The sequence below is a fragment of the Afifella sp. IM 167 genome (assembly GCF_020144925.1).
Taxonomy (GTDB): domain Bacteria; phylum Pseudomonadota; class Alphaproteobacteria; order Rhizobiales; family Afifellaceae; genus Afifella.
This window is the reverse complement of the sequence record NZ_NSLC01000005.1, coordinates 279233-334810: the sequence shown is the minus strand read 5'-3', so window position 1 is coordinate 334810 and position 55578 is coordinate 279233. Positions and strand designations below refer to the sequence as shown.

55 protein-coding genes, 1 tRNA gene and 1 other RNA gene (2 of these 57 only partly in view) are annotated in these 55578 nt (G+C 67.3%); 37 read left to right on the top strand and 20 right to left on the bottom strand.

The window, feature by feature from the left end:
* From CLD20_RS11310 to CLD20_RS11295, 4 genes are all read left to right on the top strand, one after another.
* Window positions 1-426, top strand: the 3' portion of a protein-coding gene (locus CLD20_RS11310; RefSeq protein ID WP_224406722.1) for a GntR family transcriptional regulator. 348 nt of this gene lie to the left of the window's left edge; only the last 426 of its 774 coding nucleotides appear in the window; the start codon falls outside the window, past its left edge; it ends in the stop codon at window positions 424-426.
* A gap of 31 nt (window positions 427-457) precedes the next feature.
* Complete coding sequence (locus tag CLD20_RS11305) at window positions 458-607, top strand: hypothetical protein (protein ID WP_224406721.1); 150 nt, start codon at window positions 458-460, stop codon at window positions 605-607.
* Window positions 608-714: 107 nt separating this feature from the next.
* Window positions 715-2100: a diacylglycerol kinase family protein gene (locus CLD20_RS11300; RefSeq protein WP_224406720.1), complete on the top strand. Its 1386-nt coding sequence runs from the start codon at window positions 715-717 to the stop codon at window positions 2098-2100.
* The gene (locus CLD20_RS11295) at window positions 2100-2930 is read left to right on the top strand and encodes a metallophosphoesterase (protein WP_224406719.1); all 831 of its coding nucleotides are present in this window, start codon (window positions 2100-2102) and stop codon (window positions 2928-2930) included. Before CLD20_RS11300 ends, CLD20_RS11295 begins: the two co-directional genes overlap by 1 nt.
* A gap of 24 nt (window positions 2931-2954) precedes the next feature.
* Here the strand turns inward: CLD20_RS11295 and CLD20_RS11290 are convergent, their stop codons facing one another.
* From CLD20_RS11290 to CLD20_RS11275, 4 genes are all read right to left on the bottom strand, one after another.
* Window positions 2955-3374, bottom strand: coding sequence for a hypothetical protein (locus tag CLD20_RS11290; RefSeq protein ID WP_224406718.1), 420 nt, complete (start codon window positions 3372-3374; stop codon window positions 2955-2957).
* Window positions 3375-3489: 115 nt separating this feature from the next.
* Complete coding sequence (locus CLD20_RS11285; protein ID WP_224406717.1) at window positions 3490-3702, bottom strand: hypothetical protein; 213 nt, start codon at window positions 3700-3702, stop codon at window positions 3490-3492.
* Between the two features lie 63 nt (window positions 3703-3765).
* Entirely contained in the window at window positions 3766-3975 is a 210-nt protein-coding gene (locus CLD20_RS11280; protein ID WP_224406716.1) for a cold-shock protein, read from the bottom strand.
* 221 nt (window positions 3976-4196) lie between these two features.
* Window positions 4197-5549 (bottom strand): DEAD/DEAH box helicase, encoded by a 1353-nt coding sequence (locus CLD20_RS11275; RefSeq protein ID WP_224406715.1) that lies wholly within the window; start codon window positions 5547-5549, stop codon window positions 4197-4199.
* 677 nt (window positions 5550-6226) lie between these two features.
* Between CLD20_RS11275 and CLD20_RS11270 the strand changes: the two genes are divergently transcribed.
* From CLD20_RS11270 to CLD20_RS11245, 6 genes are all read left to right on the top strand, one after another.
* A complete protein-coding gene (locus CLD20_RS11270; RefSeq protein WP_224406714.1) occupies window positions 6227-9097 on the top strand; it encodes an autotransporter outer membrane beta-barrel domain-containing protein in 2871 nt (956 codons plus the stop codon).
* A 231-nt stretch (window positions 9098-9328) separates the two neighbouring features.
* Window positions 9329-10291 carry a LuxR C-terminal-related transcriptional regulator gene (locus CLD20_RS11265; RefSeq protein ID WP_224406713.1) on the top strand — a complete coding sequence of 321 codons (963 nt, stop codon included), beginning with the start codon at window positions 9329-9331 and terminating at the stop codon, window positions 10289-10291.
* 127 nt (window positions 10292-10418) lie between these two features.
* Window positions 10419-11396 carry an MBL fold metallo-hydrolase gene (locus CLD20_RS11260; RefSeq protein WP_224406712.1) on the top strand — a complete coding sequence of 326 codons (978 nt, stop codon included), beginning with the start codon at window positions 10419-10421 and terminating at the stop codon, window positions 11394-11396.
* 192 nt (window positions 11397-11588) lie between these two features.
* Entirely contained in the window at window positions 11589-13121 is a 1533-nt protein-coding gene (locus CLD20_RS11255) for a lyase family protein (protein WP_224406711.1), read from the top strand.
* Window positions 13118-14371 carry an NADH:flavin oxidoreductase/NADH oxidase gene (locus CLD20_RS11250; protein ID WP_370636865.1) on the top strand — a complete coding sequence of 418 codons (1254 nt, stop codon included), beginning with the start codon at window positions 13118-13120 and terminating at the stop codon, window positions 14369-14371. Before CLD20_RS11255 ends, CLD20_RS11250 begins: the two co-directional genes overlap by 4 nt.
* A gap of 51 nt (window positions 14372-14422) precedes the next feature.
* The gene (locus CLD20_RS11245) at window positions 14423-14698 is read left to right on the top strand and encodes a hypothetical protein (RefSeq protein WP_224406710.1); all 276 of its coding nucleotides are present in this window, start codon (window positions 14423-14425) and stop codon (window positions 14696-14698) included.
* 125 nt (window positions 14699-14823) lie between these two features.
* Here CLD20_RS11245 and CLD20_RS11240 read toward each other — a convergent pair whose 3' ends face one another.
* The 6 genes from CLD20_RS11240 to CLD20_RS11215 all read right to left on the bottom strand — a co-directional run bounded on the left by CLD20_RS11240 (window position 14824) and on the right by CLD20_RS11215 (window position 21110).
* Window positions 14824-15357, bottom strand: coding sequence for a hypothetical protein (locus CLD20_RS11240; RefSeq protein ID WP_224406709.1), 534 nt, complete (start codon window positions 15355-15357; stop codon window positions 14824-14826).
* Window positions 15358-15359: 2 nt separating this feature from the next.
* Complete coding sequence (locus CLD20_RS11235; RefSeq protein ID WP_224406708.1) at window positions 15360-16757, bottom strand: HD domain-containing protein; 1398 nt, start codon at window positions 16755-16757, stop codon at window positions 15360-15362.
* A gap of 304 nt (window positions 16758-17061) precedes the next feature.
* Window positions 17062-17138, bottom strand: a tRNA-Arg gene (locus tag CLD20_RS11230).
* A 190-nt stretch (window positions 17139-17328) separates the two neighbouring features.
* Window positions 17329-18804, bottom strand: coding sequence for a HAMP domain-containing sensor histidine kinase (locus CLD20_RS20390; protein ID WP_224406707.1), 1476 nt, complete (start codon window positions 18802-18804; stop codon window positions 17329-17331).
* A gap of 112 nt (window positions 18805-18916) precedes the next feature.
* Window positions 18917-20341, bottom strand: a complete 1425-nt coding sequence (locus CLD20_RS11220; RefSeq protein WP_224406706.1) for an NAD(P)/FAD-dependent oxidoreductase — start codon at window positions 20339-20341, stop codon at window positions 18917-18919.
* A 28-nt stretch (window positions 20342-20369) separates the two neighbouring features.
* Window positions 20370-21110 (bottom strand): TVP38/TMEM64 family protein, encoded by a 741-nt coding sequence (locus tag CLD20_RS11215; RefSeq protein WP_224406705.1) that lies wholly within the window; start codon window positions 21108-21110, stop codon window positions 20370-20372.
* A gap of 426 nt (window positions 21111-21536) precedes the next feature.
* Between CLD20_RS11215 and rpmH the strand changes: the two genes are divergently transcribed.
* The 7 genes from rpmH (at window position 21537) to argB (ending at window position 29017) form a co-directional block, all read left to right on the top strand.
* Complete coding sequence (gene rpmH, locus CLD20_RS11210) at window positions 21537-21671, top strand: 50S ribosomal protein L34 (protein ID WP_224406704.1); 135 nt, start codon at window positions 21537-21539, stop codon at window positions 21669-21671.
* A 29-nt stretch (window positions 21672-21700) separates the two neighbouring features.
* Window positions 21701-22111 carry a ribonuclease P protein component gene (gene rnpA, locus CLD20_RS11205; RefSeq protein ID WP_224406703.1) on the top strand — a complete coding sequence of 137 codons (411 nt, stop codon included), beginning with the start codon at window positions 21701-21703 and terminating at the stop codon, window positions 22109-22111.
* Window positions 22111-23943, top strand: a complete 1833-nt coding sequence (gene yidC, locus CLD20_RS11200; protein ID WP_224406702.1) for a membrane protein insertase YidC — start codon at window positions 22111-22113, stop codon at window positions 23941-23943. The genes rnpA and yidC overlap by 1 nt, the downstream gene beginning before the upstream one ends.
* Before the next feature lie 133 nt (window positions 23944-24076).
* Window positions 24077-25546, top strand: coding sequence for a di-heme oxidoredictase family protein (locus CLD20_RS11195; protein ID WP_224406701.1), 1470 nt, complete (start codon window positions 24077-24079; stop codon window positions 25544-25546).
* A 149-nt stretch (window positions 25547-25695) separates the two neighbouring features.
* Window positions 25696-27354, top strand: coding sequence for a CRTAC1 family protein (locus tag CLD20_RS11190; RefSeq protein ID WP_224406700.1), 1659 nt, complete (start codon window positions 25696-25698; stop codon window positions 27352-27354).
* A gap of 17 nt (window positions 27355-27371) precedes the next feature.
* A complete protein-coding gene (gene yihA / locus CLD20_RS11185; RefSeq protein WP_224406699.1) occupies window positions 27372-28040 on the top strand; it encodes a ribosome biogenesis GTP-binding protein YihA/YsxC in 669 nt (222 codons plus the stop codon).
* 80 nt (window positions 28041-28120) lie between these two features.
* Entirely contained in the window at window positions 28121-29017 is an 897-nt protein-coding gene (argB, locus tag CLD20_RS11180; RefSeq protein WP_224406698.1) for an acetylglutamate kinase, read from the top strand.
* Here the strand turns inward: argB and CLD20_RS11175 are convergent.
* Window positions 28980-29720, bottom strand: coding sequence for a GNAT family N-acetyltransferase (locus CLD20_RS11175; RefSeq protein ID WP_224406697.1), 741 nt, complete (start codon window positions 29718-29720; stop codon window positions 28980-28982). The two genes, argB and CLD20_RS11175, sit on opposite strands and share 38 nt — an antisense overlap.
* Complete coding sequence (locus CLD20_RS11170; protein ID WP_224406696.1) at window positions 29717-30217, bottom strand: MarR family winged helix-turn-helix transcriptional regulator; 501 nt, start codon at window positions 30215-30217, stop codon at window positions 29717-29719. Before CLD20_RS11170 ends, CLD20_RS11175 begins: the two co-directional genes overlap by 4 nt.
* Before the next feature lie 161 nt (window positions 30218-30378).
* Here CLD20_RS11170 and CLD20_RS11165 point away from each other — a divergent pair, with 161 nt between their 5' ends.
* From CLD20_RS11165 to CLD20_RS11130, 8 genes are all read left to right on the top strand, one after another.
* Window positions 30379-30762 carry a hypothetical protein gene (locus CLD20_RS11165; protein ID WP_224406695.1) on the top strand — a complete coding sequence of 128 codons (384 nt, stop codon included), beginning with the start codon at window positions 30379-30381 and terminating at the stop codon, window positions 30760-30762.
* Between the two features lie 82 nt (window positions 30763-30844).
* Window positions 30845-31588, top strand: a complete 744-nt coding sequence (locus tag CLD20_RS11160; protein ID WP_224406818.1) for a pyrimidine 5'-nucleotidase — start codon at window positions 30845-30847, stop codon at window positions 31586-31588.
* 94 nt (window positions 31589-31682) lie between these two features.
* Window positions 31683-31774: signal recognition particle sRNA small type (gene ffs, locus CLD20_RS11155), an RNA gene on the top strand.
* Between the two features lie 120 nt (window positions 31775-31894).
* On the top strand, window positions 31895-33658 hold the full coding sequence (locus tag CLD20_RS11150; RefSeq protein ID WP_224406694.1) for a DNA polymerase III subunit gamma/tau: 1764 nt from the start codon (window positions 31895-31897) through the stop codon (window positions 33656-33658).
* Complete coding sequence (locus CLD20_RS11145; protein WP_224406817.1) at window positions 33658-33981, top strand: YbaB/EbfC family nucleoid-associated protein; 324 nt, start codon at window positions 33658-33660, stop codon at window positions 33979-33981. The genes CLD20_RS11150 and CLD20_RS11145 overlap by 1 nt, the downstream gene beginning before the upstream one ends.
* A gap of 16 nt (window positions 33982-33997) precedes the next feature.
* Complete coding sequence (recR, locus tag CLD20_RS11140; RefSeq protein ID WP_224406693.1) at window positions 33998-34603, top strand: recombination mediator RecR; 606 nt, start codon at window positions 33998-34000, stop codon at window positions 34601-34603.
* 31 nt (window positions 34604-34634) lie between these two features.
* Window positions 34635-34895, top strand: coding sequence for a type II toxin-antitoxin system HicA family toxin (locus tag CLD20_RS11135; protein WP_224406692.1), 261 nt, complete (start codon window positions 34635-34637; stop codon window positions 34893-34895).
* Window positions 34896-34898: 3 nt separating this feature from the next.
* Window positions 34899-35264 carry a type II toxin-antitoxin system HicB family antitoxin gene (locus CLD20_RS11130; protein ID WP_224406691.1) on the top strand — a complete coding sequence of 122 codons (366 nt, stop codon included), beginning with the start codon at window positions 34899-34901 and terminating at the stop codon, window positions 35262-35264.
* A gap of 21 nt (window positions 35265-35285) precedes the next feature.
* Here CLD20_RS11130 and CLD20_RS11125 read toward each other — a convergent pair whose 3' ends face one another.
* Window positions 35286-36467 carry a DNA recombination protein RmuC gene (locus CLD20_RS11125; RefSeq protein ID WP_224406690.1) on the bottom strand — a complete coding sequence of 394 codons (1182 nt, stop codon included), beginning with the start codon at window positions 36465-36467 and terminating at the stop codon, window positions 35286-35288.
* A gap of 87 nt (window positions 36468-36554) precedes the next feature.
* Between CLD20_RS11125 and def the strand changes: the two genes are divergently transcribed.
* The 3 genes from def to truA are packed head-to-tail and all read left to right on the top strand — an operon-like array spanning window position 36555 to window position 38803.
* Window positions 36555-37088 carry a peptide deformylase gene (gene def, locus CLD20_RS11120; RefSeq protein ID WP_224406689.1) on the top strand — a complete coding sequence of 178 codons (534 nt, stop codon included), beginning with the start codon at window positions 36555-36557 and terminating at the stop codon, window positions 37086-37088.
* A gap of 21 nt (window positions 37089-37109) precedes the next feature.
* On the top strand, window positions 37110-38033 hold the full coding sequence (gene fmt / locus CLD20_RS11115; protein ID WP_224406816.1) for a methionyl-tRNA formyltransferase: 924 nt from the start codon (window positions 37110-37112) through the stop codon (window positions 38031-38033).
* Between the two features lie 23 nt (window positions 38034-38056).
* On the top strand, window positions 38057-38803 hold the full coding sequence (gene truA, locus CLD20_RS11110) for a tRNA pseudouridine(38-40) synthase TruA (RefSeq protein ID WP_224406688.1): 747 nt from the start codon (window positions 38057-38059) through the stop codon (window positions 38801-38803).
* A gap of 9 nt (window positions 38804-38812) precedes the next feature.
* Here the strand turns inward: truA and CLD20_RS11105 are convergent, their stop codons facing one another.
* The 5 genes from CLD20_RS11105 to dapD all read right to left on the bottom strand — a co-directional run bounded on the left by CLD20_RS11105 (window position 38813) and on the right by dapD (window position 42283).
* Window positions 38813-39406: a hypothetical protein gene (locus CLD20_RS11105; RefSeq protein WP_224406687.1), complete on the bottom strand. Its 594-nt coding sequence runs from the start codon at window positions 39404-39406 to the stop codon at window positions 38813-38815.
* Window positions 39403-40569: a succinyl-diaminopimelate desuccinylase gene (gene dapE, locus CLD20_RS11100; protein WP_224406686.1), complete on the bottom strand. Its 1167-nt coding sequence runs from the start codon at window positions 40567-40569 to the stop codon at window positions 39403-39405. The genes CLD20_RS11105 and dapE overlap by 4 nt, the downstream gene beginning before the upstream one ends.
* 2 nt (window positions 40570-40571) lie before the next feature.
* The gene (locus CLD20_RS11095) at window positions 40572-40910 is read right to left on the bottom strand and encodes a DUF805 domain-containing protein (protein WP_224406685.1); all 339 of its coding nucleotides are present in this window, start codon (window positions 40908-40910) and stop codon (window positions 40572-40574) included.
* Between the two features lie 25 nt (window positions 40911-40935).
* Window positions 40936-41301 carry a DUF805 domain-containing protein gene (locus tag CLD20_RS11090; protein ID WP_224406684.1) on the bottom strand — a complete coding sequence of 122 codons (366 nt, stop codon included), beginning with the start codon at window positions 41299-41301 and terminating at the stop codon, window positions 40936-40938.
* Window positions 41302-41434: 133 nt separating this feature from the next.
* Window positions 41435-42283: a 2,3,4,5-tetrahydropyridine-2,6-dicarboxylate N-succinyltransferase gene (gene dapD / locus CLD20_RS11085; protein WP_224406683.1), complete on the bottom strand. Its 849-nt coding sequence runs from the start codon at window positions 42281-42283 to the stop codon at window positions 41435-41437.
* Between the two features lie 123 nt (window positions 42284-42406).
* On the opposite strand from dapD, the gene CLD20_RS11080 reads away from it, so the two are divergent.
* Entirely contained in the window at window positions 42407-42829 is a 423-nt protein-coding gene (locus tag CLD20_RS11080; RefSeq protein ID WP_224406682.1) for an HIT family protein, read from the top strand.
* On the top strand, window positions 42826-43764 hold the full coding sequence (gene nudC, locus CLD20_RS11075) for an NAD(+) diphosphatase (RefSeq protein WP_224406681.1): 939 nt from the start codon (window positions 42826-42828) through the stop codon (window positions 43762-43764). Before CLD20_RS11080 ends, nudC begins: the two co-directional genes overlap by 4 nt.
* A 145-nt stretch (window positions 43765-43909) precedes the next feature.
* On the opposite strand, the gene CLD20_RS11070 is transcribed toward nudC, so the two are convergent.
* Together CLD20_RS11070 and CLD20_RS11065 are read right to left on the bottom strand one after the other, a co-directional pair.
* Entirely contained in the window at window positions 43910-44803 is an 894-nt protein-coding gene (locus CLD20_RS11070) for a prephenate dehydratase (RefSeq protein ID WP_224406680.1), read from the bottom strand.
* The gene (locus CLD20_RS11065; RefSeq protein ID WP_224406679.1) at window positions 44800-45537 is read right to left on the bottom strand and encodes a 3-deoxy-manno-octulosonate cytidylyltransferase; all 738 of its coding nucleotides are present in this window, start codon (window positions 45535-45537) and stop codon (window positions 44800-44802) included. Before CLD20_RS11065 ends, CLD20_RS11070 begins: the two co-directional genes overlap by 4 nt.
* 161 nt (window positions 45538-45698) lie before the next feature.
* On the opposite strand from CLD20_RS11065, the gene CLD20_RS11060 reads away from it, so the two are divergent.
* The 7 genes from CLD20_RS11060 to CLD20_RS11030 form a co-directional block, all read left to right on the top strand.
* Window positions 45699-46892: a cytochrome c family protein gene (locus CLD20_RS11060; protein ID WP_224406678.1), complete on the top strand. Its 1194-nt coding sequence runs from the start codon at window positions 45699-45701 to the stop codon at window positions 46890-46892.
* A 179-nt stretch (window positions 46893-47071) separates the two neighbouring features.
* Complete coding sequence (locus tag CLD20_RS11055) at window positions 47072-48982, top strand: extracellular solute-binding protein (RefSeq protein WP_224406815.1); 1911 nt, start codon at window positions 47072-47074, stop codon at window positions 48980-48982.
* Entirely contained in the window at window positions 48979-50874 is a 1896-nt protein-coding gene (locus tag CLD20_RS11050) for an extracellular solute-binding protein (RefSeq protein WP_224406677.1), read from the top strand. Before CLD20_RS11055 ends, CLD20_RS11050 begins: the two co-directional genes overlap by 4 nt.
* Before the next feature lie 28 nt (window positions 50875-50902).
* Window positions 50903-52039: a microcin C ABC transporter permease YejB gene (locus CLD20_RS11045; RefSeq protein ID WP_224406676.1), complete on the top strand. Its 1137-nt coding sequence runs from the start codon at window positions 50903-50905 to the stop codon at window positions 52037-52039.
* Window positions 52040-52136: 97 nt separating this feature from the next.
* The gene (locus CLD20_RS11040; protein WP_224406814.1) at window positions 52137-53312 is read left to right on the top strand and encodes an ABC transporter permease; all 1176 of its coding nucleotides are present in this window, start codon (window positions 52137-52139) and stop codon (window positions 53310-53312) included.
* The gene (locus CLD20_RS11035) at window positions 53309-54937 is read left to right on the top strand and encodes an ABC transporter ATP-binding protein (RefSeq protein ID WP_224406675.1); all 1629 of its coding nucleotides are present in this window, start codon (window positions 53309-53311) and stop codon (window positions 54935-54937) included. The genes CLD20_RS11040 and CLD20_RS11035 overlap by 4 nt, the downstream gene beginning before the upstream one ends.
* Window positions 54934-55578, top strand: the 5' portion of a protein-coding gene (locus CLD20_RS11030) for a glyoxylate/hydroxypyruvate reductase A (protein WP_224406674.1). The gene runs 321 nt beyond the window's last position; the window shows 645 of its 966 coding nt (coding positions 1-645); its start codon is at window positions 54934-54936; its stop codon lies off the right edge, out of view. Before CLD20_RS11035 ends, CLD20_RS11030 begins: the two co-directional genes overlap by 4 nt.

The following is a 55578-nucleotide window of genomic DNA, read 5'->3' as shown; positions in this document are numbered from 1 at the left end:
GAAAGCACGCCGATCTCGCTGCGGCCGGACCGCGCCGGGGAAGAGGAAGCTGAGCTTCTGCGCCTGGCGCCGCGCGCGCGCGTCTGGCGGCTGCAGCGCCTGCGCGCGCTCGACGGCGTGCCGCTGATCACCGAAGAGATCGTCCTTCCCTTCGAGCGTTTCCGGCGCCTTGAGAAGATGGCGCCGCTGCCGAACAACCTCTACGCCTTCTATGCGGGCGTCTTCGGCATCACCATCGCGCGGGCGGAAGAGCGGCTGAAGGCCGTCGCCGCCGGGCCGGAGGACGCCGCCGCGCTCGGCTGTCTCAAGGGAACGCCGCTGCTTGAGGTCGACCGCATCGCCTTCGGCCTCGACGAGAAGCCGGTGGAGCGGCGCATCTCGCGCTGCCTCACCGACGCGCACCATTATTCGAGCACGCCGCGCTAGCCCCGCCCGGCCGGCGCGCCACCTTGCGCCGATGCAGCACTTTTCCGGCCCGACCTCGCCCCTCGACTTCCGCTGGCCGGACCGGGACTGGCGCGACGGCCGCTACCGGCCTGCCGAATGGTTCTCGTCCGTCGACAGGCGACCGTCGATCAAGGAGAACCCGCACCGCCTGCCCTCGTAGCTCCCGGCGCGCCATCGGGCCGGCTTGCCGCCGGCGAGAGGCTGTGGCGATATCGGCGGGCGGCGCCGAAAGGCAGGCGCAGACCCTTCAGCCCGACGAGGCCATCCATGAACGCGGCGCGCCCGCTGGAAGTCGTCGTTCCCGACTGGGCCGCCCTCGCCGCGGTCGTCCTCGGGGTGACGGCGTTCGCCGTGTCGCAGGGCCTCACCTACCCGCTCATCTCGCTCGCCATGGAAAGCCGCGAACGCTATACGGGCGGGCTGCTCGTCGCCGGCGCGGCCGTGTTCGGCCTTGCCTATGCCGTGGGCTCGGCCGGCGGCTCGACCCTGACCGGCATCGCCATGGAAGCGATATCGCCCGCCGCGGTCCCGATCGGAGCGGGCCTCGTGCTCGCCGCGCTTGTGGCCTTCATCCGCGCCGGCTGCGCCGTCGCAGCGAAAGCCGCTCTTGCGGAAATTGAACGCTTCGCCTTCCCGCGCATTCTCCGGGAAGCACCCTCTATTCGAGCACCCATGCCCGACAATCGTATCTTCGTCGTCCTCAACGACCGCTCCGGCGCCGCCGCCGAGGCAAAACTCGACGCGGCCGCCCTTTCTGCCCGGCTTTCGCGGGCCGGCTACGACGTCGAGATCGACGCCGACACGCATCTCTCTCTCGCCGAGCGGGTGAAGGGAGCGGCAGCGAGCAATGCCGGCATCGTGCTTGCCGCAGGCGGCGACGGCACGGTGACGGCCGTCGCATCGGCGCTCGCGGGCACGGACAAGGCGCTCGCCATCCTGCCGCTCGGCACCGCGAACCTTCTCGCCAGGGATCTCAAGATTCCCCTCGATATGGCCGAAGCGATCGACGCACTCGCCACGATGGCGCCAAGACGCATCGACGCCGGCGAGGTGAACGGGCGCCTCTTTCTGCACAAGGCGGTGATAGGCCTCGCTCCGGCGCTCGCCGAGGAGCGGGAGAGAATGCGCACGAACGAGAACTTCTCGGCCCGGCTGCGTTTCTTCGTCTCGTTCCTTCGCCGCCTCAGGCAACCGCACGCCCTCGACTTGTCGCTCGACCTCGACGGGCAGGACGAGCCGCGGCGCCTTCGCGTGCGCTCCATCGCGGTCGCCAACAACGCCTATGACGAGGGGCTCGGCCGATTCTTCGCGCGCTCGCGCCTCGATCGGGGGCTCTTGACCGTCTACACGCTCCGCCGTCTTTCGATCGGCGATTTCCTGCGCCTCGTCTTCGGCATGGCGATCGGCCGATGGCGCCGGGACGAGGCGCTCGACATCCACGAGGCGCACCGCGTCACGCTGCGTACACGGGCAAAGCGGCTGAAGACGATGATCGACGGCGAGGTGGCGCTCATGGCTCCACCGCTCGAATTTCGGACCCTACCTGGCGCGATCCGCGTCATGGCGCCGGCGGCGGAGGCGGCCCGGGGGCCCGAGGCGGGCGAAACGCTTGTCGCGTCTCCCCTCGCCGAGCCTCTCGCGGGAGCAGCCTGATGCGCATCGCCCATCTTTCCGACCTGCATTTCGGCCGCCACGACCCACGGCTCGCTGCGGCACTGACGGCCGATCTCGTGGAGAGCGCGCCCGATCTCGTCGTGGTCAGCGGGGATTTCGCGCAGAAGGGGCGCAGGCACGAGTTTCGCGAGGCCTGCAAGTTCCTCGCCGGCCTGCCGATGCCTGTCTTCTCCGTGCCCGGCAACCACGACATGCCGGCGATCAACCTTCTGGAACGCTTCCTAGACCCCTACCGGCGCTATCGCCGCTACATCGACGACGAGCTGGAGCCGTTCCTGGAGATGGACGGGGTGGCGATCGCCGGCCTGAAGACCTCGCGGCGGGCGAGACGCGGCCTCAACTGGGCGCATGGCACGATCAGCCGCCGCCAGCTCGACGCGCTGAAGAACCGCTTTGCCGCCGCCGACCCGAAGGCGGTACGCGTCGTCGTCGCGCATCATCCTCTCCTCCTGCCGGAGGAAGGCATCGAAATGCGCCGGGTGAAGCGCGCCGACCTTGCCCTTCAGACCTTCGCCGAGCTCGACGTGCGCCTGGTGCTGTCGGGGCATTTCCACCTCTCCTACGTGCGCGAGCACGCGGCGAACGGTGAGGCGCGGGAGGGCGAGACGCGGGAGGGCGTTCCCTCGCGCACGGGTGCGCGCAAAGCGGCGCATGCGCCGATCCTGGTCGCACAGGCGGCGACCACGATCTCGACGCGGCTTCGCGGAGAGCCGAACGCCTATAACCAGATCACCATCGAGAATGGGAAAATCGAAATCGCCGTCAGGGCCTGGAGCGGCGCGGCGTGGGAATTTTCAGAAGCGGCGTGAAGGACTGCGCACGGCGAACGGGCCCTAGGCGGCGGTCGCCTTCCTGGCCGGCTTCTTAGCGGGCTTCTTTGCTTCGCCCGTCGCTTCGTCCGTCTCGGCGGCGGTCTCGGGCGCGGCGGCCTCGGCCGGCGCCTTCTTCGCAGTCTTGGCTGGGGCCTTAGCCTTGGCGGGAGCCTTGGCGGCGGTCTTCGTGCCGGCCTTTTTCGTCGCGGCCTTCTTGGCCGGCTTCTTCTTCGGCTCGGGCGGCGCGGCTTCCGCGTCGGCGAGTTCCTTGGCGAGCCTTGCCGCCTTCAGACGCATGGTCTTCTTGCGGGCCGCGTCGAGATCGGCCTCGATCTGCGTCATGGCGGCCTTGGTGGTCTCCTCGGCCTTGTCGCGCCGGCGGCGTGCGCCTTCGCCCGGCTGCGTGGTTCCCAGCTGTGTCCCCGGCTGCGTCTTTGTCATCAAACCCAACCCCAAGGGCCTGCCGGGATCTCCCGTTCGGCCATACGATGAATGATCTTGTTCGCAGCCGCCCGGCTGCGCCCGCCCAGTGGCGCGCCTGCGCGCCTGTCGGCGGTCAGTTCTTCCAGAGTTCGGAGAACACTTCGGCGATCTCGCTCTCGCGGATCACCCGCTGCTGCGGGCCGTCCGTGCTCTGCACACGGTACTGATAATCGCCATAGGTCTCCGGAAGGAGAGCGAGGATATTGTACAGGCCGGCCGCGCCTGGCTGACGGGACGAGCCCGTAACACGGATGCTCTGTCCGACCTTGTAGGCATGCAGCGCCATATCTGCCTCCTTTGCGTTGCCTGAGGCAAGAAGGCGCGGGGGATGCCCCGCGCCTTCGAGAAATCAGGCGTGCTGCAGGTTGGAAGCAGCGTCCTTGCCAGAGCGGCGGTCGGATTCCACGTCGAAGGAGATCTTCTGACCTTCGACGAGGCCGCGCATGCCGGCGGCCTCCAGAGCGGTCGCATGGACGAACACGTCCTTGCCGCCATCGTCCGGCTGGATGAAGCCATAGCCCTTCTGGGCATTGTAGAATTTCACGGTACCAGTTGCCATTTCGTTTTCCTTTCGCTTGCGCGTGCAATGGGGCGCGGGCGCGGTGAGCGCTCGTGCCAAGTCAATCGAGTTTTGGAAGAGAGTCTGAACGCGCGCTCAGCGAACCGAGCGAAACGGCCATGTCGTCCGGCCAAAGTCGATCTGTCACCCTTACAGGTGAATTGGGGCCGGAGCAAGGCCGGCCCCTTCCGGCGGCACCCAGAACGGGGCGCCGCAAGTGGTTACGCCGCCTCGTAGCTGCGCCTGGAACGGCTGCGCCGGCGCTGGCCCGAAGAGGGCTGGCCCTGCTCGGAGCGCTGCTGCCGGCCGGGATCCTGACGATGCGTCTTCTTGGCGTCGCCGCGGCCGCCGGCCGCGTTGGCATGCACCGATCCGCGGCTCTTGTTGCGCTGACCGTTGCCGGAGCGACCGCCCGGCTTGCCGGCACTACTGCGATAGCCGCCCGCAGGGGCCTCGCCGCTGGCGATGCGGATCGGAATGCCCGTCAGCTTCTCGATGCCGCGCAGAAGCTTGAACTCCTCCGGCGAGCAGAAGGCGACCGCCTCGCCCTCGGCGCCGGCACGCGCCGTGCGGCCGATGCGATGGACGTAGCTTTCCGGCACTTCCGGAAGATCGAAATTGTAGACATGGCTGACGCCGGGGATGTCGATGCCGCGGGCGGCGACGTCGGTCGCCACCAGGATGCGGATATCGCCCTGGCGGAAAGCGCGGATGGCGCGCTCGCGCTGGCTCTGGCTCTTGTTGCCGTGAATGGAGCCGGCGGAGAAGCCTTCCTTGACGAGGGCCTTCATCAGCTTCTCGGCGCCGTGCTTGGTGCGCGAGAAGACGAGAGAAAGGTCGTCCGGACGCTCGCCAAGGCACTCCTTGAGGAGCGAGGGCTTGTCGGCCTTGGAAACGAAATGCACCGACTGGGCGACCTTGTCGGCGGCGCGGCCGCGCTGGGCGACCTCGACCTGGACCGGGTCGGAAAGATAGGCGCGCGACAGCTCCTCGATCTCCTTCGGCATGGTGGCCGAGAAGAGCAGCGTCTGGCGCGGCGTGCCGACCAGCTTGGAGATGCGGCGGAGCGCATGGATGAAGCCGAGATCGAGCATCTGGTCGGCCTCGTCAAGCACCAGAAAGCGGGCGCTCTTGAGGTCGACGGCACGGCGCTCGACGAGATCCAGAAGCCGGCCGGGCGTGGCGACCAGGATGTCGGTGCCATGCTTCAGGCGGCGGATCTGGTTGCCGATGGAGGCGCCGCCCACGACGATCTCGACGGAGATGCGCGTGCCGCGCACGTAATCGGAGAGGTTGGAGGCGATCTGGTTCACCAGTTCGCGGGTCGGGGCGAGAATGAGGGCCGAAACCTCGCGCGGACGCGGCCGGCTATGGTCTTCCATCAGCTTGTGGACCAGCGGCAGGCCGAAAGCGGCGGTCTTGCCGGTGCCGGTCTGGGCAAGGCCCATGAGGTCGCGGCCGGAAAGAACATGCGGAATCGCCTCGGCCTGGATCGGCGTCGGCGTTTCGAAGCCAAGGGCAGCGACGGATTTGAGGACGGACGGGTTGAGACCGAGTTCGTCGAAACGGATCAAGATAAAGCCTTTCGGAGCGGGTGATCCCAACCGGGATGTCCCGCCTTATTGAAAATCCAAACGAGAGAGCGCCCGGCGCCGGAGCGGGGCGGCTTCTTCATCTGCGGTTGCGATCCGACGCTCGCCCGGGACCTCATTGTCCTTCGGGTCGCCCGATCGTCAGAACCCCGCGTGAAGTGGGAACTTTTTTGGAAATACGGCTGTGACGGCGTCGTCTCGGCCGGTGCGTCTCTTGCGTCGGGGGGCCAGCGGCGGCTTCGCCGCGTCCTGCCCGCCTGATCCGACGCCGGCTGCTCACGCGGCAGCCAGACGTGACCCGCATATCGTCCGCCGGACGTCAGAAGTCAACTGATCGTTTTGGCGGCAAGTGCGAGCGGAGCCCGGCCCGGGCGAGATCAAGGCCTGATGCCGCCCCAAACCGGGAGCGCGGGCGCATCTTGCCAAGGCCGGGTTTTGATCTTGACCTGTTAACGGAAGCGCTCCGTTTTGGCTCATTTTCTGTAATTTTCATCGCGCCAAAAACTTTCAAATAGTAAGCGTCCACGAGTTTTTCGGCTGAAAAATTACTATATCTATTTTCTTGCGTATCTATAACGTGCCGGCTGCTTATTTATGGTTGTGGGGAAATCATGGAAAATTGGTCAAATTCTCGCAGAACGGGACAGAGGCGGGCGCTCGTGCTCGCTGCCGGAGTTCTCGGCGCAAGCGTCGGGACGCACCCCGCACAGGCAGATCCCACGCCCTTCCAGACCCTGAACTTCGGGAGCTACGGCACGTTTCTCACCGGCATCCGCGGCGACAACATCGTGGGGAACTATCTGATCCCCGGCGCCTTCGCCACCGGCGGCCTGTACTACAATATCGCCACGCAGACATGGTCGCCGATGCCGGAAGCCACCGCCAACGGCGCGAACTTCCCCGGTGCGATCGGTTCCTCGCCCTATGGACCGAGTTTCGGCAATCCGGGCGGCGTCCTGCGCGTGGTCGGGAGCTACCAGACCGCAGCCTCAGCGCCCTACGATCTCAGCTACCTCTATGACGGCGCCGCGGCGCCGGGCGAGCAGATCACCACCCTGATATATCCGGAGGCAGGGACGCTCTTCACCATCGCGCACAGCACGTTCGGCCACCAGGTGGTCGGCAATTACGACACCCGGCTGGCGACCGGCAACGCCTTCATCTACGACATCGATACCGGCGCCTACACCACCAACAACATTCCCGGCGCCATCAGCACCACCGCCTATGGCATCTATGGCGACAAGATCGCCGGCGGCTACGGCGAAGTGATGGTCGGCGACAGGATCCACGCGGCGCACGGCTACATCTACGACCAGGCCACCGGCACCTATGTCACCTACGACCATCCGGGCGCGATCGCCACGCACTTCGAGGGCATCACCGGTGCCGGCCGATCCGGAGAATTCAATCTGGTGACCAATTGGGTGAGCGCCGACGGCGTGGTGCATCCGGCGGTGATGCATGTCAACGCCCTCGGGATCGCGACCTGGCACGAGATCGACATACCGGGCACTGTCGTGTCGGCCAACTCCGCCTATGGCGACCAGATCATCGGCATCTACGTCGACGCATCCGGCATCAACGGCTATCTCGCCACCATTGCGGGCATCTACAATCCGATCCGCAACACCGGCCCGCTGACCTTCACCGGCGACAACGCCGCCGCGCTGTCGGGCCTGAAGGGCGACGACATCATCAACAGCGGCACGATTCAGGTCAGCGGCACTGGCGGCATCGGCATGCGCGGCGAGACCTATGGCGTGCTGAGCAATACCGGCACCATCGAGGCGACCGGGATCGCCGGCGCGGCGGTGGAAATGCATGGTCTTTACGGCACCTTCCTGAATTACGGCACCTTGCACGCCACCCCGGTCGCCGATGCCTTTCGCACCGGCCTCGACAGCGTCGGCACCGTGATCGTGAACACCGGCATCATCGATGGCCGGATCGCGGCGACCGCAGGGCCGGGCAAGCGCTTCGAGAACAGCGGCTGGATCGGCGTTACCGGCACCGGCGTGCCGATCAACCACCTCCTCAGCGGAACCTTCGTCCAAACCCAGGCCGGCACCTTTGCCGTGCGGATGAGCGAGGCAGGCAACGACGAACTGGGAATAACCGGCTCGGCGCGGCTTGCCGGTACGCTTCAGGCCTCTTTCCAGACCGCGAATCTGGCGCCGAGCTACACGCTCATCGGCGCGACGGGCGAGATCACCGGCGCCTTCGACACGCTGACCACGTCGGGCCTTGCGGCGTTTTATCGGGCAACTGTCAACTACGCTCCGAACGCGGTGACGCTGAGCGTGGCGGCAGATCTCTCCGGCCTGGCGAACATCACCGCGAACCAGCGTGCGGTCGGCGCGGCGATTGACGGCATCATCAACACTACCGCGAACGGCATGTTGACCGACCTGCCGGGCGCACTGGCGCCGCTCTACAACCTCACCTCGGCCCAGCTGCCCGGGGCGCTCGACGCCCTGTCGGGGGAAGCCCATGCCAGTGTGCAGACGGCGCTCATCGGCAACGGCCTTTATGCCCGCCAGGCCTTGTTCGGCCGGATGCGGCAGGGCGCCTATGCCGACCAGAGCGACGCGACGGCGATGCTGGCCTATGGCGGCCCGGCGCTCGCCTATGTGTCGCCGGCCGGCGCCGGCGTGCCCTTCCCTGGGACAACGCAGGCGGCCGTTCCCGAGCCGGCTCTCGACGGCACCCTCTGGGCGCAGGCTTTTGCCGGCCGGAGCGATTACAGCGACGATCCGGCCACGGCGGATGTCGATGCGACCATGGGCGGGATCATTTCCGGCGTCGACCTGAATGTCGACAACTGGCTGATCGGAGCGGCAGTCGGCTACACCCGTTCCGGCGTCGACACCGACGCGCTGCGGAGTTCGGCCGACGTCGACAGCCTGCTCGTGGCGCTTTATGCCGGCACGCATGTCGGGTCGTGGAACCTGAGGGGCGGGGCCAGCTACGCCTTCAGCCAGATCGATGTCACACGCACCATCGCCTATCCAGGCTATGCCCAGCGGGCGGAAGCGGATTACGGTGCCGGCACGGCGCAGATATTCACGGAGATCGGCTACGGCTTTGCCTTCCAGCAAGTGGCCGTGGAGCCTTTCGCCGGGCTCGCCTATGTCCATCACCGCAGCGACGACTTCAACGAAGCCGGCGCTTCCGCCGGGCTGGCGGGCTCGTCGAGCACGGCAGGCGTCGGCTATTCCTCGCTCGGCCTGCGGCTGGCTACGCGCATGGCGCTCCCCAGAGGCATGACGGTGGAGCCGCACGCCTCGCTCGCCTGGCAATATGCGTTCGGGGACGTCACGCCGCAGGCACAGATGGCGTTCCTCAGCGTTCCAGCGGCGAACTTTACCGTCGCCGGTACGCCGCTGGCGGAGAACACCGCCCTTGCGGAAATCGGTGTCGACCTGCTCCTCAGCGAACGGGCCCGTCTCGGCATTTCCTATTCCGGCCAACTCGCCGACAGCGTGACCGTCAATGCCGTGCAGGCCAATCTGCGTTGGCAGTTCTAGGACGGTCCTCGAACCGGTTCATCCCTGGATCGCTGCTTCGAGCGGCGAGACGCATAGCGTCTGCCGGACATCAAAGGTCAACCGATCATTTCGGCAGAGTTGCCCACGCCCTGCGCCGCGGCGGACATCCGCGCCGCTCGCGCGCCCTCCCCGCCGCAAAGATTGCGCTGCCCCGCCGCGCCGCGGATACTGGCTGAAGGAGACGGACTGCGCTCGGCGGAGGCAAGACCCATGCAGGCCGAAAAGCCCGAGATCCCCGCGGCAACCCTCGCCAAATGGCAGAGGGTGGTCGACCTTGCGGCGAAGATCGCCGAGGTGCCGGCGAGCCTCGTCATGCGCACCTGCGCCCCCGATCACGCCGTCCTCGTCTCCAGCCGCAGCCCGGGCAACCCCTACGAGGTCGGCCAGAACTTCACGCTGCATCCGAAGCTCTACTGCTATGCGGTGCTCGAAAGGCACGAGGCGCTCCTGGTGCGCGACGCGCGCGCCGACCCAGCCTGGGACGACAATGACGACCTTGAGTTCGGCATGTCGTTCTATCTCGGCTATCCCCTCGCATGGCCGGACGGCTCGCTCTTCGGCACCATCTGCATCCTCGACCGCAAGGAGAACGAAACGGCGCTCGCCTATCGCGAGCTCTTGGAGGAACTGCGCGGCCTCATCGAGGGCGACCTTGCCCTGCTCATCGAGATCGACCGCCGGCGCAAGGTCGAGGGAGAGCTGAAGGAGACGCTGAAGCACCTGGAGCGGCGCGTCTTTTCTCGCACGGCGGAGCTGGAAGAAGCCAATACGGCGCTGAAGGTCATCCTGAAGCAGGTGGAGGGGGCGCGGGCGGAGCTGGAGGACGACGTGCTCACCCAGATCAACAGCCTCGTCCTGCCGCATCTGGCGAAGCTTCGGGCCGCCTGCCCGCCGGGCGCGCCGGCCGAGGCGACGCTCGACCTTCTGGAAGCCAACCTTGCCTCCATCACCTCGGGCTTTGCGGGCCGCATGGCGAGCGAGCTCGGCAAGCTGACGCCGGTGGAAAGGGAAGTCGCCGAGATGGTGATCCACGGATACACGACGAAGCGGATCGCCACGGCCCTGTCGCGCGAGACGAGCACCATCGATTTTCACCGAAACAATATCCGAAAAAAGCTCGGCATCGATCGGCGAAGCGTGAATCTCAGGACCTATCTCCTGTCCATGCGCTGAGGGCCGCGATATGGGGATTTGCCTCCCATTCCGCCCCCGTTTTACCGGGGCCGACCGGCCCGGGCCCCGCTGCTAGCCTCCGGATGCGGCGCTGACGCTACGTCATCGCCAGCCAAGGAGGGTGAACATGAAAAAGACCGAACTGAAGCCGACCCGGCTCGACGGGCGGCGGGACGAGCTGGCGCCGGGGCTGTCGCGGCGCTCCTTCTTCATGGCCGCGGGAGCGGCCGGGGTGGGCGCGAGCGCGCTTCTTTCCTCGCGTGCCGAAGCCCAGTCGACGGACTGGATGCAGCCCGGCAACAACAACCACGTGCTGGAACTGCAGGAAAAGACGAGCTTTGAGAGCGGCGAAGTCGGCCTCGACTATTACGGGCACTGCGCCTTCAAGATCACCTCGCCGGCCGGCGCGACGCTGGTGATCGACCCCTGGCGGGACGACCCTTCCGGCGCCTGGGGCCTCTGGTTCAAGATGAAGTTCCCCGAAACGCTCGCCGACATCACCATGTCGACGCACACCCATTTCGACCACGACGCGATCGACCGGCCGGCCTCGACCATGGTGCTCGACCGCATGGTCGGCCAGTTCGAGTTCGCGGACCTGAAGATCCACGGCTTCGCCGACAAACATGCGTGCCTGGCGCCCGGCTGGTACAACTGGACGAACGCCATCGCCGAGTTCGGCGCCAAGGCCTGCCCGCCCGACAATGTCGGCCATATGGACATGGTCACCTACGTCATCGAGACGGGCGGCATCCGAACCCTCATCTGGGGCGACAACCGGCCGAACCCGCCCGAGGCCTTCTGGGACGCGGTCGGGAAGGTCGACGTCCTCACCCTGCCCGTCGACGGCTCGCAGCACATCCTCTCCTACGAGCAGGGCAACGCCATCGTGGAGCGGCTGAAGCCGAAGATCGTCATCCCGACGCACTACCTCAACGAGACGACGACCTACACGCTCTCCACCCTGCAGACGGCCGACGAATGGGTGAAGAGCCAGAAGAGCTACAAGATGCTCGATTCTTCGGGGCTCAAGCTCGCGGCCTCCGACGTTTCCGGCATGGACCGCGAGTTCATGTATTTCGGCGCGAACGTCGAAACCGCCTGAACGACAAAAGCGCTCCGGGCAGCAATGCCCGGGGCGCTTGGGCGCTCGCTACCCGGCGTCGATCGGCGAGAGAACGAAAGCGCAACCTTCGGTTGCTCGAAGGCCACCAATTGGACCGAAAAGCCTTTACGAACCAGCGTCATATGCCCGATACCCTGTTGGCAAAAGCCAATAAGAACAGGGAGCGCCTTCATGAGCCAATCCGCCAACGGGCCGAAGCCACACCCCGATCTCGTCCGCAGTTACGCCCTGGAATGGCGGCATGGCGCGGCGACGTTTTTGCCCCTCCTGCGCTACAACAAAGCCCATGTGGTCGCCGCCACCGAGGCCGGCATCATTCCGCTGCAACCGGCCGCGAGCCTGCTCGGCGCGCTCGGCGCTTTGGCGGAGACCGGCTTCGATGCGCTTCCTCAAGATGCAAGGCTCGACGGACACCAGCCGAACATGGAGGCGGAACTCGCGCGACGCTGCGGCGCCGAGAATGCGGGCTGGGTCAGCATCGGCCGCGCCAGGCAGGAGTGCGAGTTCGTGGCGCGGCAGATCGCGTGCCGCGAGGAACATCTGCAGCTCGTCGACGCCGTCGCAGAGCTCCAGGAGACGCTGCTTGAACTGGCACTTCGCGAGACGGAGGCCGTCATGCCTTATGCGACCTGGGGGCAGCCCGCGGAGCCCATCACGCTCGGCTACTATTTTGCAGCGCTTGCCGAGGGACTTGCCGCCGACCTGAAGCGCCTGCGCTGCGCGCATGAATCGCTGTCGCGCAGCCGCGCCGATATCGGCCAGGTCGTGCCGGCGCCGCTGCCCATCGACCGCGGCCGCGTAGCGGAGCTGCTCGGCTTCCCCTCGCTCATGCGATCGTCCCTTTACGGCTACGCCTCGCTCGATGCCGAACTCGAAGTGCTGTCGGCGATGTCGATCTTGACGGCGAACCTCGCCCGGGCCGCCGAGAACATCTTCGTCTGGTGCAGCCCCGAATATGGCTTTCTGCGTTTCGGCGACGCGTTCAGCGGCACGAGCTATCTGATGCCGCAAAAGCGCAATCCATACGCCCTGCGGATGGTCCGGCCCGTCGCAGCGCAGGCCGCGGGCGCCTGGTCGGAGGCGCTGCAGCTTTTCTCCGGCGGGCTGCCGATCGTCGGCAACGGACTGATTCATATTCCGAACCGGCTCATGGACTGCATGAAGCCGGCTCGCGACGTCTGCACCCTTCTTTCCCGCGCCCTGCCCACGCTCGAAACCGATCGCGAGAGGATGCGTGCGGCCGCGGAAGCCGGCTGGGCCCAGGCGCCTCAGCTCGTTTATCTGCTGGTCGACGCTCATGGCGTTCCGTTCCGGCGAGCGCACCATCTGGTTGCCGAGGCCGTGCGCGCCGTATCGGGACAGGGAGGCGATAACATCACGCCCGAGGCCGTCGCTGCGGCGCTGTCGGCCGCGGCCGGCGGGACGATCCGCGTCCAAACCAAGGCGGTGCATCAGGCGCTCGATGTCGTCCAGCTGGTCGCCACCCGCTCGAACGGCGGGCCAGCGCCGGCAAGCGTGCAGAAGCAGGTGGCAGCGTTGCGGGAAGGCGCCGTCGCGCTGCGTCAATGGCTCGACGGCGAGCACCAAAGGGGCCGAGACGCGGAGACGGCGCTCGATGCGGCTGCGCGCGCAATCGTGGCCCGCAGCACGGAGGCGCAGAGCGCCTCGTCGGCCCATACGAGAAACCTGGACACAGCACCATGAAGATTGCCGGAGTAACCGTCGCCATCGATGGCCCGGTCGGGCCGACGACGCCTGAAGCGGAACGTCCGATGCTGTTTCGGCCCATGCCCATGCGGGGCGTAACGGCGCGAAACAGGATCATTCTAGGGCCGATGTCGCAATACCTTGCCAATGACGGCGAGGTCACCGACTGGCACCTTGTCCATCTCGGCCAGTTCGCCATGGGCGGAGCCGGGATCGTCTTCGCGGAGGATACCGCCGTCGAGCCGCGCGGCAGGCGCAGCCATCGTTGCGCCGGGATTTACACCGACGCCCAGGCACGAAAATTCCGCCGCGTCACGGATTTCCTGAAAGACCTCGGGGCGCTGCCGGCGATCCAGATCGGCCATGGCGGGCGCCGCAGCTCCGCGCGCCCGCCATGGGAAGGCCGCTCGCCACTCGGACCAAAGGACGAGGCGAAGGGCGAAGGTCCCTGGCAGGTGGTATCGTCGAGCGCGCTTGCCCACGCGCCGGACCGCCAGACGCCTGAGGCGCTCGACATCGCCCAGATCGGCGAGCAGATCCGGTTCTGGCGCGATGCCGCGTCACGCTCGCGCGACGCCGGGTTCGACGTTCTCGAGGTCCACGGCGGCCACGGCTACCTGATCAACCAGTTCCTTTCGCCCGTCGCCAACACGCGCACGGACGGTTACGGCGGCGACCGGGCGGGAAGGATGCGGTTCGCCCTGGAGATCGTGGAAGCGGTGCGCGAGGTCTGGCCGCAGGATCGACCGCTCTTCTTCCGTCTCTCGTCTGTCGACGGCAAGGGCGGCCACTGGGACATCGACGACAGCGTCGCGCTTGCCGTGGCACTCAAGGCACGCGGCGTGGACTATCTCGCCTGTTCGAGCGGCGGGCTTCTCGGCCGCTCGAGGCTTCCCGCCGTCCCGCACTTTCCCGGCTATCACCTGCGGTTCTCCGAGCACATCCGCCGCGAGGCGGACATCAAGACCATCGGTCTGGGGATGATCACCGAACCCGAGCAGGCCGAGGCGGCCCTTGAGGAGGGGCGTGCCGACATGATCGCCATCGCTCAGGAGATGATGATCGACCCCTACTGGCCCGTCCACGCAGCAAAGAAATTGGGAATGCGGGATTGGCTGGATCTGCTGCCGCCCGTCTATGCCCAGCGCCTCGCCTCTCGGGAAAGGGAGCTCGCCCAGGTGCCCGAGGCGATGAAGGCGGATTTTCCCTTCCGGCGCCCTTCCGACCCTCGCGACGCGGAGGAATAGACCCGCCTTGCGTCGAGGCCCCCGGGGCCACGAGGGATGAGATCGACCTCCTTGAGGCTGCGCGTCGACGACCCGCAGGACATCCTCTCCTACGAGCAGGGCAACGCCATCGTGGAGCGGCTAAAGCCGAAGATCGTCATCCCGACGCACTATCTCAACGAGACGAGGACCTACACGCTCTCCACCCTGCAGACGGCCGACGAATGGGTGAAGAGCCAGAAGAGCTACAAGATGCTCGATTCTTCGGGGCTCAAGCTCGCGGCCTCCGACGTTTCCGGCATGGACCGCGAGTTCATGTATTTCGGCGCGAATGTCGAAACGGCGTGAGACGAAGCCCCGGGTGGAGACGCCCGGGGCGCCTCACGCTCCCAGGCATGGCTATCGACGGGATCTCTGTTGGGCGCGACGACGATCTCGTGGCGAAGGCGGTTACTGGCAAGAGAAGGGCGAAGCTACAGACTGGCAATTTCTGGCAGCGCATCGTCCGATGCTGCACGCAACTCCGCGTAGAGCGCTTTCGCGCTGTCCAAGCGTCCCTCCGCAGCCTTATCGGGCTTACGCCTTGCAGTCTCCTCCCAAGGCTTCGGCCTTCCTTCCTGAGCCAAATAGGCTGCAGTTGCGGCCAGTTCCAACAAGATGGCATCAGATTTAGCCGCCGCCTCCGCCAATCCAACTCGGCCGGCCGGCACGGTACACCCCGCAGCCTTCGCCGCGTAGACGGAATAGCTTCCGCCCCAAGAAGCCGGTTTCTGCTGCTCAGAAATCAACTCGAATGCCGCAGCGAGCTCGGCTGCTTCCGCCAGATCTTCGCTGAAAGGCCCGTAGTGCTTGTAGCCAAATCGAAACCGGTTTTCGAAACCGGCCAGCGTCAAGAGATAAGCTGTCTTCTGCAACTTGGTCCGACCGACGATTTCACCGCCGGCGTCGTCGATTATGTGAGCGACAGGGGCTAGCCGATCCACCAACTTCTTGGGCAATGCGGACACCGTCATGCTCCCTTGATTGCGTTCGATACAGTCTCCGAGACAAACTGGCGAGCCTTTTCGTCCCCCTCCGCGACATAGGCGCGAAAGGCACGAAAGGTTCCGGTGGCCGCCAAGGAGGACGATCTGTCCCTGATGTCCACAAGCTTGTCTTCTTCCCGTATCCAGATCTGATTCATCGGTCCCTCTTCTTCGATCGGCTTGTATGGCTTGCGCGAGGTTGAATCGAGGAGAATGCGCCCGTAGCTGTCGCGCTGCTTGAGCCATTCCTCGATCTTCGCCGTAACCTGCTCCTGCAGCTTGAGAAAGACACGCTCGTCGTACTTGCTCGACTGATCCATGCTCGCCGTGGCTATCGACGGACCGAGATCGATCGCCTTGAACAATTTGCGCGTTTGGAGCCTCCCGGAAAAACCCTTCACGAGGGGATCGGCCGACTGGCGAAGGAGCGGCAACGCGCCGAGAACCACCGCATCATCGAGATCGGCCAGCGCCGCAAGATTCTCAGGTTCCCGGAAAAGATTGGTTAAAGGATGGTTCTCCGGGAGCCCGGTGGCCGCGGCTTCACCGTTGGTGACGAGTTCTGCAACCCTCAGCAGCATCGTCTGGAAAAGCTTCTCGGCTCCGCGAGTGGTCTTGTGGAGATAGACCGTCGGGTACATCTGGAAAAGGCCCGTGACGAAGCCCTCCGCTGCGTAGATCGCCTTCGGGCCGAGAACGAAAGTCTGCCGCCCGATGCCGGTCTCGTCCGGCGGCAATTCCCCGATTTCGAGGTTCGCAATAAGCCAGTCGAAATCGATGCCCGCCAGTTGTGTGCCCGACATCAACCGATCCCGGCGAACATAGTCGAGACGGTCGGCATCGAATTGGCTCGAGACGACCGCCCGATAGACGGTCGCAGGACCGCCCCGGACGATGCCCGCAACCGTGTCTGCGAACCCTTCAACATGGCGATTCAGAATGGTGCCGATTGCATCTTCCTCGGTCGATCGGATCAATGCCTCGCTATGATTTTCATGCTCCCCGACAAGCTTCCAGCCGAGTTGCTTCCCAACAGCCTCAAAGGCATGACTGAAAGGGCCGTGCCCAACGTCATGGACAAGCGCCGCGGCAAGTGCCGCCTGCGCGTTGACGCGTTCATTTGGTTCGTTGGGAACGTATCGCTCGACGATGCTCATGAGCTTCCGAGCCGTATGGAACACGCCGAGCGAATGGGCGAAACGTGAATGCGTCGCGCCCGGATAGACGAGATCGCTGAACCCGAGCTGGCGAATCCGGCGCAGCCTCTGGAATGGTGCGGTCTTGACGACGCGCCATAGCATCCGTTCGAAAGGGTCACCCTCGTCGAACTCGATCAGATTGTGGAGTGGATCGCGAATCCGTTGGCGTTTCAGCTTTGACATGAACCTGTTCAGAATTACTCACAACGAGAAACTGATTCGCGGTGATACAAAGTACACTCCTACACAAATTCTGCATCGGCCTCTATCGCGATCTGCACTAGCCCAAACCGGCGTTGCCCACACCTCATTCAGCAGCCACGGCCACTTTGACTGGTCTGGCAATAGTAGTCGAACCTGAAATAGTGCGCCCACGCCTGCTGGCCTCGCCATGAGAAATGGCTCTCACGGAGCAGTTATCCCGTTGCAGGATCAGGAATCCGCGACCAACAACGGTGCGAACATTTCATGACTAGTCTGGAGAAAATGGCGCACCGGAGAGGATTCGAACCCCTGACCCCCAGATTCGTAGTCTGGTGCTCTATCCAGCTGAGCTACCGGTGCCTGCCGAAAGCGCGGCCGGCGCCAAGGGCGCGCCGCGGAGCGACACACCTAATTGCTCGGCCGGCTGAATGCAAGCGCCTGAAAACCCCTCGCCGCGGCTTTTCGGCAGGGCGCGAACTTGGCTCGGCGGCAGGGTGTACGGTCGGCCGACGGCGCAACAGGTGCGCCTGCCCGCCCGGCGGGCGTCGCCTCAGGCCTTCCTGCGATCGCGTACCGCGGCAAGGCTGACGGGCCTGTCGGGAAGAACGATCTCGAAGACAGCGCCCGCGCCCGGGCGCTCGATCAGCCTCAATTCGCCGCCATGGGCGATGACGATCTCGCGGGCGATCGCAAGGCCAAGGCCGACGCCGCCCGGACGGGCCGAGCCCTTGAACGGTTCATAGAGCGCATCCTTCGCCTTCTTCGGCAGGCCGGGGCCGGTATCGCAGACCCTCAGATGCGCCACCGTGCCCTGGCGCTCGCCCTCCACCCAGAGGCGGCGGATGACCGCACCGCTCTCGTCGGAGGTCAGCGCCTGCTGGGCGTTGCGCGCCAGGTTGAGCATCACCCGGAAGAGCTGGTCCGGATCCGCGTCGATTTCCAGATCGGTGGGCACGCGGTTGTCGAAGGAAACGGAATCCTGGGCGCCGACGCCGAGGATTTCCGCCACGTCCTCCACCAGCCGCCGCGCCGAGACGAGGCGGCGCACCGGATCGGCCTCGCGCGCGCCGCCATAGGAGAGCACGGAGCGTGTATAGCCGATCGCCCGGTCGATGGTGCCGACGAGCTTGGGAGCGATGCGGCGCACCAGCGGATCGTCCGCCGTCGCCAGATGGTCGGAAAAGAGCTGGGCGGAAGCGAGGATGTTCCTGAGGTCGTGGTTGATCTTGGAGACGGCGAGGCCGAGATCGGCGAGATGGCGGCGCTGCGCCAGCATGTCGCGCAGCGCCGACTGCATCGCCGCCAGCCGCTCCTCGGCCCGGCCGATCTCGTCGCGCCGGCCGGAGGGCGAAAGAACGCGGCTCGCATCCTCCGGATTGTCGGAAAAATCCTGCATGCGCGCGGCGAGCCGCTGGATGGGGCGCACGATCATCAGGCGCAGCGCCAGATAGACGAGCGTCGCGGTGATGGCCGAAATGGCGAGCGAAAGAAGCAGGATGTTGCGCGAGTAGCGCAGCATGGCCTGGCGCAGCTCGTTTTCCCGCAGGACGATCTCGAACACGGTCATGCCGCGCGGCGGCGTGCCGGAGACGCGGATCAGCCTGTCGCCGCCCCCGGAAAGGAGGGTGGCGAAGGCGGCGCGGATCGATTCCAGCGGACGCACCTGGGTGAGGTCGTGATGGGCGGCGACCTCGGCCGGCATGTCGCCGGCGGCAATCAGGATGTGCTGGCCGTCCTTCAGCATGGCGATCGCCTCCATGCCGATCGCCTCCAGCAGCCGGTCCTGCACCTCCTCCGGCAAGGCCGGTCCGTCCGGGTTGGAGGCTGCCAGCGCGGCGATGGAAGCCGCCTCCAGCTTCTCGTTCAGCCACATGTTGCGGAAATTGGCGACGGAGGGGACATAGATGAGGATCTCGGCCACCATCACGAAGGCGATGGTCAGGACGAGCAGCTTGGCGGACAGGCCGCTGGCGAACCACCTGCCGGGATGCGGCCGCCAACGGGCCAATGTCGCTCTGAGGTTCACGTTTTTTCCGGCCGATCCGCCGCCTTCCGGCTGGCACACATTGCGCCCCGCGCAGGGCGGGGCGTCAAGGGGAGGCGCGCGCCTTAGTTACGGAGCGCGGGCGGGGCGCGTTTCAGCCGAAGCGACGCAGGAGCCGGGCGGCGCGCTTGGCCGCCTCGGGCACGGGCACGTAGAAGCTGGTCGCGGCCCGCTTTCCCGCTTCCGACAAGGTCGGATAGGGCAGGACCGTCGCCATCATGTCCTGCACCTTGAGGCCCTTGGAGACGGCAAGCGCCCAGGGCGCGATGAGTTCGCCGGCGCCGCGGCCGACGATGTCGGCGCCGAGAATCTTTCCATTTTTGGCGGCGAGGACGCGCACGAAGCCCTCGGTGGAGCGCTCCGTCTCCGCGCGGTCGTTCTCCGAGAACGGCCAGCGCAGGATCTTCAGCCCCTTCGCCCGCGCCTGCGCCTCCGCCAGCGTCAGGCCGACATGGGCGAGCTCGGGATCGGTGTAGGTGACCCAGGGGATCAGCTCCCGCTTCACCTTGCCGCCGAAGCGGAAGAGGATGGAGCGCAGCGCCTGACCCGCTTCGTAGCTTGCCCAATGGGTGAACTGGAAGCCGCCGGAAATGTCGCCGATGGCATAGATGCGACGATTGGCAGTGCGCAGCCGCTCGTTCGTGACGATGCCCTTCGGGCCGGTCTCGACCCCCGCCTCCTCAAGGCCCAGGCCCTCGACATTGGGCCTGCGACCGACGGCGAGAAGAAGCTGCGTGCCGTCGACCATGTCGTCCCCCCCCTCCGCTGCGGCGAGATGCACGCGCACGCCGTAGCGGCCGCGCCGGGCGACGCGCTCCACCTTGACGCCCTCGCGGATGACGACGCCCTCGGCAACGAGGCGGCGGCGGACGACCGCCGCGAGCTCGGGATCGTCGTGGGAGAGAACGCGGTTCGCCTCCAGGATGGTGACGTCCGAACCGAGGCGGCGGAAGGCCTGCGCCATCTCCATGCCGATCGGCCCGCCGCCGATGACGATGAGGTGGCTGGGCAGCTTTTCGAGGTCGAAGAGGCTCTCGTTGGTGAGATAGGGGACCTGGGGAAGGCCCTCGATCTCGGGCACGGCGGGCGAAGAACCGGCGGCGATGACGAAGCGGCGGGCGCGGATCTGCCTGCCGCCCGCCTCGAGCGTGCGCCTGTCGACGAACCGCCCCTCGGCCCGCACGACTTCGGTGCCGAGGCCGGTGAAGCGTTCGGCGGAATCATTCGGCGCAATGGCCGCGATCACGCTGTCGACATGGGAACGCACGGCAACGTAGTCGATCTGCGGCGTGCCGGCATGAACGCCGAAACGGGACGCCTCGCGGATATGGGCGACATGGCGGGCAGCGGCGATCAGCGCCTTGGACGGCACGCAGCCGGTGTTGAGGCAGTCGCCGCCCATGGCGCCCTTCTCCACCAGCACGACCGGCACGTCGAAGGCGGCGGCGGCCGCGGCGAGCGTCAGGCCGGCCGAGCCGGCCCCGATGACGCAGATATCGGTTTCGATGATGTCGCTCAATTCCTCTTCGCTCCCGCCCTGAAGAGGCTCAGGACCTCGGCGCCTGTTCTGTTCTTCTCGCGGCACGTCGCCAGCGCTTCAACACGATGGGAAGGAGGGCGGCAAGGCCCAGAAGCGCAAATCCGAGGAGGAGCTGGCCGGAAATGAGGGGGCCCTCCTCGTCGAGAGCCGTGCCGAGACCGTCGCCGAAATAGGAATAGGCGAAGGTGCCCGGCAGGATGCCGAGGAAGGTGGCGAGCGCATAGGGCGCCAGGCGCATGCCGAAGAGCGCCGGGGCGAGATTGATGACCCAGAAGGGAAAGATCGGCGCCAGACGCAGGAACAACAGGTAGCTGAAGGCATCCTCCTGGAAGCCCTCGCGCAGCCGCTTCAGGCGCCGCCCGGCCTTCTTCTGCAGAACCTCGCCGAAGGAGGTGCGGGCGATCATGAAGATGATGCAGGCGCCGATGGTGGCGCCGACGGCGGAAAGAGCGCCGCCCAGCATCCAGCCGAACATGAGGCCGCCCGCGATGGTGACGATGCTGGCGCCCGGGAAGGAGACGGCGACGAGGGCAATATAGGCGAGAACGTAGAGGCCGGCCGCCAGAACCAGGCGCTGCATCACCAGATCCTGCAGGGCTTCCTTCTGCTCGGCGATGGCGTCGAGGGACAGATAGCGGTGGCCGCCGAAGGCATAGAAGGCGGCAAGGAGGACGAGGACGAGGACGACCGGCATCCAGCGCAGCCAGCCGCCGTGGCTCCCGCCGGGCGCGGAGCATTCATGCGTCATGTCTTCTTCCGCCTGCACGCTTTTCGCCCTTCTGCCAAGCCCCCGGACAGGGAGGATTTCCCCGACTGTCCTCAGGCGCAAGGCCACTTGACGCGCTTTCGCCCGCCTGCACAGCCAAAGGTAAGGGACAAAAGGCGCCGATGCGCGTTTCTCACCCCGAATTGATGGCGGCCCGTGCGGCCCCTCACATCGACGTGACGCCGGGGCTGACGGCGGGCGTGACGGCGAAGGGGGCGTGTCCGCCGTGCGTTGACTTCCCGCGGGCATTGACCCTATATCGCGCTCGCGAAAAAGCGCCGTAGGCCGATCAAGGTGGATCGGAGACGGGCCAAATTCCGAACATCGAAGCAGCTTTCAGGGTCCTCGCAGATACCGGCTGACTTCCGTTCACCAGCTTGAGGGCTGCCGCAGCCGGCAGGACGAGACATGAAACGGACCTTTCAACCGAGCCGCCTGGTGCGCAAGCGCCGTCACGGCTTTCGGGCTCGCATGGCCACCAAGAACGGCCGCCAGGTGATCGCCCGCAGGCGGGCCAAGGGGCGCAAGCGCCTTTCCGCCTGACAGACCGGCGCCCCGAAAGCGCCCCGGTGATGCAGCGTCTCAAGAAGCGACGTGATTTCCTCGCCGTGCGCGGCGGGAGACGCTACGCACGCCAGAGCTTCGTGCTGGAAAGCACGGAGCATGAGGGCGCAGAGGCCTCGCGGGTCGGCTTCACCGTCTCCAAGCGCACCGCGCGCTCGGCCGTGGTGCGCAACCGCATCCGCCGGCGCCTCAAGGAAGCCTTCCGACAGGCCGAACACGCCGCGGCAGGTGCGCCAACAGACCATGTGGTGGTGGCGCGCCCCGACGCGCTAAGAGCCGACTTTCAGGGCCTTGTCAGCGATCTTGCCCGGGGGCTGGGCAGAGGCGAGGCCGATTCCGACGACAGAGGAACCGGCCGCAAGCGCCGGTCGCGCAAGACGCCGACAAACCGGCCGAAGCGCCGAAGGACTGGTCGCTGATGGACAATAACCGCAACGTCTTCATCGCCATCGCGCTGTCGCTGGCCATTCTGCTGGGCTGGCAGTACTTCATCGCCGGGCCGCGCATCGAGGCGCAGCGCCAGCAGCAAGAGGCCGCGCAGCAGGCAGAGGCGCCCGCCGGCGCCCCCGGAGCGCCGACGAGCGGCGAGCCCGCTTCGCCCTCCGGCCCCACGCCGCAGATCCCCTCGGCCGACGGCTCGGGCACCACGGCCCCGGCTTCCGGCGCGCCCGCGGCTTCGGCAAGCGAAGCGCAGCCGGCCGAGGAAGCACCCCGCCTCACCATCGAGACGCCGGCGCTCACCGGCTCGATCAACCTGCGCGGCGGGCGGATCGACGAGCTGAAGCTGAAGCGCTACCACGAGACCACCGACCCGAAGAGCCCGATGATCGAGCTCTTCTCGCCGGCCGGTTCGCCGAATGCCTATTATGCGGAATTCGGCTGGGTCTCCCCGCAGGGCGGGCCGGACGTGCCGGACGCCAACACCATCTGGCAGAGCGACAGCACCGAGCTGACGCCGGAGAGCCCCGTGACGCTCTTCTGGCAGAACGGCTCCGGCCTCATCTTCCAGCGCAAGATCTCGGTCGACGAGAACTACATGTTCACCGTCAGCCAGAGCGTCGGCAATTCGACCGGCGAGGCGGTGTCGCTCTATCCCTACGGGCTCATTTCCCGGCACGGCAGGCCGGCAGGGCAAGCCTATTACATCCTCCATGAGGGGCCGATCGGCGTCTTCGGCGACGACGGGCTCAGGGAGGTCGACTATTCCGACCTCGAGGAGGAGCAGGTGACGCCGCCGAAGGTCTCCAGCGGCTGGCTCGGCATCACCGACAAATACTGGGCCTCGGCGCTGATCCCGGCCGGGGGAACGCCCTTCCAGGGCCGCTTCCTGCGGAGCGAGGCGGGCCCGGTCGAAACCTACCAGGCCGATTTCCTCGGCGACGCGGTCTCCGCGCCGGCCGGCGGCACGGCGACCAGCGAGACGCGCCTCTTCGCCGGCGCCAAGGTCGTGCAGCTCCTCAACCAGTATGAGGAGAATCCCGGCGTCGACCGCCTCAACCTGCTGATCGACTGGGGCTGGTTCTACTTCCTGACGAAGCCGATGTTCCAGGTCATCGACTTCCTCTTCCGCTTCCTCGGCAATTTCGGCCTCGCGATCCTCGCGGTCACCGTCATCGTCAAAGCCATCTTCTTCCCGCTGGCGAACAAGTCGTACACGTCGATGTCGAAGATGAAGAAGCTGCAACCGCAGATCAAAAAGCTGCAGGAGCGGCACAAGGACGACAAGGCCGGCATGCAGCGCGAGATGATGGAGCTCTACAAGCGCGAGAAGATCAATCCGCTCGCCGGCTGCTGGCCCGTCCTCATCCAGATTCCGGTCTTCTTCTCGCTCTACAAGGTTCTGTTCGTCACCATCGAGATGCGGCACGCGCCCTTCTTCGGCTGGATCCAGGACCTTTCGGCGCCCGATCCGACGAACGTCTTCACGCTCTTCGGGCTGTTGCCCTTCGACGCGCCGTCCTTCCTGCATCTCGGCCTTTGGCCGCTGATCATGGGCGTGACGATGTTCGTGCAGATGCGCATGAACCCGCAGCCGCCGGACAAGACGCAGCAGATGATCTTCTCCTGGATGCCGGTGATCTTCACCTTCATGCTCGCCTCGTTCCCGGCCGGCCTCGTCATCTACTGGGCCTGGAACAACACCCTCTCGGCGCTGCAGCAGGGCGTGATCATGCGCAAGAACGGCGTCAAGATCGAGCTGTGGGACAATCTCAGGGGCATGTTCGGCGGCAAGAAGAGCGAAGCCGAATAGCTCTTCGGCCGACCGCCATCGGCGGGGCGAACGCCGCCCCGCCCCACTCGCACTTTGCTCGCACAGGCCCGCGCGCAGTCTGCTTGCACCGGCCACGCCTTTCGGGAGAAGCTTCGCCCGGGAGGAAACGAGAATGGGCGCAGCCCCCGGCCGGCCGCAGCAGAGCGGCCAGCATCCGCCTTGTCGTCGCAGCCCCGGCGCGGGATTTCTCGCCGCGCTTGTGATGTGCGCACAGCCCGCCTTCGCCGGCGCTGACGAACCGGCGCCCTGGAGCGAGCGCGTCGTCACCCGCCATCTCGACTACGAGGCGCTCGCCGGCCCGCTGGACAAGGACCGGCTCGAGGCGCTGATTTCGGATGGCGAGCGGCTGTTTACCGGAAAATTCACCCGCGCCGACGGGGCCGGGCGACCGATGGCGACGCAGGCCATCATCCCGACACGGCGAAAGCGGGCGGTGGAGACCGCCTTTTCCCGCACGGGGCTCGACGCCAATTCCTGCTCTTCGTGCCACCACGAGCCGGTCGCCGGCGGGTCCGGCCCGTTCACGGCCAACGCCTTCGTGTCGGAAGGCTTCGACACGCCCGATTTCGACAGCCTCGACCCGCAATTCTCCAACGAGCGGGGCACGACGCATCTCTTCGGCGCCGGGCTGATCGAGCTCCTGGCCCGCGAGATGACGGGCGAACTCAAGGCCCAGCGCAGCGAGGGCCTGAGGAAGGCGCGCGCCAGCGGCGCGCCCGCTACCGTGGCGCTTTCCGCCAAGGGCGTCGGCTTCGGCAAGCTGACGGCGGCGGCGGACGGAACGGTGGATCTTTCCGGCCTTGAAGGCATCGACACCGATCTCGTCGTGCGTCCCTTCAGCCAGAAGGGGGTGATGACCTCGCTGCGGCAGTTTTCCATCAACGCCGCCAACCAGCACCACGGCATGCAGGCCGAGGAGCGCTTCGGGGCGCGCTGGACGGGCAGCGGCGACTTCGACGAGGACGGCGTTTCGGACGAGCTCTCGCCCGGCGATATCTCCGCCCTCGTCGCCTTCCAGGCGAGCCTTTCGCCGCCGGGCCGCAAGGCCGACCTGCCGCCGCGATGGGCCGAGGCGGCCGGGCGGGGCGAAAGCCTGTTCGCGCAGATGGGCTGTGCAGCCTGCCACCGGCCCTTCCTGCCGCTGAAGAGCCTCGCCTTCACCGATCCCGGTCCGGACGACGCCGCCGGCACGCTGCGGCTAGGCGACGTCGCCCGGCCGATCCTCCTCGACCTTGGAGTGACACAATGGGCCCGGAGCCTGCCGCGCAACGCGGCCGGCGAGGTGCTGGTGCCGCTCTTCGGCGACCTGAAGCGCCATATCATCGCGGATGTGGGGATCGACCGGCTCGGCAACGAGCTTCTCGCCCAGCGTTTCGTGGAGCGCGACGCCTTCATGACGGCCGAGCTCTGGGGCGTCGGCTCGACGGCGCCCTACGGCCATCGCGGCGACATCCTCTCGCTCGCCGAGGTGATCGAGGCGCATGGCGGCGAAGCGACGGATGCGCGCAAAGCCTGGCTCGCCGCCGGCGAAGAGGCGCGCGAGGACGTGATCGCGTTCCTGCGAAGCCTGGTGCTGCAATGAAGGAACGGGCGGGCGAGACGGGGATGCGCGTGGGGGGATCTTCCCCCACCCGCCGCTCCTTACGCCGCGCGGAGCGTCGACCTTCCCACAAGGGGGAGGCGGAGGCGCGCGCCGCGCGAGCCGACCAGCCATGGGATGCCTGGTGCCGGATGCAGGCGCTTGTCGGCCTCCTCGCCGCCGTTCTCACCGCCCCGCCTGCCCTCTCCGAGGATGCCCCCGCGCCGAAGCCGCCCGGCGACATCCCGGTCCTTGCCGAAGAGGCGGCGGCGGCCGGGATCGCGCATGTCTATGGCGGACCGTGGGAGTATTTCGTCGGCGGGGGCGTCGCGGCCTTCGACTGCAACGACGACAGGCGGCCCGACCTCTTCCTTGCCGGCGGCAAGAACGAAGCGGCGCTCTACGTCAACCGGAGCGAGGTCGGCGGGGCCCTTCGCTTCGCCAAAGGCGAGACCGGGCTTTCGGGGCGCGACCTCACCCGGGTCACCGGCGCCTACCCGCTCGACATCGACAATGACGGGATCATGGACCTTGCGGTGCTTCGCGTCGGGGAAAACCTTCTCCTGAAGGGCAAGGGCGCGTGCCGCTTCGAGGTGGCGAACCGCGCCTTCGGCTTCGACGGCGGGCGCGGCTGGACGACGGCCTTCGCCGCCGAATGGGAGCCGGGCGAAGCCTTTCCGACACTCGCCTTCGGCCAGTATGTCGACCGCTCGGCGCCCGGTTCGCCCTGGGGCACCTGCCACGACAATTTCCTGTTCCGGCCGCAGAAAACGGACAGGGCCGGCGCCGCCGCGCCGGACTATTCGGACCCGGACACGCTTTCTCCCGGCTATTGCGCCCTGTCGATGCTCTTTACCGACTGGAACCGCTCGGGCGAGGCTTCGCTCAGGATCACCAACGACCGGCAGTACTATCGCGGCGGCGAGGAGCAGCTGTGGAAGGTGCCGCCGAAGCGCCCGCCGAAGCTCTATACGGCGTCCGACGGCTGGCGGCGGCTGATGATCTGGGGAATGGGCATCGCCGAGGCCGATCTCGACGCCGACGGCTACCCGGAATACGCGCTGACCTCCATGGGCGACAACAAGCTGGAAAAGCTGGACCCGGAGGCCGAGGAGGACCGGCCGGTCTACGAGAACATCGCTTACGATCTCGGCGCGATGGCGCACCGGCCCTATACGGGCGGCGACCTGAAGCCCTCCACCGCCTGGCATGCGGGCTTCGCCGATTTCAACAATGACGGGCTTTCCGACCTCTTCATCGCCAAGGGCAATGTGGAGGCGATGCCGGATTTCGCCGCCTTCGACCCGGACAACCTTCTCCTCGGCCTGTGGCAGGGCGGCTTTGCGGAGGCGGGCAAGGAGGCGGGCATCGCGCTCGACCGGCGCGGGCGCGGCGCGGCGATCGCCGACCTCAATCTCGACGGGATGCTCGACCTCGTGGTGGTCAACCGCGAGGCGCCGGTCAGCCTGTTTCGCAATTGCGGGGTCAAGACCGGCCTCGGCGCCGCCCCGCTCGGCAATTTCGTCGAGATCGCGGTCTCGCAGGAAGGCGCCAACCGCAACGCCGTCGGCGCCCGGCTCTCGGTGAAGACGGGCACGCATGTGATGGCGCGCCGGATCCAGACCGGCGGCGGCCATGCCTCCGGCAGCGCCGGTTTCGTGCATGTCGGGCTCGGCACGGCCGAGCGCGCGGAAATCCGCATCGAATGGCCGGACGGGGAATGGAGCCACCCCTACCGGGTGTTCGCCAACCAGTTCGTGGTGATCCGACGCGGCGAGGCGGCGGCGAGCTACTGGTATCCGCCCCAGTAGAGCCCTAAGAGGGGCGCATGTCCGACGCCCTCTTCTCCAATTCCTGGCGCTTCGTCCTTTCGGCGCCCAACCTTGCCGCCCTGCCGCCGGAGGGACCGGTGGAGATCGCCTTCGCCGGCCGCTCCAATGTCGGCAAGTCGAGCCTCATCAACGCGCTGACGGCGCAGAAGGACCTTGCGCGCACCTCCAAGACGCCCGGACGCACGCAGGCGCTCAACTTCTTCGTGCCCGACCTTGCCGGCGAGGCGGAGGAGGCGCCGCCCATGGCGCTCGTCGATATGCCCGGCTACGGCTTCGCCAAGGCGCCGAAGGACAAGGTGGCCGACTGGACGAAGCTCATCCACGACTATCTGCGCGGGCGGGCAACGCTCCGGCGCGTCTTCCTCCTCGTCGATGCGCGCCACGGGCTGAAGGCCGCCGACCTGACGGTGATGAAGGAGCTCGACAAGGCCGCCGTGACCTACCAGATCGTGCTGACCAAGGCCGACAAGCTGAAGCCCGGCGAGCTTGACCGGCTGATCGCGGCGACCGGCGAGGCGATCGCCAAGCGCCCGGCCGCCTTTCCGGAAATCCTCGCCACGTCGAGCGTCAAGGGCGGCGGGCTTTCGGAGCTGCGCAAGGCGGCCGAGAGCCTCCTCGATTGGCAAGGGGGCGAAGGATTGCTAGACAGCGAGCCCTTCGACTGAACCCACCGGCACGCGCGCGAGACGACCTGCCCGAAAGCGGAGAAAGGCGCCGCGCGCAACGTCACCTCGGGAGAGACAGGATGAGCGGGACGAGCCCCAGCGAGGCCCACAACCAGGCACGGCTCCTTTCGGAGGCCCTGCCCTACATGCAGCGCTACGAGGGCCGCACGATCGTCGTCAAATACGGCGGCCATGCGATGGGGGACCTGGCGCTCGCCAAGGCGTTCGCCCGCGACATCGCGCTGCTCAAGCAATCCGGCGTCAACCCGATCGTGGTGCATGGCGGCGGGCCGCAGATCGGCGGCATGCTGGAGAAGATGGGCATCGTCTCGGAGTTCAAGGGGGGGCTGCGCGTCACCGACCGCAAGACGGTGGAGGTGGTCGAGATGGTTCTCGCCGGCTCCATCAACAAGGAGATCGTGGCGCTGATCAACGCCGAGGGCGAATGGGCGATCGGGCTGTGCGGCAAGGACGGCAACATGGTCTTCGCCGAGAAGCTGAAGCGCACCATGGTCGATCCGGATTCCAACATCGAGAAGGTGATCGATCTCGGCTTCGTCGGCGAGCCGGTGGAGGTCGACCGCACGCTCCTCGACCTTCTGGCGCGCTCGGAGATGATCCCGGTGATCGCGCCGGTGGCGCCGGGGCGGGACGGGGAGACCTACAACATCAACGCCGACACCTTCGCGGGGGCCATCGCGGGGGCGCTGGAGGCGACGCGCCTGCTCTTTCTGACCGACGTTCCGGGCGTGCTCGACAAGGCGGGCAAGCTGATCGACGAGCTCACCGTCGCCGAGGCGAAGGCGCTGATCGCCGACGGCACCATCCATGGCGGCATGATCCCGAAGGTGGAGACCTGCATCGCGGCGGTGGAGCGGGGCGTGGAAGGCGTCGTCATCGTCGACGGCAAGGCGGCCCATTCGGTGCTTCTGGAGCTCTTCACCGCCCATGGCGCGGGCACGCTGATCCGGCCGTAGATCGCCCCGGGCGCGCGCCGTCAGAGGCCGCCGGCTCGACGAAGGCGATCTGCATGGCGCTGCGCAGGCGGAAGCCGAGCCGCTCGTAGAGGCGGATCGCCTTCCCGTTCGAGGCGTAGGCGTGCAGGAAAACCCCCTCGCCGCGGGCGGAGATCTCGCCCGCCACATAGGTCATGAGCAGCCGGCCGAGGCCGTTGCCCTGCTCATCGGGATGGGTGCACAGGCCGCTCAGCTCCGTCAGGCCCGGCACCTTCAGCCGCTCGCCGGCCATGGCGATCAACCGGCCGTTTTTCTTGACGCCCCAGAAGCTGCCGAGGCTCTGCGCCCTGAGGGAGAACGGCCCCGGCCTCGTCAGCTCGGCGAGCGCCAGCATTTCGGCGGCGTCCCCAGGTCCGAGCGGGGCGATGCGGGGATCCTCGATGCGGGGAAAGGGCCTTTCGGCGACCATCTGCACGCCATCGGCCGCCTTTTCCAGCCTGAAGCCTTCCGGCAGGGCGGGAGCGCCCGCCTGAAGGAAGAGCATGGGCTCGCCCGGCCTTGCGAGCGCGGCCAGCGCGGCAAGGCTTTCGGGGCCATCGTCGCGCGTCGCAACGAAGGCGCTGACATCGGCGGGATAGCGGCGGGCATTCTCGCCACCCTCGGCAAGGTGCGAATGGCGGCCCGTCAGCGCCGTCCAGATCGGCCGGTCGAGACGCTCCTTCATGCCGCGCCCGCCATCTTCCCGCGCCCGTCCGCGCGCCGGGCGAGGGGCGCCTCGGCAAGGCCCTCCTCGATCGCCGCGAGCTGGCCGAGAAGCGGCCCGTCGAGGTCCGCGCAAAGGCTCGCCACCGCCGCTTCGACCCTCGGCCAGATGTCGCGCTTGCCGACTTCCACCAACCGCCGCCCCTCGCCGGAAAGCCGCACGATCCGGCGCCGCTGGTCCTCCTCGGAGGCCTCGCTCTCCACGAGCCCCTGGCGCAGCAGGACATGGACGCTGCGCGTCGCGCCCGGCTGGCTGACGCCGACGGCTTCGGCGAGCTCTCCGATGGTGAGCGGACCCAGGCGATCGAGGCTTGCCAGGTAGGGATAGCGGCCGGCGCTGATGCCGAGGCCGCTTTCGGAAATGATCTGGTCCGTATCGGCCTGCAGGCGCTCGCCGATGCGTTTCAGGCGCGTGCCGAGCGCGAGCAGGCCCAGCGCACCGACGACATCCTCGGTCATGGACTGGCTCCGATTTTCCATGTGGATTTATATAACTGGCTATGCATTTGGAGACAAGAACGATCACAGCGCGGGCCGGCCCGCACAAGGAAGCGCTCGGGAACCTTTCCTTCCACCCGCCGTCATAGGAAACTGAAGCATTGCCGCTACCGGATCGCACGATGCGCGCCACCGCCCTTCTTAGCCCCCTGCCCTCTCTTTTTCTCGCCGCCGCGCTCGCCCTTTCCTCGGCCGCCGCGCCGCCCGCGCTCGCCGCCGGCTTCGACGGCAACTGGCAGGTGACGGTGAAATCGGAATACGGCGATTGCGACCACCGCTTCACCATCCCGGTCGAGGTGAGAAGCGGGGCGGTGCGCTATACGGGCCGCTACGCCTCGACGGCCAAGGGGCGGGTCCGAGACGACGGCCATGTGCGCCTCACCTTCCGCCACGAGGCGCAGGTGGTGGAGGCTTCCGGCACGCTGCGGCCCTCCTTCGGCAATGGCGGCTGGAAGTCGGCGACGCTGAAATGCTCCGGCACATGGATCGCCCGCCGCGCCCGGTAGGCGGCGGGAAAGCTTGCGCCGGGCTCACCGTCCGGCCGACCCTCCCCGTGCACTTGCCGCGCAAATCGCCTACATGAAGACCATGAACGCTCTCGCCGCAGAAGATGTCGCCCCGCACCGACCCGAAGACCTTGCCGCCTTCGGCGGCGTCGAGGCCTGGGTCTTCGACCTCGACAACACGCTCTATCCGCGCGATTCCAACCTCTTCGTGCAGATTGACGATCGCATCCGCGCCTATGTGCAGAAGCTTCTCGACGTCGACGCCGACGAGGCCTTCCGCATCCAGAAGGGCTTTTACGAGGAGCATGGCACCTCGCTGAGGGGCCTGATGCTGGAGCACGACGTCGATCCGGATTCCTTTCTCGCCTATGTGCACGACATCGACCGCTCGGCGCTGAAACCCGCGCCCCAGCTCGCCGACGCCATACGCCGCCTGCCGGGCCGGAAATTCATCTTCACCAACGGCTCGCGCGCCCATGCGGAGAAGACCGCCGAGCAGCTCGGCTTCACCGATCATTTCGAGGACATCTTCGACATCGTCGCGGCACAGCTGATGCCGAAACCGCGGCCGGAAACCTACGACCGCTTCATGAAGCGGTTCCATGTGGAACCGGAAAAGGCGGCGATGTTCGAGGACCTTTCGCGCAACCTTCTCGTGCCGAAGGAGATCGGCATGCGCACGACGCTGGTCGTGCCGACGGGCACGCGCGAAGTCTTCCACGAGGAATGGGAGATGGAAGGCCATCAGGGCGCGCCGCATGTCGACTTCGTCACCGACGACCTTGCGACCTTCGTGGAAGATATCGCCGCAGCAATCGGCGTCTGAGACGAGCCGCGCCCGGGGCGATCGGCGCCCCTCGTCAAATCGCGACAGACCATCCCTTGCGGGCGCGGCTTCAAGGCGTCATATAGGCTTCGGGAGGCTGGCGGCGGACGTGTCCTTCGCCAATCGGGTCAGGTCCGGAAGGAAGCAGCCCTAACGAATTCGGTGCGGGTCGCCCGCCAGTCTCCTTCTCCAGACATCTCTTTTTCTCCAGACGTTCCTCCTCTCCGCGCGTGATGGGCGAACACATCTTGGCTGGCAGGACGCCGCCTTCTTCACGCAGGCCGGCCGACAGCCTATGAAGGTCGAATGAGCGCAGCGCCCGGCTACCAGGTCCTCGCCCGAAAATACCGTCCCTCCGGCTTCGACGATCTGATCGGGCAGGAAGCGATGGTGCGCACCCTGAAGAACGCCTTCAGGGCCGGGCGCATCCCGCATGCCTGGATGCTGACCGGCGTCAGGGGCATCGGCAAGACGACGACGGCGCGGATCCTGGCGCGCGGCCTCAACTACGCCACCGAGAGCGGCGATGGCGGGCCGACGGTGGAATTCACCGAGGAAGGCATTCACTGCCGCGCCATCATGGAGGGCCGCCATCCCGACGTGATGGAGATGGACGCCGCCTCCCATACCGGCATCGACGACATCCGCGACATCATCGATTCGGCGCGCTATTCGCCGACCTCGGCGCGCTACAAGGTCTACATCATCGACGAAGTGCACATGCTGTCGAAGGCGGCCTTCAACGGCCTGTTGAAGACGCTGGAGGAGCCACCTCCGCATGTGAAGTTCATCTTCGCCACCACCGAGATCCGCAAGGTGCCGGTGACGGTCCTCTCGCGCTGCCAGCGCTTCGACCTGAAGCGCATCGAGGCGGCGGAGCTGATTTCCCATCTTCACGGCATCGCGGAGAAGGAAGGCTTCGAGGTCGAGGCCGAGGCGCTGCGGATGGTGGCGCGCGCGGCGGAAGGCTCGGTGCGCGACGCGCTTTCGATCCTCGACCAGGCCGTGGCGCACGGCGCCGGCAAGGTGGAGGCGACGACCATCCACGACATGCTCGGCCTCGCCGACCGGGCGCGCATCGTCGACCTCTTCGAAAAGGTGATGGCGGGCGACACCGCCGGGGCGCTGGGCGAACTCGCCGTGCAGCACGAGGCCGGCGCCGACCCGATCACCGTGCTGACCGACCTTGCCGAATTCACCCATTACGTGACGCTCGCCAAGCTCGCGCCGGAAGCCGGCGCCGGCGCCGCCGTCTCGGAAACGGAGCGCGTGCGCGCCGAGGCGCTTTCGGGCACCCTCTCCATCTCCGTCCTTTCGCGCGCCTGGCAGATCCTTCTCAAGGGCATCCAGGAGGCGCAGCTCGCCGGCCATCCCGAGCAGGCCGCCGACATGGTGATCGTTCGCCTTTGCCACGCGGCGCAGCTGCCGACGCCGGAAGAGGCGCTGAGGGCGCTCTCGGACGAGCAGGACCGGCAGGGCGCGCCTTCGCCGGATGCGGGCGGCGGCCATTCCGCGCCCGCGCCGCGCGCCGAGATGCGCCGCGGCGGCGGTCCGCAGGCCGAGCGTGCGGCCGAACCGGCGGCCTATGCCGCGCCCGCCGCAAGAGCGCGCGCCAGCGCCGAGGCCGCGCCGCGGCTTGAAAGCTTCGCCGACATCGTCGCGGAGGCGCGCGCCCGGCGCGACATCGTCCTCGTCTCGGCGCTGGAGCGGCATGTGCGGCCGGTGAAGATCGAGGAAGGCCGGCTTGAAGTCGCGCTCGACGAGGAGGCCGCGCCCGACCTTGCGCAGCGCCTTTCGGCGGCGCTTTCCAAATGGACCGGGCAGCGCTGGGTCGTCATCCTTTCCAGCGCGCCGGCGGGCCAGAAGACGGTGCGCGAAGAAAAGCAGGCGCATCAGGCGAAGCTCCTTGCCGAAGCGCAGGCCGACCCGATGGTGCGCGAAGTGCTGGAGCGCTTTCCCGGCGCCGAGATCGTCGCCGTGCGCGAGGCCGCGCCGGACGATGAAGAAGCCGGGGACGAAGAGGCCGGGACGAATACGGACAATTTCGACAGTTCAGACGAGGACGAATGATGCGCGACCTGATGGGCATGATGAAGCAGGCCAAGCAGCTTCAGGAGAAGATGCAGACGATGCAGGAGGAAATCGCCGCGACGGAGGTCGAAGGCTCCTCTGGAGGCGGGCTCGTCTCCTGCGTGGTCGACGGCAAGGGCGGGCTGAAGCGGGTGAAGGTCGATCCTTCGCTGATGAAGGAAGACGAGGTGGAGATTCTGGAGGACCTGATCGTCGCCGCCGTGGGCGATGCGCGCGGCAAGGCCGACCAGATGATGCAGGAGAAGATGTCGGAGATGACCGCCGGCCTGCCCCTGCCCCCCGGCATGAAGCTGCCCTTCTAAGGAACCTCCCTCCCTTATGGCCGCATCCCCCATCGGGCCCGAGATCGAAAGGCTGATCACGGCGCTTTCGCGCCTTCCCGGCCTCGGACCGCGCTCGGCGCGGCGGGCCGCGCTGGCGCTCATCAAGAAGAAGGAGAGCCTGCTCCTGCCGCTGGCGGCGGCCGCCAAGGAGGCCGGCGAGGCGGCGCGCATCTGCTCCGTCTGCGGCAATATCGACAGCCGCGACCCCTGCTCCATCTGCGCCGACCCGGCGCGCGATGCTTCCACCCTCGTCGTGGTGGAAGACGTCGGCGACCTGTGGGCGCTGGAGCGGGCGGCGGCGACCAAGGCGCGCTATCACGTGCTCGGCGGCGTACTCGCCCCGCTCGACGGGATCGGGCCGGAGGACCTCAACATTTCAGGACTGATCGCCCGCGCCGGCGAGCCGGAGGTCGGCGAGGTGATCCTTGCCGTCAACGCCACGGTGGAGGGCCAGACGACGGCGCATTTTCTGACAGACGAACTGGCCGCGACCGGGGTGAAGGTGACGCGGCTCGCCCATGGCGTGCCGGTGGGCGGCGAACTCGACTATCTCGACGACGGCACGCTGGCGGCGGCGATGCGGCAGCGGACGGCTTTTTAGGAGTCCGGGCGAGCGAGCGACCGGGGGGCGAATGGCGCGCAAGCGATCTCTTCTAGCGAGGATGAAGGCCAATCCCCGGGCCGACTGGACCATCGCGGACCTCCAGACCCTGTGCGATGAGACAGGTCTCACCATCACCTCCCCGGGCAGCGGAAGCCACTACAAGATCCACAGCCCTCACCTCTCCGGAATCCTGACCGTGCCCGCCCGCCGGCCGATCAAGCCGGTTTACGTGCGGATGCTGGTGGCGCTATGTGAATCGCATCTCGGAGAACGAGGAGCGCAGGAGTAGGCGATGCGTGAATATCCGATCGTCATCATCCCGCTTTCCGAAGGAGAAGGCGGCGGCTATCTGGGCCGGGTGCCCGACCTGCCGGGCTGTCTTTCGGACGGCGCGAGCCCCGAGGAAGCCCTCCTGAACGCCCGCCAGGCCATCCGCGACTGGATCGGGGAGAACGAGCGGCTTGGCCGGGCTACTCCGCCGCCAGGCTCAGCCATGCGGCGTGCCAGCCTGGAGAAGGCCCGCCTTGCCGAGATGCTGCAGGACGCCGCAAAGAGCGGCGCGTACACGCAGGAGCTCTGGGAGAGCCTGATCGAGGAAGCCCGCAAGAGCGCCGCCGGCGAAGAGGGCTGGGCACGCTATGCGGGTGAACCGGCCTAGAGCCGAACGCAGCGGAAGGAATCAGCTCTCCCCGCCGGCCACAAGGCGCGGCTTGTCGCCTTCTTCGGCTTCCTCGCCGAAACCGAGACCCTCGATACGCTGGCCGCGCTTCTGCAGCTTGTCGGTGGAGATGAGGATCTGGTCGATATCCTTGTTGGCCTGGCCGAAATGGGTGGCGAGCTTCCTGACGCGGTCGTCGAGCCGGCCGAGATCGTCCATCAGGCGCATCACCTCGTCCTGGATGATATGGGCCTGCTCGCGCAGCCGCGCGTCGCGCAGAAGCGCCTGCACCACCTGGATCGACAGCATCAGGAGCGAGGGCGAGACGATGACCACCTTGGCCCGGTAGGCGCGCTGGACGACGGCCTCGAAATTCTCGTGGATCTCGGCGAAGACGGCCTCCGACGGCACGAACATGAAGGCGGTGTCCTGCGTCTCGCCGGGGACGAGGTAGCGCTCCTTGATGTCGGAGATGTGCTTCAAGAGGTCGGTGCGGAAGCGCGCCGTCGCGGATTTGGCGGCCTCCGGCGTCTCGGCGTCCTTCAGGGCGTGAAAGCCCTCCAGCGGGAACTTGGCGTCGATGACCAGCGGCGGGGCCTCGTTGGGCATGTAGACGACGCAGTCGGGCCGCACCCCCGAGGCGAGGGTCGCCTGGAAGGCATAGGCGCCCTTCGGCAGGCCGTCGGTGACGATCGCTTCCATGCGCGACTGGCCGAAGGCGCCGCGGCTCTGCTTGTTGCCGAGGATGTTGGACAGCGTCGTCACCTGGCCGGCGAGATCGGTGATGTTCTTCTGCGCCGTATCGAGCACGGCGAGCCGCTCGTGCAGGCGGCGCAGATTCTCGGTGGTGTTCTTCGAGGCCTCGCCGACCGACTGGTTGAGGCGGTGGCCGATGCCGTCGAGCCGCTCCGACAGGTGCTTGTTGAGCTCCGACTGGCGCGAGCCGAAGATCTCCGACATCGAATGCATGCGGCCGGACATTTCCGACTGAGTCTTCAAAAGGGCGGCGATCTCGGAGCGCATCTCGGCCGAGCGCTCGGCCGCCTCGCGTGCCATGCGCCGGCTGCGCGCGCCTGAGACGAGAAGCGCCGTGAAGACGGTGAGGAGGAAGATCGCGATGGCGCCGGCGCCGAGAAGGAGGAGCGGATCGGCGGCGGCCACGCCGTCGATGAAGGCCTTGAGAGCGGCTGAGGATGAGTCCATTTCATGAACATAGCTGATTCGGGCCGCGCCCTGCCGCAGGCGCGCCGCATTGACCGGACCTTTTCTAGACCCTAAGTCGCGAGCGCCATGGCCCTACTCGATATCGTCACCATCCCGGACCCGATCCTGCGGAAAATCTCCGAGCCCGTCGAGGGCATGAACGAGGAGGTGAAGAAGCTCCTCGATGACATGCTGGAGACGATGTACGAGGCGCCGGGCATCGGCCTTGCCGCCATCCAGGTCGGCGTGCCGCTGCGGGCGATCACCATCGACGTGTCGCGCGACGAGGACGGGCGCCAGCCGCTCTTCCTCGTTAATCCGCAGATCGTCTGGCGCTCCGACGAGCCGAACATCCACGAGGAGGGCTGCCTTTCCATCCCGGAATATTTCGCCGAGGTGGAGCGGCCGAAGCGGGTGAAGGTCGCCTTCCGCGACCATGAGGGCAAGGAACAGGAACTGGAGGCCGACGGGCTTCTGGCCACCTGCATCCAGCACGAGATCGACCATCTCAACGGCGTCCTGTTCATCGACCATATCTCCAAGCTGAAGCGCGACATGGTGATCCGCCGCTTCACCAAGGCCGCCCGCGAGAAGGAGCGCAGCCGCTCCTCCGCGCTCTAGACGCCGGGAGGGCGCGAGATGCTGAGGGTCGTCTTCATGGGCACGCCGGAATTTTCCGTGCCGACGCTGCTGGAGATCGCCGGCCAGGGCCACGAGGTGGCGGCCGTCTATACGCAGCCGCCGCGCCCGGCCGGCCGCGGCATGGCAGAGAAGAAGAGCCCCGTGCATCTGCAGGCCGAGCGCTTCGGCATCGGCGTGCGCACGCCGAAGAGCCTGAAGGCCGAGGCGGCGCAGGCCGAATTCGCCGCGCTCAAGGCCGATGTCGCGGTGGTCGTCGCCTACGGGCTCATCCTGCCGAAGCCGGTTCTCGACGCGCCCGAACTCGGCTGCCTCAACCTGCATGCCTCGCTGCTGCCGCGCTGGCGCGGGGCGGCGCCGATCCAGCGCGCCGTGATGGCGGGAGACGCGGAGACCGGCATCATGGTGATGCGCATGGAGGAAGGGCTCGACACCGGCCCCGTCTGCCTTGCCGAGAGGACGCCGATCGGCCCGGACGAGACGGCGGGCCAGGTGCACGACCGGCTCTCGCGCCTCGGCGGCGACCTGATGGTGCGCGCCCTCGGCGCGCTGGAGCGCGGGGCGCTCACCTGCACGCAGCAGGCCGAGGAAGGCGTCACCTACGCCGCCAAGATCGACAAGGCTGAGGCGCGCATCGATTTTTCGAAGTCCGCCCGCGCCGTGCACGACCATGTGCGCGGGCTCTCGCCCTTTCCCGGCGCTTTCTTCGAGATGGAGGTGGGGGAAAAGCGCGAGCGGGTGAAGGTGCTGAAGGCAGCGCCGGTGCCAGGGAACGGCGCGCCCGGCACGCTGCTCGACGGGGCGACGATCGCCTGCGGCGAGGGCGCGCTGAGGCTTGTCGAGGTACAGCGCGCCGGCAAGAAGCCGATGGCGGCGGAAGAATTCCTGCGCGGCCTGCCGGGCGGCTTCCGCCTCGCGCGCGCCTAGCCGCGGCCGAACCCGAAGAGCCCATGCCGCGCTACCGCATCACCATCGAATATGACGGCAGCCCCTTCGTCGGCTGGCAGCGGCAGAAGAACGGGCCTTCGGTGCAGGCGGCGATCGAGACGGCGATCTTCGCCCTGGCGCAGGAGGAGGTGCGCATCCGCGGCGCCGGGCGCACCGATACCGGCGTGCACGCGCTCGGCCAGGTGGCGCATTTCGACATCGAGAAGGACTTGGCGGACGACACGGTGCGCGACGCGCTCAACGCGCATCTCAGGCCCGCGCCCATCGCGGTGGTGGCGGCGGCGCGCGCCACGGCCGATTTCGACGCGCGCTTTTCGGCGGTGAAGCGGCACTATCTCTACCGGATCGTCAACCGGCGCGCGCCCCTGGCGCTGGATGCCAGACGGGCCTGGCAGGTGCCGGTGCCGCTCGACGCCGACGCCATGCATCGGGCAGCGCAGTGCCTCACCGGAAGGCACGACTTCACCACCTTCCGCGCCGCCGAATGCCAGGCGAAGAGCCCGGAAAAGACGCTCGACCGGCTCGATGTGCGCCGCGCCGGCGAGGAGATCGAGATCCATGCCTCGGCCCGCTCCTTCCTGCACAGCCAGGTGCGCTCCATGGTGGGCTCGCTGAAGCTGGTCGGGGAAGGCAGGTGGCGCGAGAAGGATCTCGCCGGCGCCCTTGCAGCCGCCGAGCGGAGGCGGTGCGGACCGCTCGCCCCGCCGGACGGGCTCTATCTCGCCCGGGTCGATTACGGCGGCGACTAGATCGAGCGTCTAGAAAGGGAGCGCGAAAGCCCGGTCGAGGCCGACCTCGATGAGGATGCCGATCAGAAGCTCCAGAAGGACGATGGGGATCGCCATCATCACCGGAACGGCGAGGGCGATGCGCGCCACGAGATAGGCGAAGCGCAGCGCCAGGACGAAAAAGGCGAAGAGCAGGAAGGACAGGACCGGCAGCGGCACGATGCCGATGGCATGCAGGGCGTGCGGCAGGGCGAACATGCCGGCGATCAGCACCGAGCTCCAGTTGCGCGCCACGATGAAGGGCACGTAATGGGTGGAGACGCCGAGCGGGCGGGCCAGCAAGGCGAAGAGGACCGGAAAGGCCAGCCAGTCGAGGCCGAGACCCAAGAGGCGCACGCCGACGAAGCCTGAGGTGAGCGCTACCGCTTCCCCGCCCGGCCCGGTGGAAAGCGCGATCTCCTCGGAGATGAGGGCGATCATCGTGAAAGGGATGATGAGGAAGACGGCGGCGAAGGAACCCCAGAAGCCGTCGAGCGTCAGGTCGAGCTCCTGCAGACCCTCCACGCGGCCGTTCATGACTTTCCAGGCGCCGGAAAGCTGGCGAGCGATGTCTTTGGGAATCATGCTGCCTTGAAGATGCGATCGAGGAAGGCTTCGTAGATGCGCGCCAGTTCGCCGATCTCGGAGACGGGCGCGCGCTCGTCGGTCTGGTGCATGGTGCGCCCGACCAGACCGAGCTCCACCACCGGGCAGTAATCCTTGATGAAGCGGGCATCGGAGGTGCCGCCGCCGGTCGACAGGGCCGGCCGTGCGCCGGTGATCGCCGCGACGGCATCGGAGAGGCTCGCGATCAGCGTCTCCTCGCGCGTGAGGAAGGATTCGGAAGGCGCCGGCCCCTCTTCGAGCCGCCACTCGATGTCGCGGCCGAGCGCGGTGGCCGCGGCGGCGATGCGGCGCTCGAACTCGGCCCGCAGCGTGTCGCGCGTCCACATATCGTTGAAGCGGGAATTGAGGCGGGCGCGGGCGCTGCCGGGAATGACGTTCCAGGCCTCGTTGCCCGTGGAAACGTCGACGATCTGAAGCGTCGAGGGCTCGAAGCGCTCGCTGCCGGTATCGAGCGGCTCGGAGACGAGGCCTGCCAGCAGCGCCATCAGCAGGGGCACGGGATTGTCGGCCAGATGCGGATAGGCGGCGTGCCCCTGGCGTCCCGAAACGGCAAGCGTGACGGAGAAGGAGCCGCGGCGGCCCACCTTGATCTGGTCGCCCACCCGGCCCGCCGAAGTGGGCTCGCCGACGAGGGCCGCCGAAAAGCGCTCGCCGCGCCCGGCCGCCCAGGCGAGCAGCTTCTTCGTGCCGTTGACGGAAGGCCCTTCCTCGTCGCCGGTGACGAGAAAGGAAAGCCGGCCGCCGAATTGCGGGCGTCGGGCGAGGAAGCGCGAGGCCGCCCCGGCCATCGCCGCGATGGCGCTCTTCATGTCGACGGCGCCGCGGCCGTAGAGAACGCCGTCCTCCAGCGCGCCGGAAAAGGGCGGATGACGCCAGGCGGCCTCCTCGCCCGGCGGCACGACATCGACATGGCCGGCGAAGGCGAGGTGATACTCGCCCGTTCCGATGGCGGCGAAGAGATTTTCCACGTCCGGCGTGCCCGGCTCGGAAAAGACCGGCCGATGCACCTCGAAGCCGATGCCGCGGAGAGCCTCCTCGAGCACGTCGAGCGCCGGTCCCGCCTCGGGCGTCACCGAGGGGGCGCGGATCAGCGCCCCGGCAAGATCGGCCGCCTCGATCATGCTCACGAGCCGAAAGGGGACGTCGCGGGCGGGCCCCAGCGGTTGCTCTCTGGCTCGCCTTCCAGGATGCCGAGATCGACGACCGCCCAGATCGGCCCGATGACGGGGACGAGGACGATCAGCGACCACCAGCCGGAGCGGCCGCGATCGTGGAAGCGTTTCACGTGACAGGCGATGCCGCCGAGGAAGATGAGCACGCCGACGACGAAAGGCACCAGCCCGTCGCTGCCGAAGAGGATCCACGAAATCAGCCAGACGACATAAAGACCGATGACACCGAGCCACCAGTCGCGACGGCCGATGCGGCCCTCGAAGCTCGTATAAAGATATTTCCAGTCCATCAGGGGCCTCCTTGGACGGGTCGGATCAGCGGGGCGGCATATCCGCAGCCTCGCCGAAACGGTTCTGGCCGGGGGTGCCGCGCACCAGGCCGAAGGCAATGGTAGCGAAAATCGACAGGATCGGAACGAGCAACACCGCCGCAAAGGCGCCGGGCGCGTTGAAATCGTGCAGCCGCTTGGCGCCGATGGCGATCGAGGAGACGATGCCGACGAGAAGGGCGAGGCCGCCCAGCGAGCCGCCCTGCAGGGTGACCTCGGAGGTCTGCGGGTCGATGCTGGGATGGACGAGGAAGGCAAGCAGCGCCACCAGCCCGAAATTGGCGAGCCAGTAGACTTCCCGGCCGATGCGGCCGTCGAAGCGGAAGAAGAGCCAGAGGAAGCGGCGCAGCATCAGACGGTCTCTCGGGCAGATGCGGCAGGGCGCATGGACGCGCCCGCCTGGGGTCTCGTGCCCAGATAGGGTCTTGCCCACGCATTTCCCAATGCATGCGGCGAAGCTTCGCGAGCGATGAGCCCCAATCGCATCAGCTCCTGAGCAGATCGTTGATGGAGGTCTTGGCCCTGGTGCGCTCGTCCACCCGCTTGACGATGACGGCGCAGTAAAGGCTCGGCCCGAAATTCTCGCCCGGCAGGTTCTTGCCCGGCAGCGTGCCCGGTACCACCACCGAATAAGGCGGCACCTCGCCGACGAAGATCTCGCCGGTGTTGCGGTCGACGATCTTCGTCGAGGCGCCGAGATAGACGCCCATGGAGAGGACCGAGCCCTCGCGCACGATGACGCCCTCGGCGACCTCGGCCCGGGCGCCGATGAAGCAATTGTCCTCGATGACGACCGGGCCCGCCTGCAGCGGCTCCAGCACGCCGCCGATGCCGGCGCCGCCGGAAAGATGCACGTTGCGACCGATCTGGGCGCAGGAGCCGACCGTCGCCCAGGTGTCGATCATGGCGCCCTCGCCGACCCGGGCGCCGAGATTGACGAAGCAGGGCATCAGGACGGCGTCCGGCGCGATGAAGGCGGAGCGGCGCACGATGCAGTCCGGCACGGCGCGGAAGCCGGCCTTGCGGAAATCCTCCGCGCCCCAGCCGACGAATTTGGAGGGAACCTTGTCCCACCAGACGGCGCCGCCCGGCCCGCCCTCGATCACCTGCATGTCGGTGAGGCGGAAGGAAAGCAGCACGGCCTTCTTAAGCCATTGATTTACATGCCAATCGCCGTCGGCACCCTTTTCGGCAACCCGTTCCTCTCCACTGTCGAGCAGGGAGAGCGCGGCGTCGACGGCCTCGCGCACCTTGCCGTCGCTCGCGGGCGAAAGCGTGTCGCGCTCCTCGAACGCCTCGTCGATGGTCGCGGCAAGCGCGCTGTGGTCAGCCATTCCTCTTCCCCTGGCAGAAATCCCCCGGCTGCCTAAGCCGACCGGCCGGGTCCGTCAATCTTGCCGCCATCGACGCGGAGCGGGCTGGGCGAGGCCGAAGCGGGATGCTAGAGGCGATCGGCCATGACGCATTTCGACCTCGACCAGCGCCTGGAATCGGACAGCGTGCCCCTCGCGGAGCTCTCGCTGTGCGAGGTCCGGATCATGCGCGACGCCACCTATCCCTGGCTGCTGATGATCCCGCAACGGCCCGGCCTTTCGGAGATCATCGACCTTTCCGGCGAGGAGCAGGCGCTCATGATGCGCGAGATCGACATCGTGGCGCGGGCGCTGAAGACGGCGAGCGGATGCGACAAGCTCAACATCGCCGCGCTGGGCAACCAGGTGCGGCAGCTGCATGTGCATGTGATCGCGCGCTTTGAAGGCGACGCGGCCTGGCCGGGCCCGGTCTGGGGCGCCGCAAAGCCGCGCCCCTGGGAGGCCGGCGCGCTTTCCGATCTCGCCCGCAAGCTGCTCGAGGCGATCGGCGAGGCCGCGCCCGCATGAACTTCTTCGAGCGGCCCTATGCCGAGATGAGCGGCGAGAACGCCTTCGCCGGCAACCCGATCGACCGCCAGGCCGAGCACCGGAGCGAGACTTCCATCGCCGAAGCGCTCCGCGCGCCCGCCGCGCGCATCCATCTTCTCGCCGAGGACCGCCCCCTGATCCGCTTCGGCTCCGCGCCGGAGGCGACCTTCACGGAGCGCGAGGCTGAGGCGCTCGGGCTGGCGCGCGAGAGCCTCATCCTTCTCGGCTTTACGCCGGAGGGGCCGCGGCTTGCCGGAAACGTTGCCGAGAGGGAAACCTGGCCGGAGCCGGTGAAGGCGGTGGACCTGCGCTCGCTCGCCGTGCAGGCGCTGCTGCCGGCGGAAGAACTCGGCGCCCTCGCGCAGGCGCGCTCCATGCTCGCCTGGCACCAGAGCCACGCCTTCTGCGCCCGCTGCGGCTCAAAGAGCGAAATGCGCGGCGGCGGGGCGCGGCGCGAATGCCCGGCCTGCGGCGCGCCGCATTTTCCGCGCGTCGATCCGGTCGTCATCATGCTCGCCATCGACGCGGCGGCCGATGCATGCCTGCTCGGCCGCCAGCCGCGCTTCGCGCCCGGCGTCTATTCGGCGCTCGCCGGCTTCATGGAACCCGGAGAGACGATGGAGGCCGCCGTGCGCCGCGAGATCCAGGAGGAGGCCGGCATCGACATCGGGCGCGTGCGCTACCATTCCAGCCAGCCCTGGCCCTTCGTCTCCTCGCTGATGATCGGCTGCCACGCGGAGGCCCTGTCGAGCGCCGTCACGCCCGACGAGAGCGAACTGGAGGATTGCCGCTGGTTCTCCCGCGAGGAAGTGGGGACGATGCTCGCCGGCACGCATCCGGACGGGCTCGCCGTGCCGCCGCGCATGGCGATCGCCAACCGGCTGATTTCAGAATGGGCGAAGGGCGGCAGCTGAAGACAGCAGACGGGGCTGCGCGACCGCGCGACCGCTCGCCGGCCCCAGACTTGCGGCAGCTTCCCGCTCAGCCGGCTGCCTCCGGCAGCCACCCTCTCCCTCGGAGGGGAGAGGGTTGGAGCTCGGGGCAGGCCCGTGCGCTGCCCTATCCCCTGGAAGGCCTGAGCGCCCGGTTGGCTTCCGGCTCGGCCTGGCTCGCCCGGAAGGGATGGGCCGGATAGACGCCGACGATGCGGAACTCGGCGGAGAAGAACTGCAGCTCCTCCAGCGCCAGCGCCAGCATCTCGTCGTCGGGATGGCCCTCCACATCGGCATAGAACTGCGTGGCGAAGAAGGTGCCGCCGAGCTGGTAGCTCTCCAGCTTGGTCATGTTGACGCCGTTGGTGGCGAAGCCTCCGAGCGCCTTGTAGAGCGCGGCCGGCACGTTGCGCACGCGGAAGATGAAGGAGGTGACCGCCGGGCCGGCCTCGATCGAGGGGTGCCGTGGCTCGCGCGACAGGATGATGAAGCGCGTCGTGTTGTGCGCCTCGTCCTCGATATCGGAGGCGAGGATATCCAGGCCGTAGACCTCGGCGGCAAGGCGGGTGGCGATGGCGGCGCGGCTCCTGTCGCCGAGATCGGCCACCTGATGGGCCGAGCCCGCCGTATCGGCCGCGACCTCCGCCTTCAGCCCATGCTGGCGCAGGAACTTGCGGCACTGGCCGAGCGCCATGACGTGGCTCTGCACGGTGCGGATATCGGCCAGGCTCGCGCCCTTCAGCCCGAGAAGCTGATGACGGATCGGCAGGAAGTATTCGCCGATGATGGAAAGGCTGGAGGAGGGCAGAAGATGGTGGATATCGGCGACGCGGCCGGCGACCGAATTCTCAATCGGGATCATGCCGAGATCGGCCTCGCCCGATTCCAGCGCCTGGAAGCAATCCTCGAAGGTGGAGAGCGGCACGGCCTGCGCCTCGGGAAAGACTTCCTGGCAGGCGATATGGGAGTTCGCTCCCGGCTCGCCCTGGAAGACGACGCGGCGGGCCTTCAACTCGTTCATGCTTCAGCTCCTGAAATGATCCGCCTCGCCCGCTCCAGATCGGCCGGCGTGTCGACGCCGAGCGGCACGGTATCGACGATGGCGACATCGATCCGCATGCCGTTTTCGAGGGCGCGAAGCTGCTCCAGCTTCTCGCGCTTCTCCAGCGTGCCGGCAGGCAGGGCGACGAAACGGGCCAGCGCCGCGCGGCGATAGGCGTAAAGGCCGATATGGTGGTAGAGCGCGCCCTCGCCGTAGGGGGCGGTGGCGCGGGTGAAATAAAGCGCGCGCAGGCGCCGCTCGCCGGTCGGCGTGCCGACGACCTTTACCACGTTGGGATTGGTGCGCTCCTCCTCCACGGCGATTTGCGCGGCGATGGTGGCGATGTCCGCCTCGCCCTCCGTCAGGGGCGCGAGCGCGGCGGCCAGCAGCGCCGGATCGAGCGTCGGCAGGTCGCCCTGCAGGTTGACGACGAGATCGTGGGCGCCGGCGGGATCGAGCTTCTGGAGCGCCTCGGCGAGCCGGTCGGAGCCGGAGGGATGATCGGAGCGGGTCATGACGGCGGTGGCGCCCGCCCGCTCGGCGGCCTCGGCGACCGCCGGGGCGTCGGTCGCCACGACGACGGGACCCAGCCCCGCCTCCAGCCCGCGGGCGACGACATGGGCGATCATGGGCCGGCCGGCGATGTCGGCCAGCGGCTTGTCTGGCAGGCGCGTGGCGGCAAGCCGGGCGGGAATAACGATGATCGGATTCATTGGAGAGTAACCGAACTGCGTCAGAAAACGCGGCAGGCCCGGCGCTTATACGCCTTGATGGGGCCCGTCAAACCGGATAGTCGGTCCGGGGAGCAGTCTTGCCGGCTGCCCACCCACCGCCCTATCTGGTCCCGAGCCAACGATCCGGAGTTCACATCTCGATGCATTCGCCCGCTTGGAACACTTATGCCATGGCCATCCTCGGGACATTGCTGGTCACCTTCGGCCTGTCGTATCTCGGCGGCACCCTCTTCGAGCAGGAGGCACCCGAGACGCCGGGCTACGTGATCGCGGTGGCGGAGCCGGAAGGCGACACGCAGACGGCCGAGGCCGGCGACAGCGGTCCGGCGCCGATCGCCACGCGCCTCGCCAGCGCCGACCCGGAGGCCGGCAAGACCACGGCGCGCCAGTGCGCCGCCTGCCACAATTTCGAAAAGGGCGAGGGCAACAAGATCGGCCCGATCCTCTGGAACGTGGTCGACCGCGAAGTCGCCTCCGTGCCGGACTTCGGCTACACGGACGCGATGCGCGAATTCGCCAAGACCGAGGGCACCTGGACCTACGAGCATCTCGACACCTACCTCAACGACCCGAAGGGGCTGGTGCCGGGCACGGCGATGAACTTCTCCGGCATCAAGAAGCCGGATGCGCGGGCGAACGTGATCGCCTATCTGCACACGCTTTCCGACAACCCGGCGCCGCTGCCTGAGGCGGATGCCGCGCCCGCCGCCGAGGGCGAGAGCGCCGGCGGCGAGCAGGCCGCAGCCGAACAGCCCGCAGCCGAACAGCCGGCCGCCGAGGCCCCGGCTGCGGAAACGCAGGCCGCCGAGAGCCAGCCGGCACAGCCGGAAGCCGCGCCCGCCGCCGAGCAGCCGGCCGAGCCGGCGCAGCAGCAGGCCGCCGCCGAACAGCCGCAGCAGGCGGCAGAGGCCGCCCCGGCGGGCCAGGAGAGCGCCCCGGCCGCCAGCGGCGGGGAGAGCGAGAATCCCGAGCTGATCGCCATGATCGCCAGTTCCGATCCGGCCGCCGGCCAGAAGCTGACCAGCCAGTGCAAGGCCTGCCACACCTTCGAGCAGGGCGGCCCGAACCGCATCGGACCGAATCTGTGGGGCGTCGTCGGCCGTCCGGTCGCCTCGCATGAAGGCTTTTCCTACACCGACGCGATGAAGCAGTACGGCGAGAAGATCGGCAACTGGAGCTACGCGCATCTGTCGACCTACCTCGCCGATCCGCGCGGACAGGTGCCCGGCACGAAGATGATCTTCCAGGGCATCAAGAAGGAAGAGGACCGGGCGAAGCTGCTCGCCTATCTGCGCACCCTCTCCGACAATCCGCAGCCGCTTCCGGGCCAGTAAGGGCCGAGCACGGCATGCGGCAGGCAAGCGTCTGCCGCATGGCCCGCGAAAGAAACGTTCTTTGCCGGGCGGCTTCCTGCCTTAAATTTTAGTCAGAGTACGGCGCGGCGGGGTGAATCCCCGCCGCGTCATGCGTATGATCGCGCGTAACACGACAACAGCGGACCCCGCCCTTGACGATGCGACGCCCTACCCGCCTCACCCTTCTGCCAGCCGTCCTCGCCGCCAGCCTGCTGGCGGCCAGCCTGCCGGCGAAGGCCCAGGACGCCACGGCCCCGGAGGCGGCGGGCGCCAAGGAATGGCGCCACGCCACCTCGCTCATCAAGGCGCCGAAATACGGGCCGGACTTCGCGCATTACGACTACGTGAACCCGGACGCACCGAAGGGCGGCACGCTGAACCAGGTCGCCATCGGCACCTTCGACAGCTTCAACCCGTTCCTCGTGCGCGGCACCGTCGCGGCCGGCCTCGGATCGATCGTCAATGCGCGCGGCGGCATCGGCTACGACAGCCTGATGGAGCCCTCCGAGGAGGAGCCGAGCACCTCCTACGCCCTCATCGCCGAGGCGATGACCTATCCCGACGACTATTCCTCCGCCACCTTCCGGCTCAATCCGAAGGCGAAATGGCATGACGGCGAGCCGATCACGCCGGAGGACGTCGTCTGGTCGTTCGAGACGCTGAAAGAGATCAACCCGCAGTACAACCAGTACTACCACAACGTCACCGGCGCCGAGATCACCGGCGAGGGCGAGGTGACTTTCACCTTCGACCAGAAGGGCAACCGCGAACTGCCCAACATCATGGGCGACCTCGTCGTGGTGCCGAAGCACTGGTGGACGGGCACCGACAAGAGCGGGAAAAAGCGCGACATCACCCAGCCGACGCTGGAGCCGCCGCTTTCCTCCGGCCCCTACCGGATCAAGTCCTTCATCCCGGGGCGCAGCGTCGTCTGGGAGCGGGTGCCGGATTACTGGGGCAAGGACCATCCGCTGCGGGTCGGACGCTACAATTTCGACGAGATACGCTACGAGTATTTCCGCGACGCCAACGCGGCATGGGAAGCCTTCACCAAGGGCGGCATCTACGATTTCCGCGGCGAGAACCGCGCCCAGCGCTGGGCGCAGGGATACGACTTTCCGGCGGCGCAGCGCGGCGACGTGAAGAAGGAAACCTTCCAGACCACCGCCGGCGAACCGATGCAGGCCTATGTGCTCAATACCCGGCGCGAGAAGTTCTCCGACCGGCGCGTGCGCAAGGCGCTGACGCTCGCCTTCGACTTCGAGGCGATGAACGACAGCCTCTTTTTCGGCCTCTACAAGCGCACAAGCTCCTATTTCCAGGGGACCGAGCTCGCCTCCTCCGGCCTGCCAGAGGGCCAGGAGCTGGAGGATCTGGAGAAGGTGCGCGACAAGGTTCCGCCGGAGGTCTTCACCGAGGAATTCAAGCTGCCCGTCTACGACAGCGCGGACGCCCGGCGCAGCCATCTGCGCGAGGCCTTCCAGCTCCTCAAGGAGGCCGGCTACCAACAACGCGGCGGCAAACTCGTCAACGCCAAGACAGGCGAGCCCTTCACCATCCAGTTCCTCGGCAACGACCCGAACGACGAGAAGATCTTCTCGCCCTATGCCAACACGCTGCGCCGGCTCGGCATCGACACCTCCATCCGCATCGTCGATTCGGCGCAATACCAGGCCCTGACGGACGATTTCGATTACGACGTCATCGTCGGGGTGTTCGGCCAGTCGCAGTCGCCCGGCAACGAGCAGCGCGAATACTGGGGCTCGTTCGCCGCCGACCAGAACGGCAGCCGCAACGCCGCCGGCATCAAGAACGAGGCGGTGGACGCGCTGATCGACAACATCATCTACGCGCCCGACCGAGACAGCCTCGTCGCCGCCACGCATGCGCTCGACCGGGTGCTGTTGTGGAACTACTACATGGTGCCCGGCTGGAACCTGCCCGAGCTGTGGCTCGCCTACTGGAACAAGTTCGGCATTCCCGAGGAGCAGCCCAGCTATTCCGGCGTCGACATCTTCTCCTGGTGGGTCGACCCGGAGAAGGAAAAGAAGCTCGAGGTCGGCGGGTGAGAGGATTTACCCGCCGCAGCGCGCTCAAGGGCGCGGCCGGCCTCGCTCTGTTCGCGCCGGGGCTTGGGGCCCCGGGACTTGGGCGGCTGACATCGCTCGCCGCCGCCGCAACGCCGGCGGGCGCGCGCCACGGCATGTCGCTCTTCGGCGACCTCAAATACGCGCCGGACTTCGGCCACCTCTCCTATGTCGACGCCGCGGCGCCGAAGGGCGGGCGGATCGTCATGCTGGCGCCCAACGCCGTCTTCAACCAGAGCTTCTTCACCTTCAACACGCTCTCCTCCTTCTCCACCAAGGGAGACGCGCCGCCGCGCATGGAGCTCACCTTCGCCTCGCTGATGAAGCGCGCCGCGGACGAGCCGGACGCGCTCTACGGACAGGCGGCGGAGAGCGTCGCCCTCTCCGATGACGGCAACGTCCTCGTCTTCCGGCTGAGAGAGGCGGCGCGCTTTTTCGACGGCACGCCGCTGCTGGCATCCGACGTCGCCTTCTCGCTGACGACGCTGAAGGAGAAGGGGCATGCGGATATCGTGCTGCCCCTCCGGCAGATGGTCTCCGCCGTGGCGAGCGGCGAGCGCGAGGTGACGGTCACCCTCTCCGGCCGGCAGTCGCGCGAGCTGAAGCTCGTCCTCGCCGAGCTGCCGATATTCTCGGCGAAATGGTACGAGGGGCGCGAATTCGGCGCCTCGACCCTGGAAGCGCCGCTCGGCTCGGGCCCCTACCGGGTGGGCAACCTGCAGCAGGGCCGCTTCATCGAATACGAGCGCGTGCCGGACTGGTGGGGCGCCGACCTTCCCATCAACCGCGGCGCCTACAATTTCGACGTGATCCGCATCGAGTTCTTCCGCGACCGGCAGTCCGGCTTCGAGGCCTTCAAGAAGGGCGCCATCACCTTCCGCGAGGAATTCACCTCCAAGACCTGGGCGACGGAATACAATTTTCCGGCGATGGAGGCGGGCAAGATCAAGAAGGAGCTGCTGCCGGCCGAGGCGCTGCCCGACTTCCAGGCGTGGTATCTCAATACGCGGAGCGAAAAGTTCGCCGATCCGCGCACCCGCGAGGCGATCGGCCTCGCCTTCGACTTCGAATGGCTGAACACCAACCTCTTCTACAATTCCTATACCCGCACGAGCTCCTTCTTCGAAAAGTCCGTCTATGCGGCCGAGGGAGAGCCGTCCGAGGCCGAGCTCGCCATCCTGGAGCCCTTCCGAGACCGGCTTCCCGAGACGGTCTTCGGCCCGGCGGTGACGCCGCCCGTCTCGGACGGCTCCGGCGCCGACCGCACCAATCTGAGGCGCGCCTCGGAGCTTCTCAGCGAGGCCGGCTGGCAGCGCCAGGGCGGCCAGCTCACCGGCGCGGACGGCACGCCGCTTTCGATCGAGTTCCTGATCCAGTCGGACCCGACATCGGAGCGCATCCTCGGCAAGTTCGTCGCATCGCTGATGCGGCTCGGCATCGACGCGACGATCCGGCCGGTGGATTCGGCGCAGTTCCAGGCCCGGCTCGACGAGTTCAACTTCGACATCATCGGGCTGCGCTTTTCCGGATCGGCGACGCCGCTCGAAAGCCTCAAATCCTCCTTTTCCTCGGAAGCGGCCGGCCTTTCGTCCTCGCGCAACTATGCCGGCATCCGCAACGAGGTGGTCGACACGCTGGTGGACATGGCGCTCGCCGCGCCCGACCGCGACAGCCACCGGACCGTGGTGACGGCGCTCGACCGGGTGCTGCGCGCCCACCACTACGTCGTGCCGGAATGGTACCAGGACAGCCACAAGGTGGCGCATTGGGACCTCTTCAGCCGACCCGCAACGAAGCCCGCCTTCGATTTTCCGTTCGAGACCACCTGGTGGTACGACGAGGAGAAGGCGAAGCGAATCGGCATGGCCGGCTAGTCGCGGACGACAGAGCCCACGGAGACGCATGGCCGCTTACATCCTGAGACGCGTTCTTCTGATGATCCCGACCATCCTCGGGATCATGGCGATCAGCTTCGTCGTGGTGCAGTTCGCGCCCGGCGGGCCGGTGGAGCGGGTGATCGCCCAGCTGCAGGGCACCGACGTTTCGGCGACGGCGCGGATCGGCGGCTCCTCGGGCGGCGATTTCTCGGCCGGCGGCAACAGCCAGTCCGGCGGCGGCACCGATGCCGGCATCACCTCCAAATATCGCGGCGCGCAGGGGCTCGACCCGGAATTCATCCGCCAGCTGGAAAAGCAGTTCGGCTTCGACAAGCCGCCGCTGACGCGCTTCGGGCTGATGATCTGGAACTATGCCCGCTTCGATTTCGGCGAGAGCTATTTTCGCGACATCTCCGTCCTTGCCCTGATCAAGGAGAAGCTGCCGGTCTCCATCTCGCTCGGCCTTTGGATGACGCTCCTGTCCTACGCCATCTCCATACCGCTCGGCATCCGCAAGGCCGTGACGGACGGCTCGCCCTTCGACGTCTGGACCTCGGCTGTTGTCGTCGTCGCCTATGCCGTGCCGGGATTTCTCTTCGCGATCTTCCTCATCGTCTTCTTCGCCGGCGGCTCGTTCTTCGACTGGTTTCCCCTAAGGGGCCTGTGGTCGGAGCAATATGCGCGGATGGGCTTCTGGGAGTGGATCACCGACCCCAGGGCGCTCGCCGACTATTTCTGGCACCTGGCGCTGCCGCTCATCTCCATGGCGCTGGCCGCCTTCGCCACGACGACGCTTCTGACCAAGAATTCCTTCCTCGACGAGATCCGCAAGCAATACGTGGTGACGGCCCGGGCAAAGGGGCTGACGCAGCGGCAGGTCCTCTACGGCCACGTCTTCCGCAACGCCATGCTGATCGTCATCTCCGGCTTTCCGGCCGCCTTCGTCTCGGCCTTCTTCGCCGGCTCGCTGCTGATCGAGACGATCTTCTCGCTCGACGGGCTCGGCCTCCTCTCCTTCGAGAGCGTCATCAACCGCGACTATCCGGTGGTCTTCGCCACGCTCTACATCTTCTCGCTGATGGGCCTCATCGTGCAGCTCATCTCCGACCTCACCTATACCTGGATCGATCCCAGGATCGACTTCGAGAGCCGGGAGGTCTGAGCGGATGGACGTGAAGACGGACCGGGAAAAGAAGACGGACGGGCCGGCAGGTCCGGTGCCGCCGCATGCGCCCGATGCCGGAAGGCCGGACGCGCAGATGGAGGCCCCCGGGCCGCTGCCCGGCCAGGAGGCGGCGCCGGCCAGGCGGCTCTTCTCGCTCTCGCCGATCAACCGGCGGCGCTGGGACAATTTCAGGGCCAACCGGCGGGGCTACTGGTCGCTGTGGATCTTCCTCGTCCTCTTCATCGCCTCGCTCTGCGCCGAGCTCCTCGTCAACGACCGGCCGTTCCTCGTCTCCTACAAGGGCGAGTTCTACTATCCCGTCCTCGTCGACTATCCGGAGGAGACCTTCGGCGGCTTCCTGGCGACCACCGACTACCGCGACCCCTTCATCGCCGACGAGATCAATGCCAATGGCTGGATGATCTGGCCGCCGATCCACTATTCCTACCGCACGGTGAACCGCGATTTTCCGACCGAGGAGCTGAAGGAAGCGCTGGGCAGGCCGATCGGCTTTCCCGCCCCGCCGACCTGGCGGATCGCGGGCTCCGTCTGCCCGGGCGACACCGAACAGCTTCAGCGCTTCTGCGCCAAGGGGAACTGGAACTGGCTCGGCACGGACGACCAGGGCCGCGACGTCGTCGCCCGGCTCGTCTACGGCTTCCGCATCTCCGTCCTCTTCGGCCTGCTCTTGACGATCTTCTCATCCGTGGTGGGCGTGGCGGCCGGGGCGGTGCAGGGCTATTTCGGCGGGCGGGTCGACCTCTTCTTCCAGCGCTTCATCGAGATCTGGACGGCGATCCCGGCGCTCTATCTCCTGCTCATCATCTCCTCCATCCTGCCCCCCGGCTTCTGGGTGCTGCTCGGCATCCTTCTCCTCTTCTCCTGGGTGGCGCTCGTGGGCGTGGTGCGCGCGGAGTTCCTCAGAGCGCGCAACTTCGAATACGTGAAGGCGGCGCGGGCGCTCGGCGTCTCCAACCTCACCATCATGTTCCGGCATCTGCTGCCGAACGCGATGGTGGCGACGCTCACCTTCATGCCCTTCATCCTCAACGGCTCGATCACGACGCTGACCTCGCTCGACTTCCTCGGCTTCGGCATGCCGCCGGGCTCGCCCTCGCTCGGCGAGCTGCTCGCCCAGGGCAAGGCGAACCTGCAGGCGCCCTGGCTCGGCATCACCGGCTTCATCGTCATCTCGCTGATGCTGTCGCTCCTGATCTTCGTCGGCGAGGCGGTGCGCGACGCCTTCGACCCGCGGAAGACCTTCGCATGAGCGGCTCCCTCCTCTCGGTCCGCAACCTTTCGGTCGACTTCACCCAAGGGGGATCGACGACGCATGCGGTGCGGAACGTTTCCTTCGACATCGGCGCCAAGGAGACGGTGGCGCTGGTCGGCGAATCCGGCTCGGGAAAATCGGTGACGGCGCTCTCCGTCCTGCAGCTCCTCACCTATCCGCCGGCAAGCCACCCTTCGGGCGAGATCCTGTTTCGCGACCGCGAGCTCCTCAGGGCCGGCGAGAAGACGATGCGTGAGGTGCGCGGCAACCAGATCTCGATGATCTTCCAGGAGCCGATGTCCTCCCTCAACCCGCTGCACACGGTGGAGCGGCAGGTGGGCGAGGTGCTCGACGTGCATCGGGGCATGAGCGGGGCCGCGGCGCGCAAGCGCGTCCTGGAACTCCTCGACCAGGTGGGCATCCGCGACCCGCAAAGCCGGCTCGGCTCCTACCCTCACCAGCTTTCGGGCGGGCAGCGCCAGCGCGTCATGATCGCCATGGCGCTCGCCAACGAGCCGGATCTCCTGATCGCCGACGAGCCGACGACGGCGCTCGACGTGACCGTGCAGGCGCAGATCCTCGACCTTCTGGCGCGGCTCAAGGAAGAGCAGCACATGGCGATGCTGTTCATCACCCATGACCTCGGCATCGTGCGCAAGGTGGCCGACCGGGTCTGCGTGATGACGGAGGGCGAGATCGTGGAGCGCGGGCCGACGGAGCAGATCTTCACCCAGCCCGAACACGCCTATACGCAGCATCTGCTGGCCGCCGAGCCGAAGGGCTCGGCCCCGGCCACCGACACCAGCGGCCAAGTGATCGTGGAGGCCGACAACCTGAAGGTCTGGTTTCCGATCCGGCGCGGCTTCCTGAGGCGGACGGTGGGCCATATCAAGGCGGTGGACGGCATCGACATCAAGGTGCGCGAGGGCGAGACGCTCGGCGTCGTGGGCGAATCGGGCTCCGGCAAGACGACGCTCGGCCTCGCCATCCTGCGCCTCATCTCCTCGGAGGGCCGCATCGCCTTTCTCGGCCGCGACATCCAGGGCTCGGCCTTCCGGGACATGCGCGCGCTCAGGAGCGACATGCAGATCGTCTTCCAGGATCCCTACGGCTCGCTGTCGCCGCGCATGGTGATCCGCGACGTCGTCGGCGAAGGCCTCGCGGTGCACGAGCCGGGGCTTTCGGCCGACGAGCGCGATCAGCGCGTCATCAAGGCGCTGGCGGAGGTCGGCATCGACCCGGCCACCCGCTTCCGCTATCCGCACGAATTTTCCGGCGGCCAGCGCCAGAGGATCGCGATCGCCCGCGCCATGGTGCTGGAGCCGAAATTCGTCATGCTGGACGAGCCGACCTCGGCGCTCGACATGAGCGTGCAGGCGCAGGTCGTGGACCTCTTGCGCGCCCTGCAGCGCCGCCACGGCCTCACCTATCTGTTCATCTCGCACGACCTCAAGGTGGTGCGGGCACTCGCCAACGAGATCATCGTGATGCGCGAGGGCAAGGTGGTGGAGGCGGGGCCTGCGGAGGAGATATTCGACCGGCCGCAGACCGATTACACGAAGGCGCTGATGGCCGCCGCCTTCGACCTTGAAGTTGCCTTTGGCGGAGCCCTCAACGCATGACCACCGTTCTTCTTTCCCTTGCCGTCTGGAATCCCGCGCGATGGCTGACCTCGCTGCAGGAAAGGCTGCCGGACGAGAAGGTGATCGCGCTCGAACCCGACGGCAGCTTCGCCGGCACCGACGCCGAGCTTGCGGAAACGGAATACCTCGTCGCCTGGAAGCCGCAGGCCGAACTCTTCGCACGCCTGCCGAAGCTGAAGGCGATCCTGTCCGTCGGCGCGGGGGTCGACCATCTCCTCGACATCCCGACCCTGCCGGATCTGCCGATCGCGCGGATCGTCGATCCCGACCTCACCAACCGGATGGTGGAATACGTCGCCTGGCAGGCGCTGCACCATCTGCGCCTCGGGCCTTCCTACCAGGCGCTGCAGCGCGCCGGTCAGTGGCGGGCGTTGCCGCAGCCGGCGGCGCGGGAGGTGACGGTCGGCATCATGGGGCTCGGCGTGCTTGGCATCGCCTCGGCCGAGCTTCTCATCCAGCTCGGCTTCCGGGTGACCGGCTGGAGCCGGCGGGCAAAGGACGTCGCCGGGGTGGTCGGCTATCACGGCGACGGGCAGCTGCGCGCCTTCCTCGGCGATACCGACATCCTCGTCTGCCTGCTGCCAGATACGCCGAAGACGCGCGGCATGCTGAGCGCCAAG

What these genes read in the sequence shown, in the direction of transcription:
- CLD20_RS11305 (WP_224406721.1), top strand. Translation starts at nt 458, where the DNA reads ATGCAGCACTTTTCCGGCCCGACCTCGCCCCTCGACTTCCGCTGGCCG.
- CLD20_RS11300 (WP_224406720.1), top strand. Translation starts at nt 715, where the DNA reads ATGAACGCGGCGCGCCCGCTGGAAGTCGTCGTTCCCGACTGGGCCGCC.
- CLD20_RS11295 (WP_224406719.1), top strand. Translation starts at nt 2,100, where the DNA reads ATGCGCATCGCCCATCTTTCCGACCTGCATTTCGGCCGCCACGACCCA.
- CLD20_RS11290 (WP_224406718.1), bottom strand. Translation starts at nt 3,374, where the DNA reads ATGACAAAGACGCAGCCGGGGACACAGCTGGGAACCACGCAGCCGGGC.
- CLD20_RS11285 (WP_224406717.1), bottom strand. Translation starts at nt 3,702, where the DNA reads ATGGCGCTGCATGCCTACAAGGTCGGACAGAGCATCCGTGTTACGGGC.
- CLD20_RS11280 (WP_224406716.1), bottom strand. Translation starts at nt 3,975, where the DNA reads ATGGCAACTGGTACCGTGAAATTCTACAATGCCCAGAAGGGCTATGGC.
- CLD20_RS11265 (WP_224406713.1), top strand. Translation starts at nt 9,329, where the DNA reads ATGCAGGCCGAAAAGCCCGAGATCCCCGCGGCAACCCTCGCCAAATGG.
- CLD20_RS11260 (WP_224406712.1), top strand. Translation starts at nt 10,419, where the DNA reads ATGAAAAAGACCGAACTGAAGCCGACCCGGCTCGACGGGCGGCGGGAC.
- CLD20_RS11255 (WP_224406711.1), top strand. Translation starts at nt 11,589, where the DNA reads ATGAGCCAATCCGCCAACGGGCCGAAGCCACACCCCGATCTCGTCCGC.
- CLD20_RS11250 (WP_370636865.1), top strand. Translation starts at nt 13,118, where the DNA reads ATGAAGATTGCCGGAGTAACCGTCGCCATCGATGGCCCGGTCGGGCCG.
- CLD20_RS11235 (WP_224406708.1), bottom strand. Translation starts at nt 16,757, where the DNA reads ATGTCAAAGCTGAAACGCCAACGGATTCGCGATCCACTCCACAATCTG.
- CLD20_RS11215 (WP_224406705.1), bottom strand. Translation starts at nt 21,110, where the DNA reads ATGACGCATGAATGCTCCGCGCCCGGCGGGAGCCACGGCGGCTGGCTG.
- rpmH (WP_224406704.1), top strand. Translation starts at nt 21,537, where the DNA reads ATGAAACGGACCTTTCAACCGAGCCGCCTGGTGCGCAAGCGCCGTCAC.
- rnpA (WP_224406703.1), top strand. Translation starts at nt 21,701, where the DNA reads ATGCAGCGTCTCAAGAAGCGACGTGATTTCCTCGCCGTGCGCGGCGGG.
- yidC (WP_224406702.1), top strand. Translation starts at nt 22,111, where the DNA reads ATGGACAATAACCGCAACGTCTTCATCGCCATCGCGCTGTCGCTGGCC.
- CLD20_RS11195 (WP_224406701.1), top strand. Translation starts at nt 24,077, where the DNA reads ATGGGCGCAGCCCCCGGCCGGCCGCAGCAGAGCGGCCAGCATCCGCCT.
- CLD20_RS11190 (WP_224406700.1), top strand. Translation starts at nt 25,696, where the DNA reads ATGCAGGCGCTTGTCGGCCTCCTCGCCGCCGTTCTCACCGCCCCGCCT.
- yihA (WP_224406699.1), top strand. Translation starts at nt 27,372, where the DNA reads ATGTCCGACGCCCTCTTCTCCAATTCCTGGCGCTTCGTCCTTTCGGCG.
- argB (WP_224406698.1), top strand. Translation starts at nt 28,121, where the DNA reads ATGAGCGGGACGAGCCCCAGCGAGGCCCACAACCAGGCACGGCTCCTT.
- CLD20_RS11175 (WP_224406697.1), bottom strand. Translation starts at nt 29,720, where the DNA reads ATGAAGGAGCGTCTCGACCGGCCGATCTGGACGGCGCTGACGGGCCGC.
- CLD20_RS11170 (WP_224406696.1), bottom strand. Translation starts at nt 30,217, where the DNA reads ATGACCGAGGATGTCGTCGGTGCGCTGGGCCTGCTCGCGCTCGGCACG.
- CLD20_RS11165 (WP_224406695.1), top strand. Translation starts at nt 30,379, where the DNA reads ATGCGCGCCACCGCCCTTCTTAGCCCCCTGCCCTCTCTTTTTCTCGCC.
- CLD20_RS11160 (WP_224406818.1), top strand. Translation starts at nt 30,845, where the DNA reads ATGAACGCTCTCGCCGCAGAAGATGTCGCCCCGCACCGACCCGAAGAC.
- CLD20_RS11150 (WP_224406694.1), top strand. Translation starts at nt 31,895, where the DNA reads ATGAGCGCAGCGCCCGGCTACCAGGTCCTCGCCCGAAAATACCGTCCC.
- CLD20_RS11145 (WP_224406817.1), top strand. Translation starts at nt 33,658, where the DNA reads ATGCGCGACCTGATGGGCATGATGAAGCAGGCCAAGCAGCTTCAGGAG.
- recR (WP_224406693.1), top strand. Translation starts at nt 33,998, where the DNA reads ATGGCCGCATCCCCCATCGGGCCCGAGATCGAAAGGCTGATCACGGCG.
- CLD20_RS11135 (WP_224406692.1), top strand. Translation starts at nt 34,635, where the DNA reads ATGGCGCGCAAGCGATCTCTTCTAGCGAGGATGAAGGCCAATCCCCGG.
- CLD20_RS11130 (WP_224406691.1), top strand. Translation starts at nt 34,899, where the DNA reads ATGCGTGAATATCCGATCGTCATCATCCCGCTTTCCGAAGGAGAAGGC.
- CLD20_RS11125 (WP_224406690.1), bottom strand. Translation starts at nt 36,467, where the DNA reads ATGGACTCATCCTCAGCCGCTCTCAAGGCCTTCATCGACGGCGTGGCC.
- def (WP_224406689.1), top strand. Translation starts at nt 36,555, where the DNA reads ATGGCCCTACTCGATATCGTCACCATCCCGGACCCGATCCTGCGGAAA.
- truA (WP_224406688.1), top strand. Translation starts at nt 38,057, where the DNA reads ATGCCGCGCTACCGCATCACCATCGAATATGACGGCAGCCCCTTCGTC.
- CLD20_RS11105 (WP_224406687.1), bottom strand. Translation starts at nt 39,406, where the DNA reads ATGATTCCCAAAGACATCGCTCGCCAGCTTTCCGGCGCCTGGAAAGTC.
- dapE (WP_224406686.1), bottom strand. Translation starts at nt 40,569, where the DNA reads ATGATCGAGGCGGCCGATCTTGCCGGGGCGCTGATCCGCGCCCCCTCG.
- CLD20_RS11095 (WP_224406685.1), bottom strand. Translation starts at nt 40,910, where the DNA reads ATGGACTGGAAATATCTTTATACGAGCTTCGAGGGCCGCATCGGCCGT.
- CLD20_RS11090 (WP_224406684.1), bottom strand. Translation starts at nt 41,301, where the DNA reads ATGCTGCGCCGCTTCCTCTGGCTCTTCTTCCGCTTCGACGGCCGCATC.
- dapD (WP_224406683.1), bottom strand. Translation starts at nt 42,283, where the DNA reads ATGGCTGACCACAGCGCGCTTGCCGCGACCATCGACGAGGCGTTCGAG.
- CLD20_RS11080 (WP_224406682.1), top strand. Translation starts at nt 42,407, where the DNA reads ATGACGCATTTCGACCTCGACCAGCGCCTGGAATCGGACAGCGTGCCC.
- nudC (WP_224406681.1), top strand. Translation starts at nt 42,826, where the DNA reads ATGAACTTCTTCGAGCGGCCCTATGCCGAGATGAGCGGCGAGAACGCC.
- CLD20_RS11070 (WP_224406680.1), bottom strand. Translation starts at nt 44,803, where the DNA reads ATGAACGAGTTGAAGGCCCGCCGCGTCGTCTTCCAGGGCGAGCCGGGA.
- CLD20_RS11065 (WP_224406679.1), bottom strand. Translation starts at nt 45,537, where the DNA reads ATGAATCCGATCATCGTTATTCCCGCCCGGCTTGCCGCCACGCGCCTG.
- CLD20_RS11060 (WP_224406678.1), top strand. Translation starts at nt 45,699, where the DNA reads ATGCATTCGCCCGCTTGGAACACTTATGCCATGGCCATCCTCGGGACA.
- CLD20_RS11055 (WP_224406815.1), top strand. Translation starts at nt 47,072, where the DNA reads ATGCGACGCCCTACCCGCCTCACCCTTCTGCCAGCCGTCCTCGCCGCC.
- CLD20_RS11045 (WP_224406676.1), top strand. Translation starts at nt 50,903, where the DNA reads ATGGCCGCTTACATCCTGAGACGCGTTCTTCTGATGATCCCGACCATC.
- CLD20_RS11040 (WP_224406814.1), top strand. Translation starts at nt 52,137, where the DNA reads ATGGAGGCCCCCGGGCCGCTGCCCGGCCAGGAGGCGGCGCCGGCCAGG.
- CLD20_RS11035 (WP_224406675.1), top strand. Translation starts at nt 53,309, where the DNA reads ATGAGCGGCTCCCTCCTCTCGGTCCGCAACCTTTCGGTCGACTTCACC.